This window comes from Faecalibacterium prausnitzii, from assembly GCF_003287405.1.
Taxonomy (GTDB): domain Bacteria; phylum Bacillota; class Clostridia; order Oscillospirales; family Ruminococcaceae; genus Faecalibacterium; species Faecalibacterium intestinale.
In genome coordinates, this window is sequence record NZ_PRLD01000016.1 from 1 (window position 1) to 46,602 (window position 46,602).

At 58.5% G+C, this 46,602-nt stretch carries 46 protein-coding genes, 1 tRNA gene and 2 pseudogenes; 35 read left to right on the top strand and 14 right to left on the bottom strand.

The window, feature by feature from the left end:
• The 6 genes and pseudogenes from C4N24_RS12825 to C4N24_RS12850 form a co-directional block, all read right to left on the bottom strand.
• Positions 1-249 (bottom strand): annotated as a pseudogene (locus C4N24_RS12825) (DUF4367 domain-containing protein); the annotation flags it as partial.
• Positions 242-772, bottom strand: a complete 531-nt coding sequence (locus C4N24_RS12830; RefSeq protein WP_112091731.1) for an RNA polymerase sigma factor — start codon at positions 770-772, stop codon at positions 242-244. The gene C4N24_RS12830 and the pseudogene C4N24_RS12825, both read right to left, overlap by 8 nt.
• Positions 773-836: 64 nt before the next feature.
• On the bottom strand, positions 837-1,502 hold the full coding sequence (locus tag C4N24_RS12835) for a sigma-70 family RNA polymerase sigma factor (RefSeq protein ID WP_112091732.1): 666 nt from the start codon (positions 1,500-1,502) through the stop codon (positions 837-839).
• Complete coding sequence (locus C4N24_RS12840; RefSeq protein WP_112091733.1) at positions 1,486-2,316, bottom strand: helix-turn-helix domain-containing protein; 831 nt, start codon at positions 2,314-2,316, stop codon at positions 1,486-1,488. Before C4N24_RS12840 ends, C4N24_RS12835 begins: the two co-directional genes overlap by 17 nt.
• 709 nt (positions 2,317-3,025) lie before the next feature.
• Positions 3,026-3,232, bottom strand: a complete 207-nt coding sequence (locus C4N24_RS12845; RefSeq protein ID WP_112091734.1) for a helix-turn-helix domain-containing protein — start codon at positions 3,230-3,232, stop codon at positions 3,026-3,028.
• Between the two features lie 10 nt (positions 3,233-3,242).
• Positions 3,243-3,722: a DUF2975 domain-containing protein gene (locus C4N24_RS12850; RefSeq protein ID WP_112091735.1), complete on the bottom strand. Its 480-nt coding sequence runs from the start codon at positions 3,720-3,722 to the stop codon at positions 3,243-3,245.
• Positions 3,723-3,861: 139 nt separating this feature from the next.
• Between C4N24_RS12850 and C4N24_RS12855 the strand changes: the two genes are divergently transcribed.
• Both C4N24_RS12855 and C4N24_RS12860 read left to right on the top strand, forming a co-directional pair.
• Positions 3,862-5,127, top strand: a complete 1,266-nt coding sequence (locus tag C4N24_RS12855; RefSeq protein ID WP_112091736.1) for a plasmid recombination protein — start codon at positions 3,862-3,864, stop codon at positions 5,125-5,127.
• 17 nt (positions 5,128-5,144) lie between these two features.
• Positions 5,145-5,321, top strand: coding sequence for a hypothetical protein (locus C4N24_RS12860; RefSeq protein WP_223474620.1), 177 nt, complete (start codon positions 5,145-5,147; stop codon positions 5,319-5,321).
• Positions 5,322-5,419: 98 nt separating this feature from the next.
• Here the strand turns inward: C4N24_RS12860 and C4N24_RS12865 are convergent, their stop codons facing one another.
• Both C4N24_RS12865 and C4N24_RS12870 read right to left on the bottom strand, forming a co-directional pair.
• Positions 5,420-5,671 carry a DUF6061 family protein gene (locus C4N24_RS12865; RefSeq protein WP_112091737.1) on the bottom strand — a complete coding sequence of 84 codons (252 nt, stop codon included), beginning with the start codon at positions 5,669-5,671 and terminating at the stop codon, positions 5,420-5,422.
• 153 nt (positions 5,672-5,824) lie between these two features.
• Positions 5,825-5,909, bottom strand: a tRNA-Tyr gene (locus C4N24_RS12870).
• A 334-nt stretch (positions 5,910-6,243) separates the two neighbouring features.
• On the opposite strand from C4N24_RS12870, the gene C4N24_RS12875 reads away from it, so the two are divergent.
• Both C4N24_RS12875 and C4N24_RS12880 read left to right on the top strand, forming a co-directional pair.
• Entirely contained in the window at positions 6,244-6,591 is a 348-nt protein-coding gene (locus C4N24_RS12875) for an Hpt domain-containing protein (protein WP_112091738.1), read from the top strand.
• Between the two features lie 138 nt (positions 6,592-6,729).
• Positions 6,730-7,722: a D-2-hydroxyacid dehydrogenase gene (locus C4N24_RS12880; protein ID WP_112091739.1), complete on the top strand. Its 993-nt coding sequence runs from the start codon at positions 6,730-6,732 to the stop codon at positions 7,720-7,722.
• 55 nt (positions 7,723-7,777) lie between these two features.
• On the opposite strand, the gene C4N24_RS12885 is transcribed toward C4N24_RS12880, so the two are convergent.
• From C4N24_RS12885 to C4N24_RS12895, 3 genes are all read right to left on the bottom strand, one after another.
• Positions 7,778-8,167: an FMN-binding protein gene (locus tag C4N24_RS12885; RefSeq protein WP_112091740.1), complete on the bottom strand. Its 390-nt coding sequence runs from the start codon at positions 8,165-8,167 to the stop codon at positions 7,778-7,780.
• Between the two features lie 27 nt (positions 8,168-8,194).
• Positions 8,195-9,853, bottom strand: coding sequence for a glutamine--tRNA ligase/YqeY domain fusion protein (locus tag C4N24_RS12890; RefSeq protein ID WP_112091741.1), 1,659 nt, complete (start codon positions 9,851-9,853; stop codon positions 8,195-8,197).
• Between the two features lie 136 nt (positions 9,854-9,989).
• Positions 9,990-10,172, bottom strand: a complete 183-nt coding sequence (locus tag C4N24_RS12895) for a hypothetical protein (RefSeq protein WP_112091742.1) — start codon at positions 10,170-10,172, stop codon at positions 9,990-9,992.
• A gap of 113 nt (positions 10,173-10,285) precedes the next feature.
• Here C4N24_RS12895 and C4N24_RS12900 point away from each other — a divergent pair, with 113 nt between their 5' ends.
• The 12 genes from C4N24_RS12900 (at position 10,286) to mgtE (ending at position 23,220) form a co-directional block, all read left to right on the top strand.
• Positions 10,286-11,224, top strand: a complete 939-nt coding sequence (locus tag C4N24_RS12900) for a ribonuclease Z (RefSeq protein WP_112091743.1) — start codon at positions 10,286-10,288, stop codon at positions 11,222-11,224.
• The gene (locus C4N24_RS12905; protein WP_112091744.1) at positions 11,221-12,543 is read left to right on the top strand and encodes a CCA tRNA nucleotidyltransferase; all 1,323 of its coding nucleotides are present in this window, start codon (positions 11,221-11,223) and stop codon (positions 12,541-12,543) included. Before C4N24_RS12900 ends, C4N24_RS12905 begins: the two co-directional genes overlap by 4 nt.
• A gap of 68 nt (positions 12,544-12,611) precedes the next feature.
• On the top strand, positions 12,612-13,715 hold the full coding sequence (gene mnmA / locus C4N24_RS12910; RefSeq protein ID WP_112091745.1) for a tRNA 2-thiouridine(34) synthase MnmA: 1,104 nt from the start codon (positions 12,612-12,614) through the stop codon (positions 13,713-13,715).
• A 10-nt stretch (positions 13,716-13,725) separates the two neighbouring features.
• The gene (locus C4N24_RS12915; RefSeq protein WP_112091746.1) at positions 13,726-14,496 is read left to right on the top strand and encodes a tRNA threonylcarbamoyladenosine dehydratase; all 771 of its coding nucleotides are present in this window, start codon (positions 13,726-13,728) and stop codon (positions 14,494-14,496) included.
• A 701-nt stretch (positions 14,497-15,197) separates the two neighbouring features.
• Entirely contained in the window at positions 15,198-16,085 is an 888-nt protein-coding gene (locus C4N24_RS12920) for a putative manganese transporter (RefSeq protein ID WP_112091747.1), read from the top strand.
• 489 nt (positions 16,086-16,574) lie between these two features.
• Positions 16,575-17,468, top strand: coding sequence for an HAD family hydrolase (locus tag C4N24_RS12925; RefSeq protein ID WP_242983275.1), 894 nt, complete (start codon positions 16,575-16,577; stop codon positions 17,466-17,468).
• A complete protein-coding gene (locus C4N24_RS12930) occupies positions 17,465-17,953 on the top strand; it encodes a DNA-deoxyinosine glycosylase (RefSeq protein ID WP_112091749.1) in 489 nt (162 codons plus the stop codon). Before C4N24_RS12925 ends, C4N24_RS12930 begins: the two co-directional genes overlap by 4 nt.
• A gap of 103 nt (positions 17,954-18,056) precedes the next feature.
• Positions 18,057-18,686, top strand: a complete 630-nt coding sequence (locus C4N24_RS12935) for a 5-bromo-4-chloroindolyl phosphate hydrolysis family protein (protein ID WP_112091750.1) — start codon at positions 18,057-18,059, stop codon at positions 18,684-18,686.
• Positions 18,687-18,729: 43 nt separating this feature from the next.
• Entirely contained in the window at positions 18,730-19,881 is a 1,152-nt protein-coding gene (locus tag C4N24_RS12940; RefSeq protein ID WP_112091751.1) for a toxic anion resistance protein, read from the top strand.
• Between the two features lies 1 nt (position 19,882).
• Positions 19,883-20,641 carry a LemA gene (locus C4N24_RS12945; RefSeq protein WP_112091752.1) on the top strand — a complete coding sequence of 253 codons (759 nt, stop codon included), beginning with the start codon at positions 19,883-19,885 and terminating at the stop codon, positions 20,639-20,641.
• Entirely contained in the window at positions 20,638-21,594 is a 957-nt protein-coding gene (locus C4N24_RS12950) for a TPM domain-containing protein (protein ID WP_112091753.1), read from the top strand. The genes C4N24_RS12945 and C4N24_RS12950 overlap by 4 nt, the downstream gene beginning before the upstream one ends.
• Positions 21,595-21,843: 249 nt before the next feature.
• Positions 21,844-23,220: a magnesium transporter gene (gene mgtE / locus C4N24_RS12960; RefSeq protein ID WP_112091754.1), complete on the top strand. Its 1,377-nt coding sequence runs from the start codon at positions 21,844-21,846 to the stop codon at positions 23,218-23,220.
• A 147-nt stretch (positions 23,221-23,367) separates the two neighbouring features.
• Here the strand turns inward: mgtE and C4N24_RS12965 are convergent, their stop codons facing one another.
• Positions 23,368-25,629, bottom strand: coding sequence for a glycogen/starch/alpha-glucan phosphorylase (locus tag C4N24_RS12965; protein ID WP_112091755.1), 2,262 nt, complete (start codon positions 25,627-25,629; stop codon positions 23,368-23,370).
• A gap of 186 nt (positions 25,630-25,815) precedes the next feature.
• On the opposite strand from C4N24_RS12965, the gene C4N24_RS12970 reads away from it, so the two are divergent.
• From C4N24_RS12970 to C4N24_RS13000, 7 genes and pseudogenes are all read left to right on the top strand, one after another.
• Positions 25,816-26,673, top strand: a complete 858-nt coding sequence (locus tag C4N24_RS12970) for an AraC family transcriptional regulator (RefSeq protein WP_112091756.1) — start codon at positions 25,816-25,818, stop codon at positions 26,671-26,673.
• Between the two features lie 50 nt (positions 26,674-26,723).
• Positions 26,724-27,026: pseudogene (locus C4N24_RS12975) on the top strand (ATP-binding cassette domain-containing protein); the annotation flags it as partial.
• Between the two features lie 628 nt (positions 27,027-27,654).
• Positions 27,655-29,031, top strand: a complete 1,377-nt coding sequence (locus C4N24_RS12980; protein ID WP_112091757.1) for an MATE family efflux transporter — start codon at positions 27,655-27,657, stop codon at positions 29,029-29,031.
• A gap of 15 nt (positions 29,032-29,046) precedes the next feature.
• Positions 29,047-29,799, top strand: a complete 753-nt coding sequence (locus tag C4N24_RS12985; protein WP_112091758.1) for an exodeoxyribonuclease III — start codon at positions 29,047-29,049, stop codon at positions 29,797-29,799.
• A 15-nt stretch (positions 29,800-29,814) separates the two neighbouring features.
• Positions 29,815-30,300 (top strand): COG2426 family protein, encoded by a 486-nt coding sequence (locus tag C4N24_RS12990; RefSeq protein ID WP_112091759.1) that lies wholly within the window; start codon positions 29,815-29,817, stop codon positions 30,298-30,300.
• Positions 30,301-30,420: 120 nt separating this feature from the next.
• Positions 30,421-31,809, top strand: a complete 1,389-nt coding sequence (locus C4N24_RS12995; RefSeq protein WP_112091760.1) for a Sapep family Mn(2+)-dependent dipeptidase — start codon at positions 30,421-30,423, stop codon at positions 31,807-31,809.
• Positions 31,810-31,817: 8 nt separating this feature from the next.
• On the top strand, positions 31,818-32,237 hold the full coding sequence (locus tag C4N24_RS13000) for a DUF3842 family protein (RefSeq protein ID WP_112091761.1): 420 nt from the start codon (positions 31,818-31,820) through the stop codon (positions 32,235-32,237).
• A gap of 67 nt (positions 32,238-32,304) precedes the next feature.
• On the opposite strand, the gene epsC is transcribed toward C4N24_RS13000, so the two are convergent.
• Positions 32,305-32,976 carry a serine O-acetyltransferase EpsC gene (gene epsC / locus C4N24_RS13005; RefSeq protein WP_112091762.1) on the bottom strand — a complete coding sequence of 224 codons (672 nt, stop codon included), beginning with the start codon at positions 32,974-32,976 and terminating at the stop codon, positions 32,305-32,307.
• Between the two features lie 468 nt (positions 32,977-33,444).
• Between epsC and C4N24_RS13010 the strand changes: the two genes are divergently transcribed.
• The 12 genes from C4N24_RS13010 to C4N24_RS13070 all read left to right on the top strand — a co-directional run bounded on the left by C4N24_RS13010 (position 33,445) and on the right by C4N24_RS13070 (position 46,413).
• Positions 33,445-34,635 carry a dihydroorotase gene (locus C4N24_RS13010; RefSeq protein ID WP_112091763.1) on the top strand — a complete coding sequence of 397 codons (1,191 nt, stop codon included), beginning with the start codon at positions 33,445-33,447 and terminating at the stop codon, positions 34,633-34,635.
• 158 nt (positions 34,636-34,793) lie between these two features.
• The gene (gene pyrF, locus C4N24_RS13015) at positions 34,794-35,660 is read left to right on the top strand and encodes an orotidine-5'-phosphate decarboxylase (RefSeq protein WP_112091764.1); all 867 of its coding nucleotides are present in this window, start codon (positions 34,794-34,796) and stop codon (positions 35,658-35,660) included.
• On the top strand, positions 35,641-36,414 hold the full coding sequence (locus C4N24_RS13020; RefSeq protein WP_055186833.1) for a dihydroorotate dehydrogenase electron transfer subunit: 774 nt from the start codon (positions 35,641-35,643) through the stop codon (positions 36,412-36,414). The genes pyrF and C4N24_RS13020 overlap by 20 nt, the downstream gene beginning before the upstream one ends.
• Positions 36,414-37,340: a dihydroorotate dehydrogenase gene (locus C4N24_RS13025; RefSeq protein WP_112091765.1), complete on the top strand. Its 927-nt coding sequence runs from the start codon at positions 36,414-36,416 to the stop codon at positions 37,338-37,340. The genes C4N24_RS13020 and C4N24_RS13025 overlap by 1 nt, the downstream gene beginning before the upstream one ends.
• 137 nt (positions 37,341-37,477) lie before the next feature.
• Positions 37,478-38,071, top strand: coding sequence for an orotate phosphoribosyltransferase (pyrE, locus tag C4N24_RS13030; RefSeq protein WP_005920457.1), 594 nt, complete (start codon positions 37,478-37,480; stop codon positions 38,069-38,071).
• Between the two features lie 187 nt (positions 38,072-38,258).
• The gene (locus tag C4N24_RS13040) at positions 38,259-39,365 is read left to right on the top strand and encodes a carbamoyl phosphate synthase small subunit (RefSeq protein WP_055186836.1); all 1,107 of its coding nucleotides are present in this window, start codon (positions 38,259-38,261) and stop codon (positions 39,363-39,365) included.
• 1 nt (position 39,366) lies between these two features.
• Positions 39,367-42,618 (top strand): carbamoyl-phosphate synthase large subunit, encoded by a 3,252-nt coding sequence (gene carB, locus C4N24_RS13045; protein ID WP_112091766.1) that lies wholly within the window; start codon positions 39,367-39,369, stop codon positions 42,616-42,618.
• 215 nt (positions 42,619-42,833) lie between these two features.
• Positions 42,834-43,136: an HU family DNA-binding protein gene (locus C4N24_RS13050; RefSeq protein WP_005920451.1), complete on the top strand. Its 303-nt coding sequence runs from the start codon at positions 42,834-42,836 to the stop codon at positions 43,134-43,136.
• Positions 43,137-43,266: 130 nt separating this feature from the next.
• Positions 43,267-44,454: a DEAD/DEAH box helicase gene (locus C4N24_RS13055; RefSeq protein WP_015537546.1), complete on the top strand. Its 1,188-nt coding sequence runs from the start codon at positions 43,267-43,269 to the stop codon at positions 44,452-44,454.
• Between the two features lie 108 nt (positions 44,455-44,562).
• Positions 44,563-45,216: a MerR family transcriptional regulator gene (locus C4N24_RS13060; RefSeq protein WP_112091767.1), complete on the top strand. Its 654-nt coding sequence runs from the start codon at positions 44,563-44,565 to the stop codon at positions 45,214-45,216.
• Positions 45,197-45,508, top strand: a complete 312-nt coding sequence (locus C4N24_RS13065; RefSeq protein ID WP_015537548.1) for a heavy metal-binding domain-containing protein — start codon at positions 45,197-45,199, stop codon at positions 45,506-45,508. Before C4N24_RS13060 ends, C4N24_RS13065 begins: the two co-directional genes overlap by 20 nt.
• Positions 45,505-46,413 carry a CPBP family intramembrane glutamic endopeptidase gene (locus tag C4N24_RS13070; RefSeq protein ID WP_112091768.1) on the top strand — a complete coding sequence of 303 codons (909 nt, stop codon included), beginning with the start codon at positions 45,505-45,507 and terminating at the stop codon, positions 46,411-46,413. Before C4N24_RS13065 ends, C4N24_RS13070 begins: the two co-directional genes overlap by 4 nt.
• A gap of 1 nt (position 46,414) precedes the next feature.
• Here C4N24_RS13070 and C4N24_RS15535 read toward each other — a convergent pair.
• A partial coding sequence (locus C4N24_RS15535) for a hypothetical protein (protein ID WP_207657277.1) occupies positions 46,415-46,602 on the bottom strand: 188 nt, incomplete at its 5' end.

Below are 46,602 nucleotides of genomic sequence, written 5' to 3' on the forward strand. Positions count from 1 at the left end.
GAAGTCTGCGCTTACTGCAAGCGCACCGAGAGTTAAAATTACCAGCGTCAGGGCTGCAACAAGCACCCGTTTCAGCACAGGGCGGCGTTTATGCAACGCCGCTTGCAGGCGAGCATCCCATCGGGACGTGTCCGGGTAGCGTTCCTTAAGCTGGGCCGGACTTGGCAGCTCATCCAGCTCTTTTTGTGCATCTGCACGGAGTGCCATCATCAATGCAGCATCAAAAGAAACTTCTGCCCTCTCACTCATGGCTGTTCAACTCCTTCCACAATAGTTTTCTTCCACGGAAAAGCCGCATCCGAACCACTTCGTCCGTCAGTCCAAGCGATTTGGCAATCTCCTGGTTGGTGTAGCCCATTGCCAAAAGGCGCAGTGGGTCACGGTACATCGGTTTCATCTGTCCGATCAGTTCTGTCAGGTGTTCGATGTTGTCGGTGCTGACTGCTGCATCATCCGGCACCGGGGCGTCATCTGGTGCGTCCGGGACTTCCTCCAGCGGTTCTTCTCGCTGCTTGCGAAGCATATCGTATGCACGGCTTCTACTACAACTAACGAGATAAGCGGCAAGTTTGTGACAGTTTTCTCGATGAATTTTAGAAAAATTTTTGGCAACGTACAAAAACACCTCTTGCAGTACATCTTCTGCCAGATACGAATCGCCCATAATTTTGTAAGCGGTATGGTAGACCAGCCGCTTGTAAGTATTATATACATCTTTAAACTGTTCTTCACTGCTCTGGTCATCCAGAACTGCCAGATACATTGCCAGCATTTTCGCTCACATCCCTCTTATCGGGAGGAATTATGTCAATTTGACACAATTCCTCTCTGCCCATTCAATCAAACCACCACGGCAGTTCCAGCCACAGGTTATCCATGGCCTGTTCCTCCGTCTTTTTGGCGCGGCCTTTTGTCAGGTGAAAGTATATCGCCGTGCCGATCAGCGGATGTTCCTCGCCATCGGTAAAGCCATAGCGGTACAGCAGATAGGTCTGCTCCCGTTGGGTCAGCCGTTTCAGGCCCTCATATAACTCCCGGCGTGATTCCTGTTCTTCCATAATGCTCTGCGGCTGCATGGCATAAGGGTCGGCTATGGCTTCAATGCGCCGCAGCTGCTCTTCTCCCGGCAGAACATCGTCCAGCGAAACGCGCTGGTAGCAGATACCGTCCTTATCCTCCGTCACCATCCGCTGTTCAAAAGTGGCAAAGGCATCCCGTACCATGTCCATCATGGCGTTATGAATGGCAGGAGCCGCATAGGTCAGGAACTTCATGCCGCGCGCTGCATCGAACTTCGGCACGGCCTTCCACAAACCCAGATTGCCCGCCTGTTTCAAATCGTCCGTGTCAAGGTTCAAGCCAGCCTGTGCCAGATTCATACTGCGGAAGAGATCATTTGCCACCTTGCCGATAAAGGACTTGTTGTTGTCGATCAGGCTGTCCAGCGCCGCGGCATCGCCTTTCTGTGCCAACGCACAAAGTCGCTCATTCGTCTGCTTCATGGGCGTTTTCCTGCTCTGCGGCAGACCGCAAGATTCCCAACAGACCGCTTCGCAGCTGTTCCAGTGCTTCCGGCGTGGCTCCCTCCATGCCCGAAACACTGTCCAACATTGCATCCGTCAGCTGCTCTGCTGTAATCGTTGGGTGCTGTACATCCTGCCCCTTGGTCAATTCGGTGAATATCTTCTCTGCCACTTTCTTACTCATAGCTTCCTGTTCGGCGTAATGGCTCCCGATACCCTTTTTGATCTCCTTGACCGCTGCCATGAAGTACGTCTCAATATCATCAAGGTCGCCTTGGTACACAGGCTTTCTCCGAAGGCTGATGTCCTTTGCAGCCTTGGCTGCTTCCGGGGTCTTGACCTTTGTGCGCAGCAGGGTGCTCAGTGTCGTGAGCATGGCGTTCTGTGCCGCGATACCGGATGCAAAGGTATCATCAAAATACTGCGCTATGCGGTAAGTAAGCTCTGCAAAGCGGGCGTTTTCCAACAGCAGGTTGATCACCTCTGCATTGACACGCCCTGTGTAGAGGTTCTTTGCGGCTTCTACGGACAAGCCCAGTTCGGCAATGTCGTAATTCTTGCGGTCGGGGATATTGGTTTCTCCAAGCAAAAAATCCGTGGACACGTTGAACAGCCTTGCGATCTTCAGCACCTGCTCATGGGTCAGAGTTCCTTTTGCGCCACTGATAAAACGGTTGATGGTGCTCTTGGAGCAGCCGAGTTCCTTGGCAAGCTCTGGTTGGCTGATGTTGTGCTCTTTCATCAAGTCCGCAAGACGGATGTTGGATGGTGCGGGCAGATATTCCTGTGCCATGTGGTCGGCCCTCCTTTTTGAGCTTTTTCCTCATTATAATACGCTCTGCCGTTTTGTTCAATATACGGTTTCCTCTCTGCCCTTGCTGTTGCAGCCCTGCAACCAGTGAGGGCATTTTTCTTTTTCCGTTGCAGTTTTGCCGCTTTTTTGCTCTTTCTGCAAAATGTTCCGTATATTCAGGCAGGAAACAAAAAAACACCAGAGTTCCCACTTTGGGGTACTCTGGTGCAGTACATAACATCGCCCTGCCCGGTGGCCGCAGGGTGCGGGGCTTTGTGGGCATCGAGCCGCTTGTCCACCCCTGTCCATAAAAAGTGCATTTTTTCACGGAAGAAGTTCGTACAACCTGTACGGTCTGTACTTGTACGCACCCGCGCGGCAAATTGAAGAAAATTTAAACGTATTATCGTTTGTATTTTAGATTTCCGTACACCGTACAGACCGTACGGGTTATTTGAATTCCGTACGCAATTTTTTCAGATGCGTACGGAGCAATCAAGTTCGCATTGTGCGAATTTGATCGTAGCTTTCCCGCAGGAGACGTTCCCCCTCGGAGAGTCCTCGAAGAGCCCACTACACTTTGCAGCCCATAGGGATGAAAGTGTTATAGTGGGTTATTACACTTCCGAAGAAGTGCATCTCCCCACCGCAAACAAGCTGTTCGCCTAAAGAAAAGCCGCATAACGGAATGTACCTGTCCCGACTCCTTCTATGTTTCATCGTATTCTAAAATGTCTCCCGGCTGACAATGAAGCTCCCGGCAAATTGCATCCAGTGTAGAAAAACGAATTGCTCTAACCTTTCCGGTCTTTAGATTTGAGAGGTTCGCCATAGAGATTCCAACACGTTCAGAAAGTTCTGTCAAGGAAACCTTTCGGTCTGCCATAATGCGGTCTAATCGTAGTATGATTGCCATTCTTATCCCCTTAAAGAACTTCGTTCAATTCCTTCTGCATCGCAACAGCTTCTTTCAACAACTCAGCCATGATAATCAGAAGTACTCCAGGCAACAGCAATACTGAATCACAGAAGAAAAAGGTCGAACCAGACGCTTGATATCCCGGTAAAAGCGGAAATATCACAGATGCAACCGCAATAAGATAGCCTTCAAGACGAGTGCATTGAACCAGCGTTTTAGAAAAAGTTTTATCACTAAGCATCATCTTCAAAACAGAGATTCCGGCAATCGTCATTACAAGGAAATACAGTTCCTGCGATGCAATGGAAGTGACATTAAGAGCCACTCCATGCCTTGCACCCAAAAGCCATTGAATAGGAAGAATCACTGCACTGAACATTTGCGGAACAGTCAGTAAGAATGCCAGTCCGAGAAGTGTTTGTTTCTTTTTGAAAAACGTCTTTTTCTCGGAAGAAGTTGTATCAACCCGAAAATCATTCTTACCCATATTGCATCCCCCTTTGATTTCACATTTAGAATAGCACACGTTAAATTGAAAATCAATATATTTTTATCGTTTATCAGCAAAACCATCTGCATTATGAGTAAGAGTGTTAAACAGTACCCCTTGAAAGGAGGGATGCCCTTTGGCAAGAAACGATGGCGTTGACCGCACCAGTGTCCGGAATCTCGCCGTTTCGGATAAGGCCGTTGGTAACACCCAGCAGCACAACGAGCGCGAAAAGGACAGCTATCGGAACCCCGATATTATCCCCCAGCGCGCTGCATGGAACGTCCACTTCAAAAAGCCAACCGCCAGCTACACTGACCTGTTCGCCCAACTGGAAACCGCTGGTACGATTTCAACGCGCGGCCTGAAGCCGGATGCCACCCATTATTGCGAGCTTGTCTTTGATGTCAACTCGGCCTATTTTGACAATCACGGTGGCTACGAGTTCGCCAAGCAATTCTATGCGGATGCCTACAAAGCAGCCGTTCAGATCGTGGGTGGTGAGCAGTATATCCTCTCGGCAGTCATGCACGCCGATGAGATCAACCGTGCCATGACCGAAGCACTAGGCCGGGAGGTCTACCACTACCATCTCCATGTGGTCTATGTGCCTGTGGTGGAAAAGCAGATCCTCTGGTCGAAACGCTGCAAGGACAAGGCACTGGTCGGCACCGTAAAGGAGACTGTCATGCAGGTCAGCCGGAGCAAGAAGTGGGCATCCAAGCCCCTGCTGGACGATGCCGGAAAGACTGTCCTGCAAAAGAACGGCAAACCAGTCCTGAAGAAGTCGTACAGCATCTTGCAGGACAACTTCTTCAATTTTATGCGCAATGCCGGGTACACGGATGTAAAGCGCGGTGAGCGCGGCAGCACCGAAGAACACCTGACCGTCACCCAGTTCAAAGTCCAGCGGGAGCAGGAACGTCTGGACAGCCTGACCGCCCAAGCCGACCAAAAGGCGCAGTCGCTTGCCAAAACCAGTCAGACCCTCTCCAAAAAGGAGAAGGAACTTGCCGCTGTGCAGAAAAAGGCCACGCTCACGAAAGAAGCCCTCATTCATGCGCGCGATCTGGATTATATTGGTAAGCGCACCTTTCTCGGCAACTATTCGCTGACCGAAGAAGAGTTTTCCAAGCTGAAAAAGCAAGCCGACCACGGCTATATGATGGATGTGGAGAACCGCCGCCTGAAAGAAGAACTTTCCACCGCCAAGAAAGAGGCCGTTCGTTGGAGCAACAAGTACCACGACCTGTGGTACGACGTGAAACCCTATCTGGATGCTCTCCACCGTGCGCCCGAACTGGTGCGTGGCTTTCTGGAAAAGATTCTTGCCCCCAAGCAGGAGCACACCATGAATGTGCCGCAGCAAAACCGTAAGCGTGGGCAAGATATGGAACTTTGATTTTCGGAGGATACCATTTGAACAAAAAGAAGAAGTTAAACAAATCCGGCTACCCGGATGAAGCAATCAAGACCCTTGCACGTTGCTTTTATCCCTCCATGGTTGAGTTTTTCAACAGTGAAGAAGGCCAGCGTGAATATGAGGAATGGCTGAAAGAGCAGGAAGCACTACAAGCCTTGCCTGTTGCCGCATAAAAACAGCAGGACGCTCCCAGAGAAGGGAACGCCCTGCTTTACATAGATGTTTCTTACCGGGGTGTGTCCGCTTGGGCACACCTCTTATTTTTTTGCCCTTAATCTTCCAGTCCGTGGCTTCCGGCTGCGTTTTTCAGATACTCCTTCGGGTTTCCGTTCAAAATCAGTTCGGCATACGCCAGCGGGTCGTTATAGATGAGATAGTCCAGTTCCGTTCGCTGTGCCATGGTAACATCCAGAGCCTCTTCGACCCCGGTGCAGTCAATGGAAATTTTTCTCCCATCTTGGAGAGTCAACTCCACGCACCCGGTATCCATGTTGAACGAACAGGCTCTTGCATCGTACTTCATCATCGTGTCCTCCAAACGCTTATTGTGTGGTTACGGTCTATGACAAGGTATCGGAGTTTTACGCCGTCCACGGGAGCCTTCATTGTTGTACCCGAAGAAAACGAAAAATCCGAACCCTTCTCCAATCGGAAACAGGTTCGGATTTTTCTTGTTTGGTGGGCGCGGGTGGATTCGAACCACCGAAGCTGAAAGCAGCAGATTTACAGTCTGTCCCCATTGGCCACTCGGGAACACGCCCATATTCATTTGTTGCACATCCGTACGCCGGACGACTTGTTTATTTTAGCATGAGAAGGGGGATTTGTCAACTGTCTTTTTTACTTTTTTTTAGTAAATTCAAACAGCATCCGACAAAGGCAGGAAAGGATGCGATGACAGGTGCTTTTTACGGGAACAGGGCGCTGCTTTGGTGCAACTGCCGAAAAGAGAAGGCAAAAATTATATAAATCACATAATTTGTTGCACTATAGTTGCAAGAAAGGTGGAAAGGTGCTATCATAGCACTGTATCACCGTGAAATGCGGCGGTGGGAAAGTAAACGACAGCTGAAAAAGAAAGGCACGGCGTAAGCTATGACGATACAGGAATGCTATAAAAAAATGGGTGCGGACTATCAGGAGGTACTGGGGCGGCTGTATAACGAGGCCATGATCTGCAAATTTGTGCGGATGTTTTTGCAGGACGACAGCTTTCAGATCCTGGAGGAAGCACTGCGCAGGGGAGATGTAAAAGAGGCGTTCCGCGGGGCGCATACCCTCAAGGGCGTCTGCCAGAATCTGGGCTTCTCCAACCTATACGCGCCCACCTATACCCTGACCGAGACCCTGCGTGCAGGACAGCTGGAGGGTACACAGGAGCAGTTTGCAAAGGTGGCAGAGCAGTACAAGCGCACGGTGGACGCTATCCGCGCGCTGGACTGAAAAAATGTGATGCCGGGCGGCTTTTGGGCTGTCCGGCATTGTTCTTTTATAGGGTACGGCTGAAAACAGCAGAGCCGCCCCTTGTACTGCCGCGCAGTTTGCGGTATGATAGACAAAAAGAGGGAAGGAGACCCTATTATGTCCAAACATATCCTTGTCTGCCTGCCCATCAGTGCAGAGCAGAGAGCCCGCATTGAGGCAGTGCAGGGCTTTGAATACCGTTTTACCACCCCGGACACCGCCACGGCAGAGGATGCTTTGTGGGCCGATGCCGTGCTGGGCAACCTGCCGGTGCCGCTGATCCGGCAAAACGATCATCTGGAGTGGTTCCAGTCCAACGCAGCCGGCCCTAATAACTATCTGGAGCCGGGGGTGCTGCCGGAGGGCTGCATCGTGACCAACGCCACCGGCGCTTACGGGCTGGCCATCAGCGAGTGTATGCTGGCGCTGTGGCTCAGCCTGCTCAAGGAGCTGCCCACCTACCGGGATAACCAGCGGGAGCACCGCTGGGCACCCACCGGCCACTCTGTGGGCAGCATCGCGGGCAGCCGGGTGCTGTGCGTGGGCATGGGCGATATCGGCTCTAACTTTGCCCGGCGGGCTCATGCGCTGGGAGCCGAGGTGGTGGGCGTGCGCCGCACCGTGCACCCGGACACCCCCTGCCCGGACTACTGCACCCGTGTGGTGGCGCAGAGCGAACTGGACGCAGAGCTGCCGCAGGCCGACCTTGTGGCGCTGAGCCTGCCTGACACGCCGGAGACACGGCATCTGTTCAACGCCGGGCGGATGGCGCTCTGCAAGCCCGGTGCCATCCTGCTCAATGTGGGACGGGGCACTGCTGTGGACGGCGAGGCACTGGCGGCGGCGGTGCACAGCGGGCAGCTCTCCGGTGCAGGGCTGGACGTGACGGACCCCGAGCCGCTGCCGCCGGAGCATCCCTTGTGGGCAGAGCCCAACGTGATCATCACGCCCCATGTCACCGGCGGCTTCAGCCTGCCCAAGACACTGGACAACATCGTGGATATCTTTGCGCACAACCTCAGGCGCTATGCCGCCGGTCAGCCGCTGGATAACCAGATGGACCGCCGCACCCAGTACGCCAGCGGCGCACGGCTGCAAAGCACACTGTAAAACAAAAAACTGCCGCACAACTGTGCGGCAGTTTTTGTTTCTGTGGTTTACAGCATCACTGCGCCTGCGCAAGGCAGGCGTCCATGGCGGTAAAGATGGCCTCGCTGGTCAGGGTAGCACCGGTTATAGCGTCTGCACCAGCGGTGGAGCCGGTCTGTGTCAGCTGCGCAGCCAGTGTCTCAGCGGCTTTGCCGCCCAGCTCCGGGGTCTCGGCAGAAGCGTCCACCTGCACGGCGGTCACCTTGCCGCCGGTCACGGTGACTGTGACAGTCACCTCGCCCATGCAGCCCTGTGCAGCAGAGGTGTAGCTGCCGTCGGTCAGGGGAGCGGCGTTGTCGGCAGCGGGTACGGTGCCGGTGTTGTGGATATACAGGTTCAGCATAATGCCCATCAGCACGGTGGCCACCAGCATGAGCAGGATATTACGGGTCATTTTTGCGGTCATGGTATGGTATCTTCTCCTTGCGGGTGATTATTTTGCGGGCTTGAAGCTGTCACGCAGGGTGACCACACGGTTGTACACGCCGGGGTTCTTGCTGTCCGGGGTAAAGAAGCCGGTGCGCACGAACTGGAACTTTTCGCCGGGCTTTGCGTCCTTCAGGCTCTCTTCCAGCTTGCAGCCGGTGCGTACGGTAACGCTTTCCGGGTTCAGGTAGTCCTTGTAATCGCTGCCCTCGGGGATGCCGTTCATGTTGGCTTCGGTGAACAGCTTGTCGTACAGACGCACCTCGGCGTCCACGCAGTGCGCAGCGCTTACCCAGTGGATGGTGCCCTTGACCTTGCGGCCGTCGGCGGGGTTGCCGTTGCCGGTCTCGAGGTCGGCGGTGCAGTGGATGGCGGCAATGCTGCCGTCGGCGTTCTTGTCCACGCAGGTGCACTTGACGATATAAGCACCCATCAGACGCACCTCACCGTCCACGGTCAGACGCTTGAACTTGGGAGGCGGCACCTCGGCAAAGTCCTCGGCGTCGATCCACAGCTCGCGGGTAAAGGCGACCTTGCGGGTGGTGGTATCGTTGGCTTCACGGTTGGGGTTGTTGGCTACGTCAAAGTACTCGGTCTTGTCGGCGGGGTAGTTGTCCACCACCAGCTTGACCGGCTCCAGCACGGCAATGCGGCGCTGTGCGGTCAGATCCAGCTCGCTGCGGATGCAGGCTTCCAGCTGACGCATATCGATCAGGTTGTCAGACTTGGAGATGCCGGCCTCCCGCACGAAGGTGAAGATGGAGGTGGGGGTGTAGCCGCGGCGGCGCAGACCGCACAGGGTGGGCATACGGGGATCGTCCCAGCCGTCCACGATGCCCATCTCCACCAGCTCACGCAGATAGCGCTTGCTCATGACCGTGTTGGTCATGTTCAGGCGGGCAAACTCGCGCTGCTTGGGGAACTCGGCACCGAAGATGTTCTCAATGACCCAGTTGTACAGCGGGCGATGGTTCTCGAACTCCAGACTGCACATACTGTGGGTGATGCCTTCGATGGCGTCCTGAATGGGGTGGGCGAAGTCGTACATGGGGTAGATGCACCACTTGCTGCCCTGACGGTGATGCTCGGCGTACTTGATGCGGTAGATGGCCGGGTCGCGCATATTCATGTTGGGGCTTGCCAGATCGATCTTGGCGCGCAGGGTCTTTTCGCCTTCCTTGAACTCACCGGCACGCATCCGGCGGAACAGGTCAAGGTTCTCTTCCGGGCTGCGGTCGCGCCACGGAGAGGGGCGGGAGGGCTTGCCGGCATCGGAGCCGCGGTACTCGCGCATCTCCTCGCGGGTCAGGTCATCCACATAAGCTTTGCCCTCGGTGATCAGCTTCTCGGCGTACTCATAGCACTTATCAAAGTAATCGCTGCCGTAGAAGATGCCGCCGTTGGGATCGGCACCCAGCCAGTGCAGATCCTCGATGATGCTGTTGACATACTCCTCGCCTTCGCGGGCGGGGTTGGTGTCGTCCAGACGCAGGTTGAATTTGCCGCCGTACTGGTTGGCAATGGACCAGTTGATATAGATGGCCTTGGCGCTGCCGATGTGCAGATAGCCGTTGGGCTCCGGCGGGAAGCGGGTGTGGATCTGCTGCACCTTGCCCTCGGCAAGGTCGGCATCGATGATATCTGTCAGAAAGTTTTTATCAGCCATATAGGTTCCCCCTGTCAGGGCACACAGCGTGCCCCTTATACTCATAATACTATATAATACACTATTTTGCGTTTTTCTTCAAGTATGGACTTGTGCGGCGGGGGATGGCGCGGTGCTGAAGGAATGTGTTTTCCGTTTACCGCCGGAGCGGCGGGTCCGGCACAAAGATCATGGTGCCCCGGGCAGAAAAAAGTAGCTGCGGCATCATGCAGCTGTACCCCAGCCACAGCACCGCCAGAATGCACAGCACCAGCAGCACCCGGCGCAAAAGCACCGGGTGCCGGGCGGGGGGATGTCGTTTTCTGCGATCGCGCTGCATAGGCTGTGCCCTCCTTTTTCAAGGCTCTGCCCAGCTTATGACGCAGCAGAAAGAATTGTGCACCGGCGGGGTTTGTGGTAAGATAACAGGGAAGAACCACGGAGGAACTGCTTATGCTGACCATTACACTGCTGGGCACGGCTGCCACCATGCCGCTGCCGGAGCGCGCCCTGACCGCCGCTGTGGCGGAGTGCGGCGGGCACAGCCTGCTGCTGGACTGTGGCGAGGGCACCCAGACCGCCGCCCGCCGCGCCGGGGTGAACCTGATGCGTGCGGACGCCATCTGCCTGACCCACTACCACGGGGACCATATCTTTGGCCTGCCCGGGCTTTTGCAGACCCTTGGGGCGCAGGGACGCACCCGCCCGCTGGTGCTGCTGGGGCCGGAGGGGCTTTTGGAGGTTTGGCGGGCGGTGTATGCCCTGACCGGGCCGCTGCCCTACGCGGTAAAGCCGCTTGTCTGCCGCGCCGGGCAGCCGGTGGCGCTGGATGCGCTTTCGGATGGGTGGCCCGCCGGGGCAGCGCTGCTGCCGGTGGCAACAAAGCACCGGGTACGCAGTCTGGGCTACCGGCTGGAACTGCCCCGGGCGGGCAGGTTCGACCCGGAAAAGGCGCGGGCGCTGGGCGTACCGGTGACCCAGTGGCGGCTTTTGCAGCGGGGACAGGCTGTGCCGCTGGCAGAGCACATGGTGCAGCCCGCCGAGGTGCTGGGCGCACCCCGCAAGGGGCTGCGGTTCGTCTTTTCCGGCGACAGTGCGCCCTGCCCGACGCTGGAGCAGGCGGCGCAGGGCGCAGACCTGCTGCTCTGCGATGCCACCTATGCTTTGCCGGAGCAGCAGGAGCAGGCCGCGCAGTGGGGGCACAGCACCTTTGGACAGAGCGCGGCGCTGGCTGCAAAGGCCGGGGCAAAGCGGCTGTGGCTGGTGCACTATTCCCCCATGATCACTGACCCGGAACAGCAGCTTGCACAGGCGCAAAGCATCTTCCCGGCGGCAGAATGCGGCTTTGACGGCAAGCGCATCACCCTGCATTACGAGGAGAACGAGGAATGAAGCTGACACTTGACCCCGGGGCAGCTGCCCTGCTGGACACCCTGCACGCAGCGGGCTACGCAGCCTATGCCGTGGGCGGCTGCGTGCGGGATAGCCTTTTGGGGCGCACCGCCCACGACTGGGACCTGTGCACCAGCGCCCTGCCGCAGCAGGTGATGGAACTGTTTGGGGCAGAGCAGTGCATCCCCACCGGGTTGCAGCACGGAACGGTCACCATCAAATACGGCGGGCAGCTGTACGAGACCACTACCTTTCGCACCGAGGGCAGCTATACCGATGGCCGTCACCCGGACGAAGTGCAGTTCGTACCGGATGTGCGGGAGGACCTTGCCCGGCGGGATTTTACCATCAACGCCATAGCGTATAATGAAGCCGAGGGGCTGGTAGACCCCTTTGGCGGACAAAAAGATCTGCAAAACGGTCTGCTGCGGGCGGTGGGGGAGCCGCAGCAGCGCTTTACCGAGGATGCGCTGCGCATCCTGCGGCTGTATCGCTTTGCCGCAAGGTTCGGCTTTGCGCTGGACGCTGCCACCGCCCGGGCGGCGCGGCAGCTGGCACCCCATTTGGACTGCATCTCTGCCGAGCGCATTCAGGAGGAGCTGGCAAAGCTGCTGACCGCCCCGCAGCCGGGGGCGTATCTGGAACCCGCAGTGCTGGCGGTGGTACTGCCGGAGCTGACCCCGGCGGCACTTGATGCCGCAAAGCCGGTGGTGGATGCCTGCCCGGCGGGGGAGAAAAACCTGCCGGTGCGCTGGGCGGCGCTGCTGCGCAGTTTGGGCGAAAGCGCCACCCGCCGTGTGCTCAAACGGCTGCGCTGCTCCAACGTCTGTATCGAGGAGACCGCCGTGTTGGTGCGGGAAACGGCGGGGGAGGGCGTGTGCAGAAGTTTCTCCGAGGACCGTCCGCTGGGGTGGGACCCTGCTGCCGTAGGCAGTAGGGCGGGCGATGGAATGGCCCGACTCGTGTCCGAGGAGAAAGCTTCTGCACACCCCGGTGATATCCACCTTCGGCAGATTTTAGGCCGATACGGGCTGTGCACCGTGGAGCGGCTGTGTGCACTGTGCGCGGCGCTGCACCCGCAGAATGCCCCGGATTGCGCCCTTGCGGCGCAGCGGGCGCGGCAGCTGGAAGCCGACGGCGTATGCTGCCGGGTGAGCCAGCTGGCGGTGAACGGCCGCGACCTGATGGCAGCGGGCATCCCGGCAGGGCCTGCGCTGCGCCGGGTGCTGGAAGCGCTGCTGGACGGCGTCATCCACGCAGAATATCCCAACGAAAAACCGGCGCTGCTGGCTGCGGCGCAGAAAATTATAGCGTCTTGACAAGCGGTTTATGCTGCGGTAGTATTATACTACTGCTTTAGTATGTTGAACCCATAAAAGGAGAATCTATGACCACTCAGAACCCTGCAAACCGTCCCCGCGCCCTCATTGCCATGAGCGGCGGCGTGGATAGCTCGGTGGCGGCCTGCCTGATGCAGCAGGCAGGCTACGACTGCACCGGCATCACCATGCGGCTTACCCACAACGAAACGCTGGGACAGTCCGGTTACCAGACCTGCTGCTCGGAAAAAGATATCGAGGATGCCGCCGAGGTGGCCTTTGCGCTGGATATGCCGTATCAGGTGCTGGATTTCACCGCCGACTTCCGGGCACAGATCATTGAAAAATTCATCCGCGTCTACGAGACGGGCGGCACCCCCAACCCCTGCATCGACTGCAATAAATATATGAAGTTCCGCCACCTGTTGGACTGGGCCGCAGAGCACGGCATGGAGTATGTGGTCACCGGCCACTATGCCCGGGTGGAGCAGGACGCAGAAACCGGCCGCTGGCTGCTGAAAAAGGGCTTGGACGAGGGCAAGGATCAGAGCTATGTGCTGTATAACCTTACGCAGGAGCAGCTGGCGCATATCCGCTTGCCGCTGGGTGCGCTGCACAAGACCGAGGTACGCGAGATCGCGCAGGAGCACAGCTTTATCAACGCCCAAAAGCACGACAGTCAGGATATCTGCTTTGTGCCGGACGGCGACTACGCCCGCTTTATGGAGCAGTTTACCGGCAAGCACTACCCCGCCGGAGATTTTCTGGATCAGAGCGGCAAGGTGGTGGGCACCCACAGCGGCGCGGTGCGCTACACACTGGGACAGCGCAAGGGGCTTGGTCTTGCGCTGGGCGCACCGGTGTACGTCTGCGGCAAGGATATGCAGGCCAATACCGTTACGGTCGGGCCGGAAAGTGAACTGTTTGACCGCATCGTTTACGCAGAGGATGTGAACTGGATCGCCATCCCGGCGCTGACCGGGCCGCTGCGGGTCACCGCCCGCACCCGGTATCATCAGGCCGAGCAGCAGGCCACCGTTTACCCCGCAGAAAACGGCTTCCGACTGGAATTTGACCAGCCCCAGCGTGCCCCCACCCCGGGACAGGCTGCCGTGCTGTATCAGGGCGATGTGGTGCTGGGCGGCGGCACCATCACCCGCGTAGAAAAGTAAGGAGAACAAAATGCAGGATCAGTATTCCCGCACTCAGCTGCTGCTGGGTGCAGAGGCTATGGAAAAGCTGCACCACGCCCGGGTGGCAGTGTTTGGCATCGGCGGCGTGGGCGGCTACACGGTGGAGGCGCTGGCACGCAGCGGCGTGGGCGCACTGGATCTGATCGATGACGATAAGGTCTGCCTGACCAACCTCAACCGTCAGATCATCGCCACCCGCAGCACGGTGGGACAATATAAGGTGGATGTAGCGGAACAGCGCATCCACGATATCGACCCCAACATCAAGGTGACCACCCACCGGTGCTTCTTTGGCCCGGAGACGCAGGATGATTTCGATTTTACCCAGTACGACTATGTGGTGGACGCCATCGACACCGTTACAGGCAAGCTGGCGCTGGTGATGAAGTGCAAGGAAGCGGGCACCCCCATCATCTGCTCCATGGGCGCAGGTAACAAGATGGACCCCACCCGCTTTGAGGTGACCGACATCTACAAGACCTCGGTCTGCCCGCTGGCCAAGGTGATGCGTACCGAGTGCCGCAAGCGCAAGATCAAGCACCTGAAGGTGGTCTACTCCAAGGAGCCTGCCATGACCCCCATCGAGGATGACTCCATCAGCTGCAAGAACCACTGCATCTGTCCCCCGGGCACTCAGCGCAAGTGCACTGCACGGCGCACCGTGCCGGGCTCCAACGCCTTTGTGCCTTCGGTAGCCGGTCTGATCATCGGCGGCGAGGTCGTCAAAGACCTTGTGGGCTTTGTACCGCTGAAGGGATAAAACAGACCGCGGCTTCCTTGCAGCGTGGGACGATTTGGAATGCGCTCCGCGTTGCTCTGCGCATAAGCTAAGGAAATATTATTTTTTATTTCGGGGTTCAGAAACGCCTGCGGGCGTTTCTGAACCCCATTTTCACAGGTGGAGTCGTGGAGAAAAACGGCATTTGCAGCGCCGCTTTCTACGAAAGCGCGGCGCTGCGGGTGCGCTTGCTCCCCTGGGGGAGCTGTCGCGCAGCGACTGAGGGGCTATAAATGGAGAAGCGAAAAAAGCGTTAAAGCGCTAGCGCCGACTGGCGCAGCGCTAGCTTTTTTGTGCTTCGACTACTTCTTTAGGATTGTCAAGGGCGAGCAGCCCTTGGCCCGTTGCGGGGTGGGTGGAGTCCAGAGGTAGGGAGGGGGGAGTCGGAACACCCCTCCCTGCCTCTGGCCCAGCGGAGCGTTTTTGCACGCTTGCGGCAAGCAGAAAATTTCACCGGCAGCAACGCTGCAAATGTAGGGTGCCGCAACCCGTAAGACGCGGAGATCATTCGAAATCACGCTTTTTTGCACGCAGCAACGTTCCATAACATAAAATTGCAACCAATTTGCAATTTGGTGTTGCAATTGGGAAGCATATCGTGTATAATCTTCCCTGCACGAAAATGCAAACTGATTGCAAATTGTTGAGAGACGACCCCCTGCGGGTCTTTGGAGCGATTATTTATGGAACTGTTTCTGGATGTTTTGGGCGAAACCTTGGTGGATACCGCCAAGATGCTGCCCTTTCTGTTTCTGGCCTACCTGCTGATCGAGTATATCGAGCACCGCCACGGCGAGCGCATCGAGACGCTGCTGGCGGGCGGCGGGCGCTGGGGCGCTGTGCCGGGCGCAGTGCTGGGCTGTGTGCCGCAGTGCGGCTTCTCCGCCATTGCGTCCAACTTCTACGCTTCCCGGGTCATCACGCTGGGCACGCTGATGGCGGTGTACCTTGCCACCAGCGACGAAGCGATCCCGCTGCTGGTCTCCATGCCCGCTTACTGGGATAAGTTGGCTGTTCTGATGGTCATCAAGGTGTTGTACGCCATCGTGGTGGGCTTTGTGCTGGATTTTGTGTTGCGGGGCGTGCTGCCCAAGGGTCTGCGGGGCGGCTACACCGGCCATGCGGACGAGGTGGACTGCCACGAGGAGCACAGCGATGCCGAGGGCAACGAAAAGCCCATCTGGCAGGCAGCGCTGCGCCACACGCTGGAGATCTTTGTGTTCATCTTCGTGTTCAGTCTGGTGTTCGGCATGATCGTAGAGGGCGTAGGCGAGGACGTATTCGCCGAGGTGCTGGGCGGCATGGGCTTCTTCCAGCCGGTGGTGGCGGCTCTGGTGGGCTTGATTCCCAACTGCGCCGCCAGCGTGCTGCTGACCCAGCTGTATGTGGAGGGTGCACTGCGCTTTTCCAGCCTTGTGGCGGGTCTGTGCACCGGTGCCGGTGTGGGCTTGGCGGTGCTGTGGCGCGCCAACCCCTCGTGGAAGCAGAACCTCTTCATCACCGGCCTGACATGGGCCGCCGGTGCCTTTGTGGGCGTAGCCATGCAGGTGGTCGTGGCGGTGTTTGCCTGATTTCCCGTGAAGAAAACGATTTGAAATGCGCGCCGCGTTTGCTTTGCGCATAAGCTAAGGAAATATTATTTTTATCGCAATTTTCAAAAATAGTGCCCATTAAAACGGCATATTTGCGATATGCAGTTTGCGGATGTTGCTTGTGCATTAAAAACGCAAACTGCTATAATTTTGGGGTTCAGAAACGCCTGCGGGCGTTTCTGAACCCCTTTTTCACAGGTGGGGTCGTGGAGGAAAACGGCATTTGCAGCGCCGCTTTCTGCGAAAGCGCGGCGCTGCGGGAAAGGCTGTATCTTGTCTTTACGACCCTTTCCGTGAAAAATGCGTTTGGAGCGCTCCGCAGAGCGCGACAAACGCCCTATATCAAAAGAAGTTTCCGCTATATTTGCCCAGAGCGCAAGCGGAGGGCATTTTTGATATTCCCCCTCTCCCACTGGACTTTGAAATGTGTTATACTGGGAGAAAACGATGCACACAGGAGAGATGACCATGCAATATAAGATTCTGGCAAGCGATTATGATAACACGCTGATGCCCTTTGGAGAAGCAAAGCCCCGCCCGGCGGTGGTAAAGGCGGTGAAAAAGCTGCAAGCCGCCGGGGGCAAATTCGTGCTCAGCACCGGCCGCTCCTACCCGGGCATCCGGGATAAAAACCAGTTGGGCGGCATCCGGTACGACTACGCCATTACCTGCAATGGTGCCTGCGTGGTGGACAGGCAGGGCAACGTAATAGCCGAGCATCCGCTTACCAGCGAGGAGATGTATGTGCTGGTGGATTTTTGTGAGGATTATAACTACCCGCTGCAATTCAACTTCCGGGATGCCTATTACGCCTACTGCGAGTACGAGTATCTGCACACCGGCTATCAGATGATGAACAGCCCCGGGCTGGACTGCGTGGACGGCGAGGATCAGGACAGGCATCTTCTGGATATGCCCCACGCCGCCTTTGCCGCCATGCCGCCGCAGGAGGTGGAGCGCTTCCACGAAAAATACGGTTACCTTGGCCTGCACTGGATGCAGACGGGCGCGCAGAACGCGGACGGCTACTGCTACTACGATATCGTGCGCGGCGGTATGGATAAGGGCGTAGGGCTTGCCGACCTGTGTGCACAGATGGGGCTTACGCTGGCGGATGCTGTGGCTGTGGGCGATTCTGCCAACGATGTGGGGATGCTGAAAGTCGCGGGCCTGAGTGCCTGCATGGCAAACGGCACCCCGGACGCCAAGGCCGCTGCCGACCGGATCATCGGGGACGTGCGGGAGGACGGCGTGGCGGCGCTGATCGAGGAGCTGTGGTTCGACGGCCCCCGCGCGGAGCCCTCCGGCAAGGACTTTGGCTCTGCATGGGGCAACATTGAAAGTGCAGGCGGCAGCTTATGAGCTTTGCACCGGTGTACGATGACCGCAGCCGGGCGCTGATTTTAGGCACATGGCCCAGCCCCAAAAGCCGGGAGATGGCCTTTTACTACGGTCATCCGCAAAATCGGTTCTGGCCGCTGCTGGCGGCGCTGACCGGGGAGCCGCTGCCCGTGCGGGAGGATATCGCCGCCAAAAAACAGCTGCTTTTGCGCCACGGGCTGGCGCTGTGGGATACGCTGGAAAGCTGCACCATCACCGGGGCGTCGGATGCTTCTATCCGGGATGTGGTGCCCAACGATATCGCCGGGCTGCTGCGCAAGGCGCCCATCCGGGCGGTGTTCTGCAACGGTGCCACAGCCTACCGTATCTATACAAAATATCAGCAGCCGCTTACCGGCATCCCGGCTGTCCGTCTGCCAAGTACAAGTCCCGCCAACGCCGCCTGCAGCCCCGCCCGGCTGGAGGAGCTTTGGGGCGCTGCGCTGGTGGACTGGATCGTAAAATGATGACAAGGCTGTAAATTCTTTTGCGGGATACTTGCGTTTTTTTGCGGACGTTGTATTATGGATATCATAAGGGGCGCACTGCCCCGGACAAGGAGAAATGACCATGAGCAAGATCATCCGCACCCAAAAGCCCAGCGTGCTGCCTTTTTACGCCATGGCGCTGGTGTTCGTGGTACTGTGCGCGGTGCTGCCGGTATACAAATTATGGGCGCTGCTGGTGGCGTTGGGCGGTGCCGTCGTGGCCTTTGGCGTGGCAAAAAAGACCTGCCCGCCCCGGGTGGTGGAGCGGGAAGTACCCTTCCACACCGGTGTGGAGGATGTGGATCAGATGCTGACCGATATCCAGCAGAAGCTGGACACTCTGCACGCGCTGAACGAGACACTGCCCGACCCGCAGCTGTCTGCCGCCATGACCCGCATGGAAAAGGCAGGACGCTCCATCGTGGAAACCGTGGAAGCAAACCCCGCCAAGGCAAAGCAGGTGCGCCGATTTGCCAACTACTATCTGCCGGACGCCGTAAACGTTTTGCAGCAATATGCCAAGCTTGCAAAGCAGGGTGTGCGGGGCGAGAACGCCGCCGCCATCCGCGCCGAGGTGGAGCACAACGCTGCCTCCATTGCCACGGCTTTTGAAAACCAGCTGGATGCCCTGTACGCGGCAGAGAGCATGGATCTGTCCGCAGACCTGACCGTTTTGCAGAATATGCTGAAAGGGCAGGGTCTGAGCAAGTAAAACTGGAATATCCCCTCGGGATTTTGAAAGGAAGGAATCACTTATGGCTGACAATACCCTGAATTTTGATCTGGATGCCCCCGCAGTGCCCACCCTGACGCTGGACCCCACCCCCGCCGCTGTGCCGCAGGAGGAAAAGCCCGCCGCTGCTCCTGCCCCGGAAGCACAGGTGAACCTGACCCCCGAGGAACAGGCCATGGTGGATCAGTTTGCCCAGAAGATCGACATCACCAACAGCCAGCAGGTGCTGCAGTACGGCTCTGCCTGCCAGAAGAAGATCGGCGATTTCTCCGAAGCAGCCCTCTCCAAGGTGTCCACCAAGGATCTGGGCGAGGTGGGCGATATGATCACCGACCTCATCGGCGAGCTGAAGAGCTTTGACGCCAACGAGGAACAGCAGAAGGGCATCATGGGCTTCTTCAAAAAGAAAACCAGCCAGCTGGATGCCCTCAAGACCAAGTACGACAAGACCGAGACCAACGTGGAAAAGATCCAGTCCATGCTGGAAGCCCATCAGGTGCAGCTGCTCAAGGATATCGCCATGCTGGACAAGATGTACGAGTTGAACATGGCCTACTTCAAGGAGCTGAGTATGTATATCCTTGCCGGCAAGAAAAAGCTGGCAGATGTGCGTGCCAACGAATTGCAGCAGGCTATGGACAAGGCCAAGGTCTCCGGCCTGCCGGAGGATGCACAGGCCGCCCGCGACCTTGCCGACCAGTGCGAGCGTTTTGAGAAAAAGCTGTATGATCTGGAGCTGACCCGCAATATCAGCCTGCAGATGGGCCCCCAGATCCGTCTGCTGCAAAACAACAACACCATGATGGCGGAAAAGATCCAGTCCACCATCGTGAATACCATCCCGCTGTGGAAGAACCAGATGGTGCTGGCACTGGGTCTGGCACACAGCCAGCAGGCTATGCAGGCAGAGCGCGCCGTGACCAACATGACCAACGACCTGCTGAAGAAGAACGCCGAGGCGCTGAAGATGGGCACCATCGAGACCGCCAAGGAGAGCCAGCGCGGCATCGTGGATATCGAGACCCTGCAGCAGACCAACAAGAGCCTGATCGAGACGCTGGACGAGCTGAACAAGATCCAGAGCGAGGGACGCGCAAAGCGTGCCGCCGCCGAGCAGGAGCTGACCCGCATCGAGGACGAGCTGAAAACCAAAATGATGGAGATCCGGAGCTGAAATGGCAAACGCTGATTTTTCTCAGAACAAACAAACCGCTCCCGGCGGCTTTGACGCGGGCAGCTACCGCGAAAAAGCCCAGCCGGAGCAGACCGTAAGGCTGACGCCCCGCCAGCAGAAGCTGGCCGCACTGGAAGCAAAGCTGCCCGCTGCGCTTTCCACCCGGGCGGCGGCGCTGGCTTTGAGCGTAGTGGTGATGCTGGCGGCTTTCTTTGGCTTTGGCAGCGCCAAGCTGCGCGGCAAGTACAACACCGCCCGCCAGTGGTTCACCGCAGGGGTCGCCGCCGACAACGGCTATAACCTGAGCGAGGAACTGACCACCCGGGAGAACACGGCCGCAAATATCCTCACCACCGCATCCAATACCCTTGGCGCAGACAGCGCCGAAGTGCTGGCCGCACAGACGGCGCTGAATGATTTCTCCGCTTGTCTGCAAGCGGTGCAGAACGGCGGCAAAAGCCAGACGATGACCTCGCTGCCCTATTATCAGGGCAGCACGATGCACGCGCTGTATCAGGCCGATCAGGCACTGGGCACTGCCATCGACCAGTTGTATGCAAAATTACAGGAGCAGGCCGCCGACCCCATGAAGATGGGCGCGGTGCAGGGGCGGTACGGCCAGTTCAACAGTGCAGCCACCATCATCGGCACCTTGCAGTACAATACGGCGGTGTATGAATATCAGAAGGATGTTGGCGGCTTCCCGGCCAGTGTGCTGGGAGCTTTGTCCGGCGTAAAGGAGGTTGAGCCCTTCGCATGAAAAACTTTGCAAAACGCATCAGCGCACTGGTGGTGGCCGTGGTGGTCAGCGCGGCAGTGCTGTGCCCGGCGGCCTTTGCCGCCCAACTGCCCAGCCTGCCCAAGGGCGAGTGTGTGGTGGACGATGCCGGTGTGCTGAGCAGCAGCACCGTGCAGACCATCACCGAACTGAACGCCCAGCTGGAATCCAGCTGCAGCGGCGCACAGATCGGTGTACTGACAGTAGAATACACGGGCAATGATTCCACAGAGGATTACGCCACACAGGCTTTCAACGCTTGGGGCATCGGTTCGTCCTCCCAGAATAACGGCGTGCTGATTTTGCTGGTAATGGAATCGGCGCAGTACGCGGACGGCGACTACTACCTGACCTACGGCGATGGCTTCCGCAACACCACGCTGGCAAAGCAGTCCAGCGCCATCGCCCAGACCATGGAGGATCAGTTCGCCGCAAAGGATTATGACGGTGCAGTGACCACCTGTGCCCGGAACGTGGCAAACACCATTGCGGACATCTACGGCGTCAGCCTTTCCGGCAGCACCGGCAACGGCAGTACCGTGCAGCCCGGCTATCAGGGCGGGCAGAGCAGCGGCGGCAGCACCCTGACCGACATCTTGACCCTTGTGGTCGGCGCTGTTCTGCTTATCGTCATCATCCGGTCAATGGCCTATGTTTTTGCCAGCCCCTGCGGCTGGCTGTGGTGCTTCGGCGGACCCCGTCCTCCTTACAGACGACGTGGCCGCCGCGGCCCGCCGCCGCCCCCGCCGGGCGGCTACTACGGTGGCTCCCGTGGCCCCCGGCCTCCGCGCGGCGGTGGCTTTGGCGGCATGGGCGGCGGCTCCTTCGGGGGTGGTGCCGGGCGCGGCGGTTTCGGCGGCGGCAGCTTTGGCGGCGGCTTCGGCGGCATGGGCGGCGGTTCCAGCCACGGCGGCGGCGGTGGCCGTGGGCGGTAATGAAAATAAAAAGAGAAAGGCAGTGGCTTTGATATGTACCCCCAATACTGGACACCCAGTATGGGGGTATTTTTATGCGATACAGTTATGAGCACAAAAAGAAGTGTGTTGAATTGTACCGATATTTTACAAAAAATTCACGCTGGCAGGGTTGCCGCCACATACCGGATGTGCTATGATGAAGTGCAAAATTTCAAGCGGAGCGATGAATTTTGATTTGTCAAGCTCGCGGAATCAGGAGGAACTACCATGCAGAAGAATTATGTGCAGGAAATTCTGAGCATCATTCACAGCGGTCTGCCCAAGGCAGAGCTGGCCGAAAAACTGTCTGATTACCATGAAAAGGATCTGGCGGATGCGTTGGAGTCACTGACCCCCGCCGAACGTCAATCGCTCTATTCCATTCTGGGCGTGGATACTGTTGCCGAGATCTTTACTTATCTGGACGATGCCGAGCCGTACCTGAAAGAGCTGCCCAGCCATGAAGCCGCAAAGGTCATTTCCAACATGGACTCGGACGATGCGGTGGACGCGCTGGAAGACCTTGACGATACCGATAAGAACGAGATCGTCAACAAGCTGGACAAAGACTCGGTTGAAGATGTGAAGATGCTGCTCTCGTATGACGAGGATGAGATCGGCAGCAGAATGACAACCAACTACATCTCCATCAAAAACGATATGACCATCCGGCAGGCGATGAGCGAGCTGGTAAAGCAGGCCGGAGAAAACGATAACATCTCCACGCTGTATGTGGTGGACGAAAACGAGCACTTCTATGGTGCAATCGACCTGAAAGACCTCATCATTGCACGTGCAGAGGAAAGTCTGGAAAGCCTGATCGTCCGCTCTTATCCCTACGTCACAGACCGGGAGCAGATCAGCGATTGTATCGACCGCATCGTGGACTACGCGGAGCGCAGCCTGCCGGTGCTGAACGATGCCGGCAAGCTGGTGGGCATCATCACATCGTCCGATGTGGTCGAGCTGGTCGATGATGAGATGGGCGATGATTACGCAAAGCTGGGCGGTCTGACCGGCGAGGAGGATCTGAACGAAAGCGTTTTTGAAAGCGTGAAAAAGCGTCTCCCGTGGCTGATCGCTTTGCTGTTCCTCGGGATGCTGGTCTCCTCGGTCGTCGGCGCGTTTGAATCAGTGGTGGCGGTGCTGCCGGTGGTCATCTGCTTCCAGTCCATGGTGCTGGATATGGCCGGTAACGTTGGCACCCAGTCGCTGGCGGTGACCATCCGTGTGCTGGTGGATGAAAACCTGACCCTTTCCAAAAAGCTGCAGCTGCTCTGGAAGGAGACCCGCGTGGGTCTGTTGAACGGTGCAATTCTGGCCGTGATGGCCTTGGGGTTTCTGGGATGCTACATCCACTTTTTCAAGGGCTATGTCTGGACCTCGGCGTTTTTGCTGTCCGGCTGCGTCGGGCTGTCGCTGATCGTGTCCATGGTCATTTCCAGTCTGGTGGGCACGCTGATCCCGATGCTGTTCCACAAGATCCATATCGACCCGGCGGTTGCTTCCGGCCCGCTGATCACTACGATCAACGATCTGGTGGCGGTTGTGGTCTACTATGGCCTTGCCATGGTCGTGCTGATCGATCTGTTCCATCTTGCGTGATAAGAAATAAAACAGGAACCGGTGCACCAAATGTAATGTGTGCCGGTTCCTGTTTTTCTTTGCGCAGGGGCTTATAGCAATTCAACTTTTTATCGCAAATATGCTGTTTGAATGTTGCGCTAATTTCTTGTCTTGCGATAAAAAAGATTATTTGCCCAGATGCCAGATGTCGCGGTCGTACTCGGCAATGGTGCGGTCAGAGGAGAACATACCCGCCTTGGCAATGTTCACCAGACACTTGCGCCGCCAGCCCATGGGGTCGCAGGCGTAATCGCTGAGGGCCTGTCCCTTGCGCACAACGTAGGCGTTGAAGTCCGGCAGGGTCTGGAACCAGTCTTTATGGATCAGCTCGTCGTGCAGGCGGGTCAGGTTTTCGGCATGACCGGCGGCCAGCATCTCCGGCCCGGTCAGGAAGCTGATGGCGCGGCGGATGTTGGCATCGCCCTCCACCCACTGGGCGGGGTCGTAATCGCCCACAGCGTAGCGGTGGATGACCTGATCGGAGGTCTGACCGAAGATATAGATGTTCTCTTCGCCCACCTGCTGGCTGATCTCCACGTTGGCACCGTCCATGGTGCCCAGCGTCAGCGCACCGTTCAGCATAAACTTCATGTTGCCGGTGCCGGAAGCTTCCTTGGAGGCGAGGCTGATCTGCTCAGAAAGGTCGCAGGCCGGGATCAGCTTTTCGGCGGCGGTGACGTTGTAGTTCTCCACAAACACCACCTGCAGCCACTTGGACACCTCCGGGTCTGCGGCAATGACCTTGGAGAGGGTCAGCAGCGCATGGATGATGTCTTTTGCAATGGTGTAGGCGGGCGCGGCTTTTGCACCGAAGATGCTCACCAGCGGAGCGGCGGGCAGGTGCCCGGCCTTGATCTCGTAGTACTGATGGATGAGGTACAGCAGGTTGAGCTGCTGGCGCTTATACTCGTGCAGGCGCTTGGACTGGATATCGAACACGGCATCGGTGTTCACAGTCACCTTCTGGGTGTGCAGCAGCCAGTCGGCCAGTGCTTCCTTGTTGGCCTTTTTCACAGCAGTCAGCTCGCTGAGCACCGTCTCGTCCTCGACAAAGGCCAGTAGTTTTTCCAGCTCGGCGGCGTCCTTGCGGAAGCCGGAGCCAATGTGCTTTTCCAGCGTGGCGGTCAGGCGCGGGTCGCACTCCAGCAGCCAACGGCGGAAGGTGATGCCGTTGGTCTTGTTGTTGAACTTTTCCGGGTACAGCTCGTAGAAGCCGTGCAGCTCGGAATTTTTCAGGATCTCGGTATGCAGCGCCGCCACGCCGTTGGTGGAGTGGGTAAAGTGGATGTCCATGTGTGCCATGTGCACCCGGTCGTCCTTGTCGATGATGGCAAGGCTCTCGTCCTCGGTGCGGGTGCGTGCCAGTGCATCCAGCTTTTCGATGATGGGCATCAGCTGGGGCACCACGGCGTCCAGATAGGTGCGCGGCCACTTTTCCAATGCTTCGGCCAGAATGGTGTGGTTGGTGTAGGCGCAGGTCTTGGTAACGATCTCCACCGCTTCCTCGAACTCAATGCCGCGCACGCCCAGCAGGCGGATCAGCTCCGGGATGACCATGCTGGGGTGGGTGTCGTTGATCTGGATGGCGGCGTAGTCTGCCAGATCATGGTAGTTGCAGCCCCGGGCGGCGCACTCGGCCAGAATGAGCTGTGCACCGGCAGAGACCATCAGGTACTGCTGGTATACCCGCAGACGGCGGCCGGCTTCATCGGAATCATCCGGGTAGAGGAAGAGGGTCAGATTCTTGTCGATAGCGGTCTTATCGAAGGCGATGCCGTCATGGACGATGCTTTCGTCAATGGTGTCCAGATCGAACAGGTTCAGGGTGTTGGTGCGCCCCTCGTAGCCGGTGACCGCCAGCTTGTACAGCCGGGCGGTGTACTCCTTGCCCGCCAGTTCCACCGGGTAGGTGGTGTCGGTCTTTTCCGCCCAGCTGTGGGCAGTCAGCCACGGGTCGGGCTTTTCGTTCTGCACGCCGTCCTCAAAGGACTGATGGAACAGACCAAAATGGTACCGCAGACCTACGCCGTCGCCGGGCAGGTTCAGCGTTGCCAGAGAGTCGAGGAAGCAGGCAGCCAGACGCCCCAGACCGCCATTGCCCAGAGAAGGCTCCGGCTCTACCTCTTCAATGTCGGAAAGGCGCTTTCCGGCAGCAGCCAGCGCAGACCGGGCTTCGTCGTACAGCCCCAGATTGATGAGGTTGTTGGACAGCAGCTTGCCAATAAGGAATTCGGCGCTGATATAGTACAGCTTGCGCCCGGTGACCGGCTGCACGCGGTCGGCGCTCTTCTGCCGCACCAGTTCCAGCAGTGCCAGATACAGCTCCTGGTCGGTGCAGTCTGCCAGCAGCTTGCCGGTGATACTCTGTAACATTTCGGTAAAGCTCATAAAAGCATCCTCCTTTGTTAGGGTGTATCTGAAAAGTCGAAAATTCAGTCTGTTTCTTTGTTTTCAGATACACCTTACGGAAAACAGGTTTGACATCTGTACTTCAAGATATACCACATAGAACCTTCAAAATCTTGCCTAAATAGTGCAAACTATGGTACAATCCTATCATCAGGGGGTGAGACGATGCAAAATCAGGCTTCTTTGCAGGAGACAAAACAGCACGGTGCAGTGCGGTTTCCGTTCAATCTGTACCCCTGCACCATTCCGGGGGATTTTCAGCAGGTGGCACTCCACTGGCACGAGAGCATGGAGCTGGTCTTTGTCAAGCAGGGCACAGGGCTGGTGCAGGTGGGCGCTGTGACCTACCCGGCCTACCGGGGGGATATCTTCCTTTTTGCCCCGGGCACGCTCCATGCGCTGCGGCAGGCAGAGGGGCAGCGTATGGAATACGAAAATATCATCTTTGAACCGGAGCTGCTGGGCGGCGCGGAGGACCTTTGCGCCGAAAAGTATCTGCTGCCGCTGCAAAGCGGGCGGCTTTCGCTGCCGGTGCGTCTGACCCCGAACGATTTGTGCTATCTGCAAGCCGCCGCCTGCCTGCGGGAGCTGGAAGATGCCAACCGCGCCAAGCGCCCCGGCTACGAGCTGCTGGTAAAAGGGGCGCTGCTGCGCTTTCTTGCCCTGCTCATTGCGCAGGGCAGGCAGTGTCTCCCCACCGAAACTGCCGACACCCAGCGGCTGAAAACGGTGCTGCAATGGCTTTCGGCACATTATGCCGAGCCGCTCCGGGTGGCGGATGCTGCCGGGGTCTGCTCCTTCAGCGCCAGCCATTTTATGCGCTGGTTCCGGCAGATGACCGGGCAGAGCTTTATCTCCTTTCTGAATGAGTACCGGCTGAACACCGCTGCCGAGGTGCTGCAGACCACGGACGAGACTGTGCTGACCATCGCCACCCGGTGCGGGTTTGAAAACCTTTCCTATTTTAATCGGGCGTTCAAGGCGCATTTTGGCATGACCCCGCGGGAGTACCGGAAAAAATAAGCAGACCGGGTCTGATGGGAAAGTGAGAACAGCCTGCATTCCGGTGCGCTTTGCACGTTCTGAAAGACGTCAATCTTGAGGTCGCCGAGGGCGAAAAGCTGGTGATCATCGGGCCGTCCGGTTCAGGCAAGTCCACCACGGTGCGCTGCATGAATTTTCTGGAAGAGCCCACCAGCGGCCATGTCTACATAGACGGGCAGGAGCTGACGGCCAAAAACAAGACCAAGCTTGTGCGCGAGACCACCAGCATGGTGTTCCAGCAGTTCAACTTGTACCCGCACATGACGGTGCTGAAAAACCTGACCCTCGCGCCCATGAAGCTGCACCACAAGACCAAGCAGGAGGCAGAGGAGCTGCCGCAGCACAAGCGGCACCCGTTGTGGATAGAGCAGCCCATGGGGGACGGAAGGGAAAGCCGTCCGGGCTGCGGACTTTATAAATAAAAGAAAAAGCGATGACCCGTGCAGGTGGGTCATCGCTTTTCTCGTCCCTTGCGGGACAGGCAGGGTAAATGATAAGAAGGTAAATGAAGAAAATAGCAAGGTGAAAAACAAAGGCGTGTGCGGAGCCGAATTTGCTGCTCCAAAGTGAAGATGTATCCAAGTTTCGCTTTTGTTGGATACAACATACCACTTCGGAACGAAAATTGCAAGAGGTTTTTTAAAATTTTTGCCCAAAATTACGCGGGAAATCGCATTTTTGTAGAAACGCACAAATTTTACGGAAAGTTCCCGGCAAACTGACGAACAAGCATAAAAACGGAACAACAGCCGCAAGACCGCACAGGGATACCTTTATAAAACCGGCGGGCAATGGAACGCAGGCGTGGAAAGCTGATTTTCGTGGGATATAGCCTGCACCGCTTTACAAGCAGCCGGGGGTGTGTTAAGATGGACACATCTGCTGTAACCGGAAAAATGCACGCGCCGGGCAGCGGCAGCGTACCGGGAAAAGTGCCCGGTGCCGGGAGGGGAGAAACGAATGACAAAGCTACTGCATGGCAATGAAAAAAACAGGCTGACCGGCGGGCGCGAGCCGCTGTTCAGCCAAAAGGAGCTGCTGGTACTGGCCATCCCGCTGCTGGTGGAGCAGCTGCTGGAAGTGACGGTGGGCATGGCCGACACCATGATGGTGTCCCGCTGCGGCGAGGCGGCAATCTCCGGCGTCAGTCTGGTGGATATGATCAACAACCTTATCATCGTGCTGTTTGCGGCGCTGGCTACCGGCGGCGCGGTGGTGGTAAGCCAGTATCTGGGCGCAAAGGACAGGCCGGATGCCGACAAAAGCGCCGGTCAGCTGCTGCTGCTCAGCGGCTTGTCCGGTGCGGTGATCGGCGCGGTATGCTTTGTGCTGGCACGCCCCATGATCCGGCTGTTCTACGGCTCTATTGATACCGACGTGCTGGACGCAGGCGTGAAATATTTGCAGATCATCGCCCTCAGCTACCCGTTTCTGGCGCTGTATAACGGCGGCGCGGCGCTGTTCCGCAGCATCGGCAACTCCAAGATCTCCATGCAGATCAGCTTTCTGATGAACATCATCAACATCGTGGGCAACGCGGTGTGCATCTTCGGCTTCAAAATGGGAGTGGACGGCGTAGCGTGGCCCAGCGTGGTGTCCCGCGTGGTGGCTGCGGCGCTTATCCTGCGCAAGTGCTACCGGGAGGATGCGGTGCTTACCGTGCCCAAGACCCTGCGGCTGGACGGCGGCATGGCAAAGCGCATTCTGGGCATCGGCATTCCCTCGGCCTTTGAGAACAGCCTGTTCGAGGCCGGGCGCATTCTGGTGGTGAGCATGATCTCCACCTTTGGCACAGTGCAGATCGCAGCCAACGCCGTGGCAAACAATCTGGACGGCATGGGCGTCATCCCGGGCAAGGCCATCGGTCTGGCCATGATCACGGTGGTGGGGCGGTGCATCGGCGCCGGCGACCACGAGCAGACCGTTTACTACACCCGCAAGCTGATGCTGTGGGCTTACATCACCATGGGGCTTTCCAACGGAGCGATCTTGCTGTTCCTCCGGCAGCTGGTGGGCATCTACGCCCTTTCCGGCGAGACGATGGAATTGGCCATCACACTGGTCACCATCCATGCGGGCTGCGCCATCATCTTCTGGCCGCTGTCCTTCGTGCTGCCCAACGCCCTGCGCGCAGCCAACGACGTGAAATTCACCATGGTGGTGTCCATCCTCAGCATGGCGTGCTGGCGGCTGGGCTTCAGCTATCTGCTGTGCGTTCGCATGGGCTGGGGCGCTGTGGGCGTGTGGGTGGCTATGGTCATCGACTGGACCTGCCGTGTGACCTGCTTTGTGCTGCGCTTCCGCAGCGGCGCATGGAAAACAAAATATCAGGCATAACATAAGGAGAAGAGCATGAAACTGATCAGCTGGAACGTGAACGGCCTGCGCGCCTGCCTGACCCACGGCTTTGCCGAGAGCTTTGCCGCGCTGGACGCGGACATCTTTTCGGTGCAGGAGACCAAGATGCAGCCGGGACAGGCGGATTTTGCGCCGGAGGGCTACACCGAATACACCTACTCGGCCGAGAAAAAGGGCTACTCCGGCACGGCCTGCTGGTGCAAAACCGCACCGCTGGCAGTGACCACCGGCATCGGGCTGGAACAGCATGACCACGAGGGACGGGTGCTGACGCTGGAATACCCCGGCTTTTATCTGGTAAACTGCTACACCCCCAACAGTCAGGACGGGCTGAAGCGGCTGGACTACCGCATGGAGTGGGAGGACGCCTTCCGGGCATACCTGCTGGCACTGGACGCCAAAAAGCCGGTGATCCTGTGCGGCGATCTGAACGTGGCGCACACCGAGATGGATATCAAAAACGCCAAGACCAACCGCATGAGCGCGGGCTTTACCGACCAGGAGCGCGCCAAGATGACCGAGCTGCTGGCGGCGGGCTTTGCGGACAGCTTCCGGGTGGTGCACCCGGGCGAGGTGAAGTACAGCTGGTGGAGCTACCGCTTCCACGCGCGGGAAAAGAACGCGGGCTGGCGCATCGACTATTTTATCGTTTCCCGGCGCATTGCAGACCGCATCCGCGCCGCCGAGATCCACAACGAGATCTTTGGCTCCGACCATTGCCCGGTGGAGCTGCAGATCGACCTGTAATATAAGGAGAAGCCAATGCTGAAAAATTATCTTCTGATCTTCTTTATCTCCATGGTGCCCATCATCGAACTGCGCGGGGCCATCCCCATCGGGCTGGGCATGGGGCTGCCGGTGCTGCCCACCTACCTTTTGTGCGTGCTGGGCAACATGATCCCGGTGCCCTTCATCTATCTGTTTGCCCGCAAGTTCCTCATCTGGGGTTACCACAAGCCCCTCATCGGCCCCATCTGCCGCTTTTGCATCAATAAGGGCGAAAAGGGCGGCCGCGCACTGGAAGCCAAGGCGGGCAAGGGTCTGACCGTGGCGCTGCTGCTGTTCGTGGGCATCCCGCTGCCGGGCACCGGCGCGTGGACGGGCACGCTGGCAGCCTCCATTCTGGATATGAAGTTCAAGGATGTGCTGATCGCCTGCATGGGCGGCGTGCTGCTGGCGGGCATCATCATGGGCTTGGCAAGCGCCGGTCTGCTGGGCGCGCTCAGCGGGCTGTTTGCGGCGGGCTGACAAAACGCGGACGTTTTTGTCGTGAAAAATGCCGGTAGCATTTCCGCGCGGAGTATGTTACACTGGATAATAGTTGTGAAAACCGGACTCTGCTTCCGGCCAGAAAGGACGTTATAGAACATGGATCAGGCACTGAATCAGAAAATTGACGCATACATTGCGGAAAACAAAGAGCAGCTGCTGCAGGACATTGCAGCGCTGGTCGCCATCGACAGCGTGGAGGGCACCCCGGAGGAGGGCGCACCCTTCGGCGCAGGCCCCCGGGCAGCGCTGGACAAGACGCTGGAGCTGGCAGCAGGCATGGGCTTTGCCACCCGCAACTGCGAAAACTACATCGGCTATGCCGAACTGGCCGGTGCAGACCCTGAAAAATATCTGGCTACCATCTGCCATGTGGACGTTGTGCCTGTGGGCAACGGCTGGACGGCAGATCCCTTTAAGATGCGCATTCAGGACGGCTGGCTGCTGGGACGCGGCGTCGCGGATGATAAAGGCCCGATGATCGTTACCCTGTACGCGCTGAAGTTCCTCAAGGAGCAGGGTTACCAGCTGCGCTACCCCATCCGTGCCATCGTGGGCGACAACGAGGAGACCCACATGAACGATGTGAAGTACTATCTGGAAAACTACCCCGCCCCGGTGTTCTGCTTTACCCCGGATGCCGAGTTCCCGGTGTGCAACGGCGAAAAAGGCCACTTTGGCGGCAAGATCGTCAGCCCGGTGTGCAACGGCGTCATTGCAGAGTTTGAGGGCGGTGTAGCCAACAACGCTGTGCCGGACCGCGCCAGCGCTCTGGTCAAGACCGATATCAGCAAGCTGAAGAACGCTCCCAACATCACGCTGGAACCGGAAGGGGACGGCGTGCGGGTGCGCGGCTGGGGCAAGTCCGGCCACGCCGCCATGCCGGAGGGCACGGTGAACGCCATTGGTCTGGTAGCGGATTATCTGCTGGATAACGGCCTGTGCAATGACGCCGAGCGCGCTTATCTGGAGGCACTGCACAAGCTGCACAGCTCCACCGCAGGCACCGGCCTTGGTATCGACTGCGCCGACGGCCCCTTTGGCCCGCTGACCATTATCGGCGGCCGCATCTATATGGAGGACGGCAAGCTGGTGCAGACCATCGACAGCCGCTTCCCCACCTGCACCAATGGCGAAAAGCTGACCGCACAGGTCACCGCTGCGCTGGGCGAGGGCGCAAAGCTGGAGGATGTGGACGCAGCCGAGCCGTTCTATATCGCAGCCGACAGCCCCGCCATCCGCGCCTGCATCGACACCTACAACGAGGTGACCGGCGAGAACGCCACCCCCTTTACCATGGGCGGCGGCACCTATGCCCGCCACTTCCCCTATGCCGTCAGCTTCGGCCCGGAGCATGAGGATGTAAAGCTGCCGGAGTTCGGCGGCCCGATGCACGGTGCCAACGAGGCAGCTCCCATCAACAAGCTGCTGGAGGCCGTCAAGATCTACATTCTGGCGCTGCTGCGGCTGGAAGAGATCGACTTCTGAGGTACAGCATGAACGTGCTTGTCATTGACGGGCAGGGCGGGGGACTGGGACGCCAGCTGGTGGCCGCCCTCAGCGCCCAGTGCCCGGACATCCGGCTGGTGGCCGTGGGCACCAACAGTGTCGCCGCGCAGGCCATGCACAAGGCCGGGGCGCAGCGCGCCGCCACCGGTGAGAATGCCGTGGTGGTGAACTGCCGCAGCGCGGATATCATCGTGGGGCCCATCGGCATCGTCATTGCAGACGCGCTGCTGGGGGAGATCACCCCCGCCATGGCCACGGCGGTGTGCCAGAGCAGCGCCACCCGGGTGCTGATCCCGGTGAACCACTGCGAGAACTACATTGTCGGCGTGCCCGACCAGCCCATCGGCAGCCTTGTGTCTGCCGCCGTGCAGAAGGTAAAGTCCCTCTGTGCCGGGGAAGGGTGTTAAAGAATAAGATAAAACGACACCGGACAGGTCATGGCCTGTCCGGTGTCGTTTTTGTCAAAAATATAGGTTACTTCCGCTGCCGGGCGGCGATCTGCGCGGCAGTGGGCGGGATATCGCCCTGCGCCGCTTTTTCCAGCTGGCTCAGGCGGCGATCCAGATCGGTGAGCCGCTGCGAGACGAGATCCGGCAGATCCTGCTGATCCAGATCGTCGGCGGGGTTCACCGCCTTGTTGTTGATGCGCACCACCTCGGCGGGTACGCCCACGGCGGTGCAGTTGGCGGGCAGGTTGCGCAGCACCACGCTGCCTGCGCCGATGCGGGCGTTATCCCCGATGAACACCGGACCCAGCACCTTGGTGCCAGCGCCGATGAGCACGTTGTTGCCCAAGGTGGGGTGGCGCTTGCCGGTATCCTTGCCGGTACCGCCCAGCGTTACCCCGTGGTAGATGGTGCAGTTGTCTCCGATCTCGCAGGTCTCGCCGAACACGATGCCCATGCCGTGGTCGATGAACAGACACTTGCCGATGGTGGCACCCGGGTGGATCTCGATGCCGGTGCGGTGGCGGCCATGCTGGCTGACCCACCGTGCCAGAAAAAAGTGCTTGTGCCCGTACAGCCAGTGCGCAATGCGGTGGTACACCAGAATGTGGAATCCCGGGTACAGCAGCATTACCTCCAGCACGCTGCGTGCGGCGGGGTCCTTGCGCTGGATGTTCCGCGCGTCCTCAAGTAAACCCATGCGGAAAACCTCTCTTTCCCATAAACACCCGCCCACGCGGCGGGGCTCTCCCTTTTACCGTATTATAATAGCACAGCAGGCAACGAAAGTACAGTGCTGCGCTAGGGATTGTGGAACAAAATGGCAGTTATTTTGCCGCGTTGCCTGGGTTTTGGGTAGAGTATCCAAAATTCGGCGAGAGATACCAGAAACCTTTTAGCACCTGTTTTTGCGCGCAGCCATTGACACATTTTGCGGTTCTATGATAAAATAATACGAATGAAAACGCAACCATCAAGAAAAGGAGAAACACCATGCTGTGCAGCGCCCAGAACCCGAAACTGAACAAGCAGTTCGCGTCCGGTTTTGCCGTGGCTTCGTTGTTTCCTTTTTTTGCACAATGAGCTTTTCCCTTTGCGGGGAAAAGTTTTTTTTTGCCCGTTTTCGGGCGTCTGATACACAAAAATACCATTATAGGAGGGAACCGCGATGCTGCTGACAAACGCTGTGAACACCGAGGGACGGCCGCTCGAGATCTATGTAAAGGATGGCAAGATCGCTGCCGTAGGGCAGGATCTTTCCGCCCTTGCCGCCGAGAACGAGACGGTGGTGGATGCCGGTGGGCTGACTGTGCTGCCCGCATTTGTGGATCTGCACTGCCACTGGCGCACCCCGGGCTTTGAGTACAAGGAGGACATCGAGACTGGCAGCCGCGCCGCTGCCGCCGGCGGCTACACCTTTGTAAACCTGATGCCCAACACAAAGCCCGTCTGCTCTTCTGCCGCACAGGCTGTGATGGTGGAACAGAAAGCCGCCGAGGTGGGGCTGTGCGATGCAAACCAGACCGTTTCCATCACCGAAAACTTTGACGGTGTGAGCATCGACCACCTCAAGACCCTGCCCGCCAGTGTGAAGTTCATCACCGAGGACGGCCACGGCGTGCAGGATAACGCCACCATGGCGCGGGCCTTTGCCATCTGCACCCAGAAGGACATCACGGTCATGAGCCACGCCGAGGATATGGAGATCAGCCCGTGGGACTACCGTCTGGCCGAGGATATTGAGACGGTGCGCAACTGCTGGCTGAGCGAGTACTACCAGACCCGGCTGCACATGTGCCATGTGTCCACCCGGGGCGCGCTGGACGCCATCCGCATGGCAAAGCTGCGGGGCGCACCCGTCACCTGTGAGGTGACCCCCCACCACCTGTGGTTTACCAACGATACCTGCGACTACCGGGTCAACCCGCCCATCCGCACCGCCGACGATGTGGAGGCGCTGGTGGAGGGCATCCGCACCGGCATCGTGGACGCCATTGCCACTGACCACGCACCCCACTCCGAAGAGGATAAGCTGAAGGGCATGGCCGGTATGGTGGGCAGCGAGACCGCCTTCGGCGTGTGCTACACCAAGCTCTGCAAGCAGGAGGGGTTGCCGCTGGAGCTGCTGGTGCACCTGATGAGCACCCGCCCCGCCGAGATCCTGGGTCTTGCCAAGGGTCAGCTGGAGCCGGGCTTTGATGCCGACTTTGTGCTGGTGGATCTGGACACCCCCTACACGGTGGAAAAGGAAAAGCTGCACTCCAAGAGCCATAACACCCCCTTTGACGGTGCACAGCTTTACGGCAAGGTGTTTGCCACCATCAAGGCCGGTAAGATCACCTATCAGGCCGAGGAGTAAAAAGAACGAAACCCTCTCAGGCAAAGCCTTACGGTAAGGGGCTTGGCTCTCCCTTTGGGAGAGCTGCCGAACGAAGTGAGGCTGAGAGGGCGAGGACGCTTACAAGATGTGATATAACGATACCTAATATAACAGAGAACAAACAGGAGGACACCCAAATGACGAACATGGACAAACTGTACGAAGCTGTGGAAGCCCGCGGCCCGGTGTGCGTGGGTCTGGACACCGACTTCAGCTACCTGCCTGCCGATTTTGTGGACAGCACCCTGACCAAGGGCGAGAACATCGTGCGCTTCAACAAGAAGCTCATTGATGCCACCAAGGCTGTGGCTGGCTGCTACAAGGTGCAGATCGCTTATTATGAGTCTCTGGGCATGGAGGGCATGAAGGCCTACGCCGACACCCTGAAGGCTGTGCGCGAGACCGGTGTGCCGGTGATCGCGGATATCAAGCGCGGCGATATCGCCAAGACCGCCGAGATGTACGCCATGGGTCACTTTACCGGCGATTTCGAGAGCGACTTCGTTACGCTGGCACCCTATATGGGTCTGGACTCCATCAGCCCCTACCTGCCCTATGCCGAAAAGCAGGGCAAGGGTATGTTCGTACTCTGCCGCACCTCCAACGGAGGTGCCAAGGACTTTGAGTACGAGAAGCTGGCCGACGGCCGCCACGTCTACGATCTGGTGGGTGACAAGCTGAACGCACTGGGCAAGGACTACATGGGCGAGCACGGCTACTCCTCCATCGGTCTGGTCATCGGCGGCACCCACATCGAGGAAGCCACCGAGATCCGCGCAAAGTATCAGGACAGCTTCTTCCTGATCCCCGGCTACGGCGCACAGGGCGGCAAGGCTGAGGATATTGCCCAGTACCTGACCAAGGGCAACGGCGGCGTGGTCAACTCCAGCCGCGGCATCCTGCTGGCTTACAAAAAGCAGCCGGGCACTGCCTTTGACGAGGCCGCTTACAACGAGTGTGTGAACATGAAGGAGGCCATTGCTCATGCGTGCAGCCTGCTGTGAAGCCACCGTCCTGCGCAATGAGGTCATTGCCCCGGACATCCGCCTGCTGACCGTGGTGTGGCCGGACCGCGACCACGCCCCCCACGCAGGCCAGTTCTTCACCCTGCGCTCCTGGGGCGCAGATGAAGCGCCCTTCCTGTCCCGCCCCATCAGCGTGCACCGCTGGAACCCGGACAGCAGCACCATCGAGTTTTTGTATCAGGTTGTGGGCGAGGGCACCGAGAAGCTGGCACAGCTCAAGCAGCAGGATACCTTCCAGCTTACCGGCCCTATGGGCAACGGCTTTGATGTGCCGGACATCCTGAGCAAGTACAAAAAGATCGCCGTGGTGGGCGGCGGCATCGGCACTGCGCCCATGTTCCAGCTCACTCGCGAGCTGGCCGCTGCCGGGGTAAAGCCGGATGTGTTCTTCGGCTTCCGCGATACCCCCTACTGCATGGAGGAGTACCGCAGCATCGCAAACCTCGTCAAGGTGTCCACCGACACCGGCGCGGTGGGCTTCCACGGCTTTGTCACCCAGCTGTACGACCCCGCCGATTACGATGTGGTGCTGGTGTGCGGCCCCACCGTGATGATGAAGAACGCCGCCCGCCTGTGTGCCGAAAAAGGCACTCCCTGCTTTGTGAGCATGGAAAAGAAGATGGCCTGCGGCATTGGTGCCTGCCTTGGCTGCACCTGCGAGACCAAGGGCGGCGAGGGCAAGAGCGTGTGCAAGAACGGCCCTGTATTTGACGCAACGGAGGTGTTCTTCTGATGGCAGACCTGAAAACCAACCTGCTGGGCTTTGTGATGAACAGCCCGGTCATCGGCGCATCCGGCACCGTGGGCTACGGTGTGGAGTACGAGGAACTGGCCGATTTTGCTAAAATCGGCGGCATCTCCGGCAAGGGGCTTACCCTGCACGGCCAGTACGGCAACAAGGGCGAACGCCTGTGGGAGACCCCCTCCGGTCTCATCAACAGCATCGGCCTGCAGAACCCCGGCGTGCAGCACTTTATTGACGTGGAACTGCCCGAGATGCTGGAGCTGAAGCAGAAGTACGGCACGGTGGCTATTGCAAACCTTGGCGGCCACAGCGAGGAAGAGTATGTGGAAGGCGCTGCGATGCTGAGCGAGAGCGCAGTGGACATCGTGGAGCTGAACATCTCCTGCCCCAACGTCAAGGTGGGCGGCATGGCCTACGGCGTGAAAGCCGAAGCTGCCGGCGAGGTGGTGCGCATGGTGCGCGCTGCCTGCAAAAAGCCCCTGATGGTCAAGCTGAGCCCGCAGGCCGAGAACATCCCCGAGATGTGCAAGGCTGTGGAAGCCGCCGGTGCGGACGCCATCAGCCTGACCAACACCTTCCAGGCTTGCGCCATTGATCTGGAAAAGCGCCGCCCGGTGTTCAACAACATCTTTGCGGGCTTGTCCGGCCCGGCGGTGCGCCCCATCGCCCTGCGTATGGTATGGCAGGCCGTGGGGGCTGTGAACATCCCGGTGGTGGGTCTGGGCGGCATTGCCACCGGCCGTGACGCACTGGAGTTCATCATGGCAGGCGCTGCCGCAGTGCAGGTGGGCGCCGCAAACTTTGCAAACCCCCGCGCCATGGAGACCATTGCCGACGAGATGGCAGCATGGATGGACAAGAACGGCGTGAAAACGCTGGACGAAATCCGCGGCTGCGCCCGTCATGCAGAATAAAAGCTGATATATCCATAAAATATCTACAATTATGCGCATAAAATAAAACTTAACGCATAAATTTGCAAATAACGTAAAAGCGTGGTACAATACCACCCAAAGGAATATACACCACTGAAAAGAGAGGGAGAAGTACAATGAGTGAAGCACTTGAAATTCTGAAGAGCTGTGACGCATTTCTGGAGGGGCACTTCCTGCTGTCCTCCGGCCGACACTCCGGCGCATACTGCCAGATGGCTTATCTGCAGCAGTACCCGGACCGCTGCGCCGAGGTGATGAAGGCTGTGGCCGACAAGGTCAAGGAGATGGACGTGGACGTCATCGTCGGCCCTGCCATGGGCGGCATCGTGTACGCCTACGAGCTGGCCCGCCAGACCGGCAAGCGCGCCATCTTTACCGAGCGCGTGGACAACGTGATGTGCCTGAAGCGCTTTGCCATCCACCCGGGTGAAAAGTGCATCATCGCCGAGGACGTGGTGACCACCGGCATCTCCTCTCTGGAGACCAAGCGCGTCATCGAAGAGGCCGGCGGCATCTGCCTTGGCATCACCTGTGTTGTGGACCGCACCAAGCCCGAAGCTCCGTCTCCCATTCCCATTCTGGCCAGCGCCTTGAAGCTGGATCTGCCCAACTACACCCCGGAGGAGTGCCCCATCTGCAAGGAGGGCAAGCTGCCGCTGGTGCATCTGGGCAGCCGCAAGATGAAGCAGGAAGCAAAGCAGACCCTGTAAGAGAGTTCGCCCTCTCAGGCCGCTTCGCGTCCAGCTCTCCCAAAGGGAGAGCCCTTGGCAAAACCATAAACTTTGCATGGACTGCCAAGGCCTCCCACTTTGGGGGAGGTGGCAGCGCGTCAGCGCTGACGGAGAGGGCGAGGACGCTGAAAATATGACAACATTCTGCGTTGAAACGAGGAAAACTATGAACGCATATCTTCTTTTGGCAAACGGCATGGTCTTTGCCGGACAGTCCGTGGGCGCGCAGGGCGTGACCGTGGGCGAGGTGGTGTTCTCCACCGGCATGGTGGGCTTTCAGGAGACCCTGACCGACCCCAGCTACTACGGCCAGATCATCACCCAGACCTATCCCCTCATCGGCAACTACGGCATGAACCACGATGACATGGAGTCCGACCGCATCTGGGCAAAGGGCTACATTGTGCGCGAAGCCTGCACCACCCCCTCCAACTGGCGCTGTGAGGAGACGCTGGACAGCTTTTTGAAAAAGAACAACACCATCGGCATTGAGGGCATCGACACCCGCCACCTGACCCGCATCATCCGGGAGAGCGGCGTGATGAACGGCGCCATCCTGACCACCTTTGACCCCGCCGACCCGGCCAACAAGGCCGAGACCGAGGCTCTGCTGGCCGAGATCCGCGCCTATGCCGTGACCGATGCTGTGAAGAACGTGACCTGCGCCGCTCCCGAGGTGTTCAACCCGGAAGGCGAGACCCATATCGTGCTGATGCACTACGGCTGCAAGCGCAACATCGTGCGCTGCCTTGTCAAGCGCGGCTGCAAGGTGACCGTGATGCCCGCCTTTGCAACGGCAGAGGAAATCAAAGCCCTTGCCCCGGACGGCATTATGCTGTCCAACGGCCCCGGCGACCCCGCCGAGCCGGTGGAAATCATCGAGAACCTCAAGCACATCTTTGAACTGAACATTCCCACCTTCGGCATCTGTCTGGGTCACCAGCTGTCCGCACTGGCAGCCGGTGCCAAGACCATGAAGCTGAAGTACGGCCACCGCGGTGCCAACCAGCCTGTGACCGACTTTGAGTCCGGCCGCACCTTTATCACCAGCCAGAACCACGGCTATGCGGTCGTGGGCGAGGAGCTGCCCGCCGAGATGGGCGAGGTGGCACAGGTGAACGCCAACGACGGCACCTGCGAGGGCATCAAGTACAAAAAGTGGAACTGCTTTACCGTACAGTTCCACCCGGAAGCAAACGGCGGCCCCAAGGACACCGAATTCCTGTTCGACCGCTTCCTGAACAACGTCAAAGCAGCAAAGGAGGCACGCTGAAATGCCGAAGGACCCCAGAATCAAAAAGGTGCTGGTCATTGGCTCCGGCCCTATCATCATTGGTCAGGCTGCGGAGTTTGACTACTCCGGCACGCAGGCCTGCCGCGCCCTGAAAGCAGAGGGCATCGAGACCGTTCTGCTGAACTCCAACCCCGCTACCATCATGACCGACCCGGACGTGGCCGACCATGTGTATATCGAGCCCATGACGCTGGAAGTCGTGGAGCGCATTCTGGACATCGAAAAGCCGGACTCCGTGCTGCCCAACCTCGGCGGCCAGATGGGTCTGAACCTGTCCATGGAGCTGGCACGCTCCGGTTATCTGGACCGCACCGGCATCCGTCTGCTGGCCTGCAATCCCGAGACCATCGACCGTGCCGAGGACCGCGAGCTGTTCAAGGAGACCATGGAAAAGCTGCACCAGCCCATCATCCCCTCTGAGGTGGTGGAGAACCTGCAGGACGCACTGGACTGCGCCGACCGCATTGGCTACCCGGTCATCGTGCGTCCGGCCTTTACCATGGGCGGCACCGGCGGCGGCATCTGCGAGACCCGCGAAAAGCTGATCGAGATCGGCACCAACGGCCTGCGCCTTTCTCCCATCCATCAGATTTTGGTGGAAAAGTGCATCGCCGGCTGGAAAGAGATCGAGTACGAGGTGATGCGTGACCACAAGGGCAACGTGATCACTGTATGTAACATGGAAAACCTCGACCCCGTGGGCATCCACACCGGTGACTCGGTGGTCGTGGCTCCCTCCCAGACCCTGACCGACCACGAGTACCAGATGCTGCGTACCGCTGCACTGGATATCATCACCGAGCTGGGCATCGAGGGCGGCTGCAACTGCCAGTTCGCTCTGAAGCCGGACAGCTTCGACTACGCGGTCATCGAGGTCAACCCCCGTGTGTCCCGCTCCTCCGCACTGGCTTCCAAGGCTACCGGCTACCCCATTGCCAAGGTGGCTACCAAGATCGCCATCGGCTACACGCTGGACGAGATCACCAACGACGTTACCGGCAAGACCTGCGCCTGCTTCGAGCCTGCGCTGGACTACATCGTGGTCAAGTACCCGAAGTGGCCGTTTGATAAGTTCGTCTACGCCGACAAGTCTCTGGGCACCCAGATGATGGCTACCGGCGAGGTGATGAGCATCGGCAACAGCTTTGAAGCCGCCATGATGAAGGCTGTTTCCTCCATTGAGCTGGGCATGGACACCCTGACCCACAAGCCCTTTGAGGAGCTGACCGACGAGGAAGTGGTGGAGCATATGCACGTTCAGGACGCCGAGCGCGTGTTCTGCGTGTACGAAGCACTGAAGCGCGGCATCGACCACAAGGTCATCTACGATATCACCAAGATCGACTGGTGGTTCCTGGACAAGATGCAGCATCTGGCAGATCTGGAAAAGGGTCTGGCACAGTGCAACGGCCAGCTGTCTTTGGAGCAGTACAAGACTGCCAAGAAGTACGGCTTCCAGGATAAGACCATCCGCCGTCTGGCAAAGGTGGACACCCTGCCCGTGGAGAACTACCGCGCCGGCTTCAAGATGGTGGATACCTGCGCTGCCGAGTTCTCTGCAAATACCCCCTACTTCTACTCCACCTACGATGGCGACAACGAGGCCGCAGGCTTTATCGCTGAGAAGGAAGCTGAGACCGCAGCCAAGGGCGAGCCTAAAAAGAAGAAGGTTCTGGTCTTTGGCTCCGGCCCCATCCGCATTGGTCAGGGCATCGAGTTCGACTACTGCTCTGTGCACTGCGTATGGACGCTGAAAAAGAACGGCTGCGAGGCCATTCTGGTCAACAACAACCCCGAGACCGTCTCCACCGACTTTGATACCGGCGACCGTCTGTACTTCGACCCGCTGAACCCGGAGAGCGTGGACAACATCATTGCCACCGAAAAGCCGGATGCCTGCGTGGTGCAGTTCGGCGGACAGACCGCCATCAAGCTGGCCAAGCACATGGACGAGATCGGCCTGCCCATTCTGGGCACCCCGGCGGATGCCATCGATGAAGCCGAGGACCGCGAGCGCTTTGACGAGCTGCTGGAGCGCTGCAACATCCCCCGTGCCCCGGGCCGCACCGTGTTCAATCTGGACGAGGCTCTGGCCGCTGCCGAGGAGATCGGCCTGCCGGTGCTGATGCGTCCCTCCTATGTGCTGGGCGGTCAGAACATGATCGTGGCCTACAACAAGGCGGATATCATCGAGTACATGGGCGTTATCACCGAGCACGTCGATATGGATCACCCGGTGCTGCTGGATAAGTACATCATGGGTACCGAGTGCGAGGTGGACGCCATCTGCGATGGCGAAAACTTCCTGATCCCCGGCATCATGGAGCAGGTGGAGCGCACCGGTGTGCACTCCGGCGACTCTATCTGTGTCTACCCGGCACAGCACCTGACGCAGGACGAGATCGACACCATGGTGGATTACACCGGCCGCTTTGCCCGCGAGCTGCACGTCACCGGTCTGGTCAACGTGCAGTACGCCGTCTCCCATGGCCGCGTGTACGTCATCGAGGTGAACCCCCGCTCCTCCCGTACCGTGCCTTACATCTCCAAGGTCACCGGCGTGCCCATGGTGGATCTGGCCGTGCGCTGCTGCTTGGGCGAGAAGCTGACGGATATGGGCTACGGCACCGGTCTGCACCCCAACGCCCCCTATGTGGCGGTAAAGGTGCCTGTGTTCAGCTTTGAAAAGCTGCACGCCGTGGATACCCAGTTCGGCCCCGAGATGAAGTCTACCGGCGAGGTGCTGGGTATTGCGCCCAACTACCACGATGCCCTGCTCAAGGGTCTGATCGGTGCAGGCTATACCTTTAAGACCCCCGGCCCGGGCAGCTGCTGCATCTTCACCGTGAAGGACAGCGACAAGCCCGAGTTCGTGGATATTGCATGGAAGCTGAAGGATATGGGCTACAAGCTCTACGGTACCTCCGGCACCTGTGCATGGCTCAACAAGCACATGGTCCCCTGCAACGAGGTGCGCAACATCTCCGGCGAGGCTCCCAACATCGTGGATCTGCTGCAGAGCGGTCTGGTGGACTATGTGTTCTCCACCAGTGCCAAGGGTCGTGACCCCCGGCGCGATTCCGTCCGTCTGCGCCGCAAGGCCGTGGAGCTGAGCATCCCCTGCATCACCGCAGTGGATACCGCCGCTTCTCTGGTGGACTGCCTGCGCAGCGAGCACAGTCTGGCAAACATCCCGCTGGTGGATATCGCCACTCTGTACCGCGGCAAATAAGCCCTGAGACCCGCATAAAATGGTTCTGTACAGCGCCTGCCGAAACGGTGGGCGCTGTATTTGTGCGGGGTGCACGGAACTGAATGTGGTTCGTGCGCAATAAATTACATTTCGTGCGCAATCCATCGAAAACAGTGCGCGAAATATGTTATACTCAACAACGCAAAATTTGCCAAAAGACGTTACTTTTGGACATTCCAGGAGGATATCGATACATGACCCGTTCCCAGATGATCGAAACCGTGGCACGCAAGACCGGCTTTACCGAAGCTCAGGTCGAGACCACGATGGATGCAATGTTTGACCAGATCGCGGACTGCCTGCGCGCTGACGAAAAGGTGACCATCGCCGGCTTTGGCCGCTTTGAGATGCGCCCCCGCAAGCCGAAGGCTTACACCAACCCCAAGACCAAGGTGTCCAGCCAGCTGGAGTCCACCTCCATCCCCGGCTTCAAGGCCAGCGGCCGCTTCAAGCAGAAGCTGGAAGCCGGCAAGAAGAGCGTGGAAGAGACCGCCTGATTTCTGCACACTGAGAACCGTACCCGTGCCCCCGGGTGCGGTTCTTTTTGTTTCTCTGCTGACAAGCGCGGCATTTCATGCTATACTTGTTGCAACGAGAAAAAACGCCACAAAGAACGGAGTTGTCCAAATGCTTTACAGCGAGTTGCAGTGCAGCGAAGCCATCCACAAGGCCGTGGAACGCATGGGCTTTGCCGAAATGACCGAGATCCAGGAAAAGACCATCCCCCTCATGCTGGCAGGGCATGATGTTATTGCCAAGGCACCCACCGGCACCGGTAAGACCTGTGCCTTCGGCATCCCGGTGGTGGAGCATATCCAGCCGGAAAATAAATATCCGCAGGCCGTCATCATGGCACCTACCCGGGAGCTTGCTCAGCAGATCGCCGAGGAGCTTACTAACCTCACCTACTTTATGCCCGAGGTGCAGGTGGCCTGCGTGTACGGCGGTGCCAATATGGAAAAGCAGGCAAAGCGTCTGGCGGAGGGCTGCCAGATCGTGGTAGCCACTCCGGGGCGACTGATGGATCACTACAAGCACCACAGCATCGATATCTCCCATGTGACCCAGATCGTGCTGGACGAGGCCGACGAGATGCTGAACATGGGCTTTTATAAGGATGTGCGCCACATCATCGAGATGATGAAGGCCCGCAAAGCGCTGTCCATGTTCTCCGCCACCATCAGCCGCGAGGTGATGGATATCGGCTGGCTGTACCAGCACAACGCCGAGGAAATCACCGTGCAGCCCCGGGAGGAAAGCCAGCCCAAGATCACCCAGTATATGCTGGAGACCTCCGGTCGTAACAAGCTGTCGGATCTGGCGCAGATCATTATTGGCGAGGGTTACAAGCGGGTGATGGTGTTCTGCGATACCAAGTTCAACACCGCCACACTGGCAAACCAACTGGCACGGCTGGGCTTCTCGGTGGACTGCCTGCACGGCGACCTCTCCCAGAAGGAGCGCAACCAGATCATGCAGGCTTTCCGGGACGGCAAGCTGGCCATTCTGGTGGCTACGGACGTTGCCGCCCGCGGCATTGACGTCTCGGACGTGGATGCCGTCATCAACTACGATGTGCCCAGCGAGAACGAGCACTACACCCACCGCATCGGCCGCACCGGCCGCGCCAAAAAAGAGGGCGTGAGCTACCTGTTCTATGTGCCGGAGGAGAAGAAGCGCGTGCAGGAGCTGCTGCGCCTGACCCGCAATACCGACCTGTGCACCCCGGTGCACTTCGACTTCAACCACGAGCACATCGTAGTGGAGAAAAAGCAGGACAACGCCGATCGTTTCCAAATCAAGTGCTATTTTTAAAGGAAGGAGCTGCTGTACGACTTTGTGCGGCAGCTTTTTTGCAAAAAGGCTTGACCTTCCCCTTTGTGGAAGGTGTAGAATACTCCCGTAAGGAGGGGGTCGTGACCCATGAAGATCAACGAAGTGGAAGCCGCCGTCGGCGTGACCAAAAAGAACATCCGCTTTTATGAGGAAGAGGGGCTCATCAGCCCCAGCCGGGAGCCGGGCAACGGCTACCGCAGCTACTCGCAGGCGGATGTGGAGCGCCTGCGCCGCATCAAGCTGCTGCGCAAGCTGGACGTGCCGCTGGCAGAGATCCGGGAGATGCTGGAAGGGCAGCGCACGCTGGCTGAGGGCATGAGCCAGCAGCTGGAACGTCTGCGCAGCCGCCGCGCCGACTTGGAGGAAGCCATCGGTTTCTGCACGCTGCTGCAACAGGAGAACGGCCCTCTGGAACAACTGGATGTGGAGCAGACGCTGGCGCGTCTGACCGCACGGGAAGAACAGGGAGTGACTTTTGTGAACATTGAACGGACTGACCAAAAGACCCGCCGCATCCGGGGTGCCTGCATCGGTGCTGCCCTTTTTGTGACCATGATGGCTTTTGTAATTGCCACTATGGGCTGGGCAATCTACACCGACCCGCAGGATGCCCCGCCGCTGCCGCTGTTGGTGGTGATGTTCGGCATCCCGGCGGGCTGCATCGTAGGCACCCTGAAGGTGCTGCTGGATCGGATCGAAGAGATCGGAAAGGGAGAAGAAGATGCTTATCGTAACTATTAACGAGATCCCGGGCAAAAAGCTGGAGGCGCTGGGCGTGGTGCGGGGCAGCACGGTGCAGAGCCGTAACCTTGGCCACGACATGATGGCCGGTTTCCGCACCCTTGTGGGCGGCGAGGTGACCGACTACGCCGATATGCTCACTGAAGCGCGGCAGATCGCCACCGGGCGCATGGTCAAGGATGCCGAAAGCCTTGGCGCAGATGCTGTTGTGGGAATGCGGTACGCCTCTGCCAGCGTCATGCAGGGCGCAGCAGAGGTCATTGCTTACGGAACGGCGGTGAAGTTTGTATGACAGCAAAAGAAAAACAGGGCTTCGGCCTATACTTCCTGTTCGCCTTCGGCATGGCATGGCTGTGTCAGGTGGGCGGCTGCATGGCGCTTTTGCAGCAGAATAACACCGTGCTGTATCAGCTGGCGCTCATTGTCACCATGTTCTGTCCGCTGCTGGCTGTACTGCTGGTGCAAAAAGCATTCCTGCGCCAGCCCACCGGCATCGGCTGGAAGGTGCAGGGCAAGCGGCGGTTCTGGCTGGCGGCATGGTTCGGCCCGGCGGTGCTCACCCTGCTTGGCGCTGTGCTGTATTTTGCCGTGTTCCCCTCCCGACTGGACTTTTCCGGCAGCTGGCTGGTTGCCGCCTACGGCGGCGAGATGGACGCCCAGACCCTGCGCAGTCAGCTGGGAGTCTCCACCCTCAGCTATCTGCTGCAAAACGGGCTGTTTGCGGTGCTCCTTGCCCCAGCTATCAATATGTTCCCCGCACTGGGCGAGGAGGTCGGCTGGCGCGGCTACATGATGCCCCGTCTGAAGGAGCGGTTCGGTCTGCTGAATGGCCGCCTGCTGGGCGGCGTTGTGTGGGGCATCTGGCACTGGCCGCTGATGCTGCTGGTGGGCTACGAGTACGGCACCAACTACTTGGGCGCACCCCTGCTGGGTCTGGTGGTGTGGTGCGTGGTCTGCTTTGCCCTGAACACTCTGCTGGATATCCTCTATGAGAGAACGGAGTGCATCTGGGTGCCCGCCATTGCGCATGGAGCGTTCAACGCCATTGCGGCGCTGCCGCAGGTGCTGGTCACCCCGGCGGATACTTATTATAATGTGCTGGGTCCCATGCCCATTGGCTTGATCGCTGCGCTGCCGATGCTGGCAGCAGCAGTCTGGCTGACCCTGCGGGAGATGAAGCAGGAAGAAAAGAACTGAATTACAAGGCAACAGCCGCTGCACGTTTTGTGCGGCGGCTGTTTTTGCGCAGAAATGGTGGAAGAAAGGTCAAAACATCCCCTGAAACTGAGCGAAAAACTAGCTGATGTAGACAAAGCGCAAAAAAAGGCGAAAAAAATGTAAAAAAGGCTTGCAAAAGCGGTTGCGGTATGGTACTATATGTGAGCG

What these genes read in the sequence shown, in the direction of transcription:
- C4N24_RS12830 (WP_112091731.1), bottom strand. Translation starts at nt 772, where the DNA reads ATGCTGGCAATGTATCTGGCAGTTCTGGATGACCAGAGCAGTGAAGAA.
- C4N24_RS12835 (WP_112091732.1), bottom strand. Translation starts at nt 1,502, where the DNA reads ATGAAGCAGACGAATGAGCGACTTTGTGCGTTGGCACAGAAAGGCGAT.
- C4N24_RS12840 (WP_112091733.1), bottom strand. Translation starts at nt 2,316, where the DNA reads ATGGCACAGGAATATCTGCCCGCACCATCCAACATCCGTCTTGCGGAC.
- C4N24_RS12845 (WP_112091734.1), bottom strand. Translation starts at nt 3,232, where the DNA reads ATGGCAATCATACTACGATTAGACCGCATTATGGCAGACCGAAAGGTT.
- C4N24_RS12850 (WP_112091735.1), bottom strand. Translation starts at nt 3,722, where the DNA reads ATGGGTAAGAATGATTTTCGGGTTGATACAACTTCTTCCGAGAAAAAG.
- C4N24_RS12865 (WP_112091737.1), bottom strand. Translation starts at nt 5,671, where the DNA reads ATGAAGTACGATGCAAGAGCCTGTTCGTTCAACATGGATACCGGGTGC.
- C4N24_RS12875 (WP_112091738.1), top strand. Translation starts at nt 6,244, where the DNA reads ATGACGATACAGGAATGCTATAAAAAAATGGGTGCGGACTATCAGGAG.
- C4N24_RS12880 (WP_112091739.1), top strand. Translation starts at nt 6,730, where the DNA reads ATGTCCAAACATATCCTTGTCTGCCTGCCCATCAGTGCAGAGCAGAGA.
- C4N24_RS12885 (WP_112091740.1), bottom strand. Translation starts at nt 8,167, where the DNA reads ATGACCGCAAAAATGACCCGTAATATCCTGCTCATGCTGGTGGCCACC.
- C4N24_RS12890 (WP_112091741.1), bottom strand. Translation starts at nt 9,853, where the DNA reads ATGGCTGATAAAAACTTTCTGACAGATATCATCGATGCCGACCTTGCC.
- C4N24_RS12895 (WP_112091742.1), bottom strand. Translation starts at nt 10,172, where the DNA reads ATGCAGCGCGATCGCAGAAAACGACATCCCCCCGCCCGGCACCCGGTG.
- C4N24_RS12900 (WP_112091743.1), top strand. Translation starts at nt 10,286, where the DNA reads ATGCTGACCATTACACTGCTGGGCACGGCTGCCACCATGCCGCTGCCG.
- C4N24_RS12905 (WP_112091744.1), top strand. Translation starts at nt 11,221, where the DNA reads ATGAAGCTGACACTTGACCCCGGGGCAGCTGCCCTGCTGGACACCCTG.
- mnmA (WP_112091745.1), top strand. Translation starts at nt 12,612, where the DNA reads ATGACCACTCAGAACCCTGCAAACCGTCCCCGCGCCCTCATTGCCATG.
- C4N24_RS12915 (WP_112091746.1), top strand. Translation starts at nt 13,726, where the DNA reads ATGCAGGATCAGTATTCCCGCACTCAGCTGCTGCTGGGTGCAGAGGCT.
- C4N24_RS12920 (WP_112091747.1), top strand. Translation starts at nt 15,198, where the DNA reads ATGGAACTGTTTCTGGATGTTTTGGGCGAAACCTTGGTGGATACCGCC.
- C4N24_RS12925 (WP_242983275.1), top strand. Translation starts at nt 16,575, where the DNA reads ATGCAATATAAGATTCTGGCAAGCGATTATGATAACACGCTGATGCCC.
- C4N24_RS12930 (WP_112091749.1), top strand. Translation starts at nt 17,465, where the DNA reads ATGAGCTTTGCACCGGTGTACGATGACCGCAGCCGGGCGCTGATTTTA.
- C4N24_RS12935 (WP_112091750.1), top strand. Translation starts at nt 18,057, where the DNA reads ATGAGCAAGATCATCCGCACCCAAAAGCCCAGCGTGCTGCCTTTTTAC.
- C4N24_RS12940 (WP_112091751.1), top strand. Translation starts at nt 18,730, where the DNA reads ATGGCTGACAATACCCTGAATTTTGATCTGGATGCCCCCGCAGTGCCC.
- C4N24_RS12945 (WP_112091752.1), top strand. Translation starts at nt 19,883, where the DNA reads ATGGCAAACGCTGATTTTTCTCAGAACAAACAAACCGCTCCCGGCGGC.
- C4N24_RS12950 (WP_112091753.1), top strand. Translation starts at nt 20,638, where the DNA reads ATGAAAAACTTTGCAAAACGCATCAGCGCACTGGTGGTGGCCGTGGTG.
- mgtE (WP_112091754.1), top strand. Translation starts at nt 21,844, where the DNA reads ATGCAGAAGAATTATGTGCAGGAAATTCTGAGCATCATTCACAGCGGT.
- C4N24_RS12965 (WP_112091755.1), bottom strand. Translation starts at nt 25,629, where the DNA reads ATGAGCTTTACCGAAATGTTACAGAGTATCACCGGCAAGCTGCTGGCA.
- C4N24_RS12970 (WP_112091756.1), top strand. Translation starts at nt 25,816, where the DNA reads ATGCAAAATCAGGCTTCTTTGCAGGAGACAAAACAGCACGGTGCAGTG.
- C4N24_RS12980 (WP_112091757.1), top strand. Translation starts at nt 27,655, where the DNA reads ATGACAAAGCTACTGCATGGCAATGAAAAAAACAGGCTGACCGGCGGG.
- C4N24_RS12985 (WP_112091758.1), top strand. Translation starts at nt 29,047, where the DNA reads ATGAAACTGATCAGCTGGAACGTGAACGGCCTGCGCGCCTGCCTGACC.
- C4N24_RS12990 (WP_112091759.1), top strand. Translation starts at nt 29,815, where the DNA reads ATGCTGAAAAATTATCTTCTGATCTTCTTTATCTCCATGGTGCCCATC.
- C4N24_RS12995 (WP_112091760.1), top strand. Translation starts at nt 30,421, where the DNA reads ATGGATCAGGCACTGAATCAGAAAATTGACGCATACATTGCGGAAAAC.
- C4N24_RS13000 (WP_112091761.1), top strand. Translation starts at nt 31,818, where the DNA reads ATGAACGTGCTTGTCATTGACGGGCAGGGCGGGGGACTGGGACGCCAG.
- epsC (WP_112091762.1), bottom strand. Translation starts at nt 32,976, where the DNA reads ATGGGTTTACTTGAGGACGCGCGGAACATCCAGCGCAAGGACCCCGCC.
- C4N24_RS13010 (WP_112091763.1), top strand. Translation starts at nt 33,445, where the DNA reads ATGCTGCTGACAAACGCTGTGAACACCGAGGGACGGCCGCTCGAGATC.
- pyrF (WP_112091764.1), top strand. Translation starts at nt 34,794, where the DNA reads ATGACGAACATGGACAAACTGTACGAAGCTGTGGAAGCCCGCGGCCCG.
- C4N24_RS13020 (WP_055186833.1), top strand. Translation starts at nt 35,641, where the DNA reads ATGCGTGCAGCCTGCTGTGAAGCCACCGTCCTGCGCAATGAGGTCATT.
- C4N24_RS13025 (WP_112091765.1), top strand. Translation starts at nt 36,414, where the DNA reads ATGGCAGACCTGAAAACCAACCTGCTGGGCTTTGTGATGAACAGCCCG.
- pyrE (WP_005920457.1), top strand. Translation starts at nt 37,478, where the DNA reads ATGAGTGAAGCACTTGAAATTCTGAAGAGCTGTGACGCATTTCTGGAG.
- C4N24_RS13040 (WP_055186836.1), top strand. Translation starts at nt 38,259, where the DNA reads ATGAACGCATATCTTCTTTTGGCAAACGGCATGGTCTTTGCCGGACAG.
- carB (WP_112091766.1), top strand. Translation starts at nt 39,367, where the DNA reads ATGCCGAAGGACCCCAGAATCAAAAAGGTGCTGGTCATTGGCTCCGGC.
- C4N24_RS13050 (WP_005920451.1), top strand. Translation starts at nt 42,834, where the DNA reads ATGACCCGTTCCCAGATGATCGAAACCGTGGCACGCAAGACCGGCTTT.
- C4N24_RS13055 (WP_015537546.1), top strand. Translation starts at nt 43,267, where the DNA reads ATGCTTTACAGCGAGTTGCAGTGCAGCGAAGCCATCCACAAGGCCGTG.
- C4N24_RS13060 (WP_112091767.1), top strand. Translation starts at nt 44,563, where the DNA reads ATGAAGATCAACGAAGTGGAAGCCGCCGTCGGCGTGACCAAAAAGAAC.
- C4N24_RS13065 (WP_015537548.1), top strand. Translation starts at nt 45,197, where the DNA reads ATGCTTATCGTAACTATTAACGAGATCCCGGGCAAAAAGCTGGAGGCG.
- C4N24_RS13070 (WP_112091768.1), top strand. Translation starts at nt 45,505, where the DNA reads ATGACAGCAAAAGAAAAACAGGGCTTCGGCCTATACTTCCTGTTCGCC.